We start from the raw sequence: 55,921 nt of genomic DNA, 5'->3' as shown, positions 1-55,921 counted from the left end.
CGAGGTCGTCGTCAGCGAGCACGACATCCTCGATGGGATCGCCCTATCCGTCGCATAGTGGGCACCTATCGACGGCCCCCGGCGACATGTCGTCGGGAAAGTTCGTGAAGTTCTTCACAAGGAAAAGGGCCCTGATGGCGTCCGAGGGGGGTCTTTGGGCCCTTCGGGTGGTGCCTCAGGGCCCTTTCGCAGGTGTGGAGGCCGATTCGCTCGTTGTTTCCATCGCGTGAACGGGCCTCGCGGTTCAGCGTTAACGGAGGCTCTCCGGGCCAGTTCACAAGGGGTGAACAACGTTCGCCCCCGCACTCCGGTTCCTTTGCACCACCATGACATGGATCACGTGGGCGGCGGAGTGTAGCAGAGGTGTCCGAAGACCTTGTGAAGGGGCGCACGAGCACCCCCCTCAGGAGGGGTGGATACTCGATCTCATGAGCACCACGGAGCGTCCCAGGATCCTCGTAGTAGGCGGCGGGTACGTAGGCCTGTACGCAGCTCGGCGCATCCTCAAGAAGATGCGCTACGCGGAGGCGACCGTCACGGTCGTCGACCCGCGGTCGTACATGACCTACCAGCCCTTCCTCCCCGAAGCCGCCGCCGGCAGCATCTCGCCGCGCCACGTCGTCGTCCCGCTGCGACGCGTCGTGCGCGGAGCCGAGGTGCTCACCGGCCGGGTCACCACCATCGACCAGGACCGCAAGGTCGCCACGATCGCGCCGCTCGTCGGCGAGGCGTACGAGCTGCCTTTCGACTACCTCGTCATCGCGATGGGCGCCGTCTCCCGTACCTTCCCGATCCCCGGCCTCGCCGAGCAGGGCATCGGTATGAAGGGCATCGAGGAGGCCATCGGCCTGCGCAACCACGTCCTCGAGCAGCTCGACAAGGCCGACTCGACCACGGACGAGGAGGTCCGCCGCAAGGCGCTGACCTTCGTCTTCGTGGGCGGCGGCTTCGCCGGCGCGGAGACCATCGGCGAGGTCGAGGACCTGGCCCGGGACGCCGCGAAGTACTACCAGAACGTGTCGCGCGAGGACATGCGCTTCGTCCTGGTCGACGCGGCCGACAAGATCCTCCCCGAGGTGGGCCCCAAGCTCGGCCAGTACGGCAAGGAGCACCTGGAGAGCCGCGGGATCGAGATCTACCTCGAGACCTCCATGGACTCCTGCGTCGACGGCCACGTCGTGCTGAAGAACGGCCTCGAGGTCGACTCCAACACGATCGTGTGGACCGCCGGCGTGAAGCCGAACCCGGCGCTCTCCCGCTTCGGTCTGCCGCTCGGCCCCCGCGGCCACGTGGACTGCAACGAGAAGCTCCAGATCAACGGCCTCGACTACGCGTGGGCCGCGGGCGACAACGCCCAGGTCCCGGACATGGTCGGCCGCAAGGCGGGCAACCCGAACGCCTGGTGCCCGCCGAACGCCCAGCACGCCCTGCGCCAGGCCAAGGTCCTCGGTGACAACGTGGTGGCCGGCATGCGCGGCTTCCCGCAGGCCGAGTACAGCCACGCCAACAAGGGCGCCGTCGCCGGCCTCGGCCTGCACAAGGGCGTCGCGATGATCGTCGTCGGCAAGGTGAAGATCAAGCTCAAGGGCCGTCTCGCCTGGTACATGCACCGTGGCTACCACGGCATGGCGATGCCGACCTGGAACCGCAAGATCCGTGTCTTCGCCGACTGGACCCTCGCGATGTTCCTCAAGCGCGAGGTCGTCTCCCTCGGCGCCATGGAGACTCCGCGCGAGGAGTTCTACGAGGCCGCCAAGCCCGCCCCCGCGCCGGCCGCCCCGGCGCAGGAGAAGGCCAAGGCCTCCTGAGCGGTCACCGCCGCACCAGCAGCACAGGCAGTACCAGCAGTACCAGCAGTACACGCAAGGCCGTAAAAGGGCCGTCCGCCATCCGTGGTGCGGACGGCCCTTCGCGTGTTTTGCCGACTGATTGCGCTGTGCCGGGACTGCAAACGCCTACGGACGGTGTTCCCTTGGTGACGAGCATTTCTGGGGCACGAGATCACGGAGGTGTGCACCATGGCCGACGCCGCGTCGCGGCTGACGACTCTCGCCGAGGAGCTGCTGGGCGGACCGCTCCCGGTCCGACTGCGAGCCTGGGACGGCAGTGAAGCCGGTCCAGTGGGCGGCCCCGTCCTGATCGTCCGCGATCGCCGCGCCCTGCGGAGGATGATCTGGAAGCCCGGCGAACTGGGCCTGGCCCGCGCCTGGGTGGCCGGGGAGCTGGACGTCGAGGGAGACCTCTACGAGCTTCTGGACGGGATCTCCGGCCTGCTCTGGGAGCGTGACGAGGACACCAGGGGGCTGCTCGCGTCCGCGCGCGACCCGCGGCTGCGCGCCGCCGCCCGCGCCCTGCTGAAACTGGCCGGCCCGCCGCTGCCGCCGCAGCCGCCGGCCGAGGAGATGCGCGGCCGCAGCGGCGGCCGGCACACCCGGCGCCGTGACAAGCAGGCGATCAGCCACCACTACGACGTGGGCAACGACTTCTACGAGCTGGTGCTCGGCCCGTCGATGGTCTACTCGTGCGCGTACTGGGCCTCCGACGGCCCCGACGCGACCCTGGAGGACGCCCAGCGCGACAAGCTGGACCTGATCGCCCGCAAGCTGAACCTGAAGGAGGGCGACCGGCTCCTCGACGTGGGCTGCGGATGGGGCTCCATGGCCCTCCACGCGGCCCGGGAGTACGGGGCCAGGGTCGTCGGCATCACCCTCTCCCGCGAGCAGGCCGCGTACGCCCGCAAGCGGATCGCCGACGAGGGGCTGACCGACCTGATCGAGATCCGCGTCCAGGACTACCGGGACGTCACGGACGGCCCGTTCGACGCGATCTCCTCGATCGGCATGGCCGAGCACGTCGGCGCCGTCCGGTACCGGGAGTACGCCGACATCCTGTACGGGCTCCTCAAGTCCGGCGGACGGCTCCTCAACCATCAGATCTCGCGGCGCCCCGAGCCCGACGAGGAGGCGTACGAGGTCGACGTCTTCATCGACGCGTACGTCTTCCCCGACGGCGAACTCGCCCCCATGGGCCGCACGCTGAGCACCCTGGAGGACGCCGGCTTCGAGGTCAGGGACGTGGAGGCGATCCGCGAGCACTACGCCCTGACCCTGCGCCGCTGGGTGGCCAACCTGGAGCGCGGGTGGGACCGGGCGGTCCGGCTCACCTCACCGGGCCGGGCGAGGATCTGGCGGCTCTACATGGCGGCATCCGCCGTCTCCTTCGAGCGCAACCGGATCGGTGTGAACCAGTTCCTCGCCGTGAAGACCCCGGTGTCGGGGAAGAGCGGCACGGCGCTGCGGCCGCGGGTCTGGAACGAGAAGGCCTGACGTACGCCGAAGGGCCGACGTACGCCGAAGGGCCGACGTACGCCGAAGGGCCGACGTACGCCGAAGGGCCGGCCTCCCCGGGTGGGGAGACCGGCCCTTTCGTACCGCTGCTTCCGTTACTCGGTCACTCGGCCTTGATGGCGGCGAGCATGTTCAGCCGGGCCGCGCTGCGGGCCGGCCACAGGGAGGCGAGGACGCCGACCAGGGCGGCCAGGACCAGGAAGATCCCGATCCGGTCCCAGGGCAGGACCAGGGAGTAGCCCGGCAGGCTGTTCTTGAAGGTCTCGCCGATCGCCCAGCCGAGGAAGGAGCCGAGGCCGATGCCGACGACCGCGCCGAACACCGAGATGACCACGGCCTCCAGACGGACCATCCGCTTCACCCGGCGCCGGTCGAGACCGATCGCCCGCAGCATGCCGATCTCCTGCTGACGCTCGAAGACGGACATGGCCAGGGTGTTGACGACACCGAGGACCGCGATCACCAGGGCCATCGCGAGCAGACCGTAGACGATGTTCAGGAGCATGTTGATCTGGCCGCCGAAGAGGTCACGGATGTCCTTCTGGTCCATCACCGTGATCGCCGGGTTGTCGCCCATGGCCTTCGACAGGGCCTTCTCGTGGGCGGCGCTCGGACCGCCCTCCGTCGAGACGAAGATCTGCTGGATGCCCGCCTGGTCGTCGTGCGCGCTGACCAGCTTGGTGTCGATCAGGACCGGCGAGACGAACTCGCTGCCCTTGTAGACCGCGCCGACGGTCAGCTTGCCCTTCTGCTTGTCGAGCCACTCGACGGGGACGGTGTCGCCGACCTTCAGGCCGCGCTTGGCGGCGGTCTTGTCGTCGACGGCGATCCTGCCCTGGCCGAGGGAGGCCATCGAGCCGTTCACGACGTCGAGCTTGAGGACCTTCTCGATGTCGCCGGGGGTGACACCGGAGGCCGAGACGAACGAGCCCTTGAGCTCGAACGCGCCGTTCTGCTGCGGGGAGACCGCGGTGACGCCCGGGGCCTTCTCCAGGGCCGTCAGGGCCTCCTGGCTGAGGCTGGTGCCGCTGGCCATCGAGACCATGTAGTCGGCCTTGATCTGGTCGGTCGTCATCTTGTCCAGGGCCGAGCCGACCGTGGCGCCGAGTACCGAGAGACCGGTGACCAGGGTCAGACCGATGGCGAGCGCGGAGGCGGTGGCGCCGGTGCGGCGCGGGTTGCGGACCGCGTTGAGGCCGGCGAGCTTGCCGGAGACCCCGAAGAGGTTCACGAAGGCCGGGCGGATCACGGCGATCACGGGCCGGGACAGGAACGGGATCAGCACGATCACACCGATGAGGGTGAGGAACGCGCCGCCCGCGATCAGCATGCGACCGTCGTCGCCGCCCTGGCCGGCGCCGAGCACGATGAGCACGGCACCGAGTGCGGTGAACGCCGCGCCGATGGAGTTCCGGACGACGAGCGACTTGGTGCTCGCGGTGGCGTGGACGCTGCTCATGGCGGCGACCGGCGGGATCTTCGCGGCGCGGCGGCCGGGCAGCCAGGCGGCGAACATCGTGATCAGGACGCCGACGAGGAAGGCGGTGAGGACCGGGGTGGTGCCGAGGACGAGGTCACCGGCCGGGATCTTCATGTCGAAGGCGCTCATGGCCGAGCGGAGCGAGACGGCCAGACCGATGCCGAGCACGTAGCCGACGGCAGAGGCGACCAGGCCGACCAGACCGGCCTCGGCGAGGACGGAGCGGGTGATCTGCTTGCGCGAGGCGCCGACGGCGCGCATCAGCGCAAGTTCCTTGGTGCGCTGCGCGACCAGCATGGTGAAGGTGTTGGAGATCAGGAAGATCCCGACGAAGAGCGCGATGCCGGCGAAGCCGAGCAGGACCTGGTTGAGCGCGCCGAGGCCGGACTCGATGTCCTTGGCCTGCTGCGCGGCGAGGTCGGTGCCGGTCTGCGCGGTGGCGGACTTGGGGACGACCGTCAGGACCTGGTCGCGGAGCTTCTCCGCGTCGGCGCCGGGGGTGGCGGTGACGGTCAGGTTCTGGAAGTAGCCGGGCTTCAGGTAGAGCTTCTGGGCGACGGCGGGGGCGAAGACGACCAGGCTGCCGCCGGCGTTGACGGCGCCGTCCTCGGTGGTGAAGACACCGGAGAGCTCGTACTCCTTCACCGGTCCGTTGGTGGCGACGCGGACGGTGTCACCGACCTTGTAGCCGCCCTTGTCGGCGGTGTCCTTGTCGAGCGCGATCTGACCGGCCGAGGCCGGGCCGTTCCCGGAGGTGAAGGCGTACGAGCGGTCCTTGCCGTCCTTGCCCGGGGCGAAGTTGGTGCCCTTGTTGGACCAGCCGACGCCGATCAGCTTGCCGTCCTTGTCGGGAACACCGGCGAAGCCGTCGACGCGGGGGGAGACGGAGGCGACCCCGTCGAGCTTCGCGACCTTGTCGACGACCTGCTGGGAGAGGCCGGGGGTCTTCCGGGCCTCCTCGGCGGACGGGTACATCTCGACGGCGACGGCGACGTCGTCGTAGCTCTTCGCCGACTGGTTGCGGAAGGCGTTGGAGAGGGTGTCGGTGAAGACGAGGGTGCCGGAGACGAAGGCCACGCCGAGCATCACGGCGAGGACGGTCATCAGCAGTCTCGCCTTGTGCGCGAGGACGTTGCGCAGGGCGGTACGGAACATGGGTGTGTCCTGGAGGAAGGGAGGGGCGGCGGGCGGGAGCGCGGGGCGCGGGCCGTACCGGTTCGGGTCCGGTTCCGGCGCTACGGCGTCAGCTCGTACGGCCCTTGGCGTCGAAGGCCTTCATGCGGTCGAGCACGCCGTCCGCCGTCGGGTGCAGCATCTCGTCGACGATCCGGCCGTCGGCGAGGAAGATCACGCGGTCCGCGTAGGAGGCGGCGACCGCGTCGTGGGTGACCATGACGACGGTCTGGCCCAGCTCGCGGACCGAGTTGCGGAGGAAGCCGAGGACCTCGGCGCCCGAGCGGGAGTCCAGGTTTCCGGTCGGCTCGTCACCGAAGATGATCTCGGGGCGGGAGGCGAGGGCGCGGGCCACGGCCACGCGCTGCTGCTGGCCGCCGGAGAGCTCCGTGGGGCGGTGGCTGAGCCGGGCGGAGATTCCGAGCATGTCGATGACCTGCTGGACCCACTGCTTGTCGGGCTTGCGGCCGGCGATGTCCATCGGCAGCGTGATGTTCTCCAGGGCCGTCAGCGTCGGCAGCAGGTTGAAGGCCTGGAAGATGAAGCCGATCTTGTCCCGGCGCAGCTGGGTGAGCTGCTTGTCCTTCAGGGTGGAGAGCTCCGTCTCGCCGATCCGGACCGAGCCGGAGGAGAAGGAGTCGAGGCCGGCGACGCAGTGCATGAGCGTCGACTTGCCGGAGCCGGAGGGGCCCATGATCGCGGTGAACTCGCCCTGGCGGAAGTCCACGGTGACGTGATCGAGCGCGACGACCTGGGTCTCGCCGTGTCCGTAGACCTTCGAGAGATCCGTGGCGCGGGCGGCCACCGCGGTGGCGCGGGACACGGTGGGGGTGGTGGTCACGAGGGACTCCTGTCACTGCGGGGCTTCTGCGGGAACCCCTCCATCGTGTCGAGCGTTCGCGCTCGGATCGTCCGCCCACATGCCCGTTCCCAAGGCAGTCTCGAGTCGGACCGGGGACCCCGATCCTCCTCCTGAGGTATGACGGCGTCCCTGAGAGCCGGGTTCACGCCGACGTGACACACGTGCGACGACTTTTCGTCATTCCAGGGGGTGCGGCTTTGCGCCTGCGACCCCTGTCACAGTTCGGCGAAATAGCCCTCACCTGCACTGACGCACCCTCAGACGTCAATAAAATAAGACAACATCGGGAGGATGTTCCGCTGAACGGGGGAAGCGCCCCGGATAGGCTCATGTGCCAACGCGGAGCTTCGCGACGCCCGGATGGTGGAATGCAGACACGGCGAGCTTAAACCTCGCTGGCCTTCGGGCCGTACCGGTTCGAGTCCGGTTCCGGGCACCACCCGGGCCCCAGGTGTCACACCTGTGGCCCGGCGGAGCCCCTCACTCACCGAGCGAGCCCTCGCGACCCCGCGACGGACCGCGCGAAGATCGAAAACGTACGGGAAAAGATCCTCCCCGAGCACTAGAGAGTTTCTTTTGCCTACGCATTACTCTTGACGCGAGGCCGCGCGCGTGCGGCACGCCATGGAGGAGTGAGATGAGGAGCAGCAACCCGGTCTTCTCGCGACGGGGGTTCAGCCGCGACAACGGCACGGCGGGCTTCAACGGCCAGCAGCCGCAGGCCGGGGGCCCCGTCGTCGGAACCAACCCGTACGCCACCGGCAACCCGTATGCCGAGGGCGCGACGAACCCGTACGCCACCAACCCGTACGCCCCGCAGGACACGCAGCTCGGCGCCCCGCAGCAGGCCCGCGGCAACGTGATGACGATCGACGACGTCGTGAGCCGTACGGCCATGACGCTCGGTACGGTCGTGCTCACCGCCGTCCTGGCCTGGCTGCTCCTGCCGGTCGACCCCGCCAACCTGGGCAAGTCCTACGGCATCGCCATCGGCGCCGCCCTGGTCGCCCTGGTGCTGTCGCTCGTGCAGTCCTTCAAGCGCAAGCCGTCGCCGGCGCTCATCCTGAGCTACGCGGCCTTCGAGGGCGTCTTCCTCGGAGTGATCTCGGCCGCCGTCTCGACGTACATCGCCGACGGCGTGGTCATCCAGGCGGTCCTCGGCACGATGGCGGTCTTCGCCGGCGTCCTGATCGCCTACAAGATGGGCTGGATCCGGGTCAACCGGCGCTTCTACGGCTTCGTGATGGCCGCCGCGATGGGCTTCATGCTCCTCATGGTGACCAACCTGCTGTTCGCCGTCTTCGCCGGCGGTGACGGCCTCGGCTTCCGCAGCGGTGGCCTCGGCATCCTCTTCGGTGTCATCGGCATCATCCTCGGTGCCTGCTTCCTCGCCCTCGACTTCAAGCAGGTCGAGGACGGCGTGACCTACGGCGCGCCGCGCGAGGAGGCCTGGCTGGCCGCCTTCGGTCTCACCATGACCCTGGTGTGGATCTACCTGGAGATGCTGCGTCTGCTGTCGATCCTGCAGGGCGACGACTGACGCGTCCCGACTCGGGGGGAAGGGCCCGTCCGGCTTCGTGCCGGGCGGGCCCTTCCGCGTTCCCGGTCGGGACGGAGGCGGTGCTCTGACCTCCCCCGTCGGACGAGGTGGTGCTCGGACCTCAGAGCAGTCTCCGGGCCGCCCGCCGCAGGTCGTACTCGTGCAGGATCGCCTTCGCGTGGCCGTACGCCAGCTCGTGGGCCCCGCGGAGCCAGCTCACCCGTTCCTCGAATCGGAGGAGGGAGGGGCCCTCCTCGACGGTGCGCATCCAGTCGGCGATCTCACGACCGGTGCGGCCCGGGATGCGGGCCAGCATGTTGCGGTGGGTCTCTTCGGAGAATGTGTGGGACATCGGCGCCTCCGGACGCGTCGTACCGTGTGCTCCTCGTACTCCTGGCACTTCTTCACGTCACCGTGCCCAAGTGTTCGCCCGTTGGCAAGAGGCCAGGGACGGCGCGTAGGGTCGCGGGGTGCGCGATACGAGTGAACTGACCGCCGCCGTCGAACGCTTCGCCGACCGGCTGCGGGCCGCCCCGCAGAGCCGCCTCCAGCGCGGCGCGGCGGCCGAGGGACTTGCCCTCGCCCGCGAGCTCGCGGTGCGCGCCCAGCGCGCCGAGGACCCGGAGCGGGAGCCGAGGACGATGCCGGACGCGGGGGTCTTCACCGTGGCCGACCAGCTGGTCGTCGCCGGGAACGATCTGGCCGAGATCCTGCGAACGGCCCCGGCCGACTCCCGCGAGGGGGAACTGGCAGAGGCCGTGGGACTGGTCCGTGAGGCGGCGGAGCGCTCGGGGCTGTAGCGCCGCCCGGTGCATCAGGGCGAGGCGCTCCCGAGGCCGGCGGTCGGAGGCCGCCGCAGCGCCTCGAAGCCGGTGAGGCCCCCGGGGGCCGAGCGGTGCGAGGGGTACAGGATCAAAGGGACGCGATGACGCGGTCCGCCAGGATGTAGACGTTCTCGTCGTCCGCCTCGCCGTACGAGAAGGTGAGGGCGAAGGCGCCCGAGACGCCCGAGCCGCCGAGCAGCACCGGCGTACGACCGGAGCGCAGGGCCTCCGCGAGGCGCTCCGCGGTCTCGCGGTGCCCGGGGGTCATACAGAGCGTCGTGCCGTCCGCGAAGACGTACACGTCGAGCGTGCCGAGCGGACCCGGACGCACGTCGGTCAGCGCGGTGGCGGTGTCGGCCAGCTCCTCGAGGCGGGCCACGGTCCGCTCGTGGTCGGTGACGACGGGGGTCTGCACCGGCACGAAGTCCGGGTGCGAGGGGTGCCGGCGGCGGGCCGCGGCCAGCTCGGCCGAGTCCTCCGGGTACTCCTCGAAGGCGTCGATCGAGTCGAGCGGGTCCAGGGCGTCGGAGCCGTCGAGCGCGGCCGCCTCCGCCTCCATGGCCTCCAGGGCCATCGCCTCCAGGCCCACGAAGTCCGCCTGGCGCGGGACGAAGAAGGTGCCGTCGTCGACCGGGCCGCCGAGACCGCCCAGCAGGGACGGGGCGTCGGCCGCGTCCCGGGCCTCCTGCGCGGCCCAGAAGGCCCGCGCCTCGGCGAGCTCGCGCTCGCGCTCCTCGGCCAGCGCCTCCGCGACCGCGGCCCGTATCTCGGCGGCGGGCGTGGCGGTGCGGGCCGCGGGGACCGTGACGCCATGGCCGGCCGCCAGCTCGCTCCGCAGGGCGGTGACCTGCTTGCGGAGACCGTGGACTGCGTGCAGGGCGGCGGCGCCCACGGCCGTGGCAGCGGCCGTGGTCAGCAGCAGGGCAAGAGGCATGGCGCTCACTGACGTACTCCCGATTCCGAGTCGATCCCCCGACTTCCTACATCAGCTTGTCCTGGGGTGGGGCTCGCTGTCAGTGCATTACGTCACGAATTGGACAGGTATTTCTACCAGGTGTTTAGTCCCGAAACGGCTCTGACCTGGGAAAACGAACTCCCCCGGGATGTAGGTCACATCCTGGGGGAGATTCGGTCACGGCTCGGACGCGAAGCGGTTGGAGGCCTCGGTACGAGGAGACGCGCACCGGCGCACTCCCCGCCCTACGACAGGCGCCCGGTCCGGGCCTCGGCCCTACGACAGGCGCTCGCTTCTTTGGTCGCGCTGAGCTTCGCCTCCGCTGCGGGCAGGTGCCGCCTTCGTTCCTCAGGCGACCCCTACCCTCCGCTGCGGCTCAGCTCAGCCGCTCGATCACCATGGCCATGCCCTGGCCGCCGCCGACGCACATGGTCTCCAGGCCGAACTGCTTGTCGTGGAACTGGAGGCTGTTGATCAGCGTGCCGGTGATCCGGGCGCCGGTCATGCCGAAGGGGTGGCCGACGGCGATGGCGCCACCGTTGACGTTCACCTTGTCCAGGTCCAGGCCCAGGTCCTGGTAGGACGGGATCACCTGGGCCGCGAAGGCCTCGTTGAGCTCGGCCAGGTCGATGTCGCCGATGGTCAGGCCGGCGCGCTTGAGGGCCTGCTTCGACGCCTCGACCGGGCCGAGGCCCATGATCTCGGGGGAGAGGCCGGAGACGCCGGTGGAGACGATGCGGGCGAGCGGGGTCAGGCCGAGCTCGCGGGCCTTCGTGTCCGACATGATGACGAGCGCGGCGGCGCCGTCGTTCAGCGGGCAGCAGTTGGCGGCGGTGACCAGGCCGTCGGGGCGGAAGACCGGCTTGAGGCCCTGCACGCCCTCCAGGGTGACGCCGGCGCGCGGGCCGTCGTCCGTGGAGACGACGGTGCCGTCCGGCAGCGTCACCGGGGTGATCTCGCGCTCCCAGAAGCCGTTCTTGATGGCCTGCTCGGCGAGGTTCTGCGACCGTACGCCGAACTCGTCCATCTCCTGGCGGCTGATGCCCTTCAGGCGGGCCAGGTTCTCGGCGGTCTGGCCCATCGCGATGTACGCGTCCGGGACGATGCCGTCCTCGCGCGGGTCGTGCCAGGTGGAGCCCTCGGAGGCGGCGACCTCGACGGTGCGGGCCTCGGCCTCGGCGAAGAACGGGTTGTGGGTGTCGGGCAGCGAGTCCGAGTTGCCGCGGACGAAGCTGGACACCATCTCGACACCGGCCGAGATGAAGACGTCGCCCTCGCCCGCCTTGATCGCGTGCAGCGCCATGCGGGAGGTCTGCAGCGAGGAGGAGCAGTAGCGGGTGATCGTGCAGCCCGGCAGGTGGTCCATGCCCATCCGCACGGACACGATCCGGCCCAGGTTGTTGCCCTGCTCGCCGCCGGGCAGACCGCAGCCCAGCATCAGGTCGTCGATGTCGCGCGGGTCCAGCTCCGGCACCTTCGCCAGGGCGGCCTGGACGATGGTCGCGGTGAGGTCGTCCGCCCGCAGGTCCTTGAGGGAGCCCTTGAAGGCCCGGCCGATGGGCGAGCGGGCGGTCGAGACGATCACGGCTTCGGGCATCACGGCTCCATGAGGGTGCGGAGTGAGCGGACTGAAAGGGAAGTTACCCGTACGTACCGCATGGGGTCACCGGCCTGGGCATGTGATGCGGACCTCTTTTCTAAGCGAGCGCTCAGTTGGTGGAGGCCGGTGTCTCCGTGGCCCCTTCCCCCTGAGCCTCCGGCGACGCGTCCGCCGCGACCGGCAGACGCCGCCGGCGGCGGTGCTTCAGGAGGGCCCAGGGGGCGCGGGCGCCCGTGACCTCCGTGCCCGCCTCCTTCGCCGCCTCCGCCGCCGCCTTCGCGACCGGCAGCATGTTCTCCCGCCGCGCCGGTTCCAGGCGGTCCGTCTCCGGCCACACCCCCAGCACCGCGCACATCGTCGGCAGCACGGCCATCGCCGCCGTCGCGTACCCCTCCGCCGAGGGGTGGAAGTTGTCCACCCCGAACATCTCGCGAGGGTTCGCCGCGAACTCGGGCCCGAGCAGGTCGCCCAGCGACACCGTCCGCCCGCCCTGCTCGATCACCACGATCGTCTGCGCCGCCGCCAGCTGGCGGGAGGCCCGCCGGGCCAGCCAGCGCAGCGGCTGGTAGACCGGCTCGATCGTGCCGAGGTCCGGGCAGGTCCCGACCACCACCTCCGCCCCGGCCGTCCGCAGCCGCCGGACCGCCGACGCCAGGAGCCGTACCGACTCCGTCGGCGGCATCCGGTGCGTCACGTCGTTCGCGCCGATCATGATCACGCAGACGTCCGGCGGCCCGAGCGGCTGGGCCAGCAGCAGCGACACCTGGCGCTCCAGGTCGTCCGAGCGGGCGCCGGAGAGCGCCACGTTCCGCAGCACCACCGGCCGCTCGGCCACCGCCGCGAGCCCCGAGGCGAGCAGCGCGCCCGGCGTCTGGCCCGAGCGGCGCACCCCCTGACCCGCCGCCGTGGAATCACCCAGAAGGGCCAGCCGCAGCGGGTCGGCCGTGCCGAACGCGCGGCCGTAGAGGCCGTCCGCCCCCGGCGGCAGGGGGGCCGCGCCGCCGCCCACCGTCCGCTTCGCGATCTGCATCTCGGCCAGCAGGACGCCCACCGCCGCCACACCCAGCAGTCCGATGCTCCCGCCGCCGTACGCCGCACCCGCCGCGATCCGCCGCGCCACCCTCGCCCTCGACATGGGGCCGTCACCTCCTTCAAGCCGTTCAGGGTCTAACTGCCCCGTAACCCGCTCCGACTACGCATACGCTGGCCACACCATTACGGAGACCCCGGAGATTACGGTGCAATTCCACGACTCGATGATCAGCCTCGTCGGCAACACCCCGCTGGTGAAGCTCAACAGCGTCACAGCGGGTATTCAGGCGACCGTTCTGGCCAAGGTCGAGTACTTCAACCCCGGAGGCTCGGTCAAGGACCGGATCGCCCTGCGGATGATCGAGGCGGCCGAGCAGAGCGGTGAGCTCAAGCCCGGCGGAACCATCGTCGAGCCCACGTCCGGCAACACCGGCGTCGGCCTGGCGATCGTGGCGCAGACGAAGGGCTACAAGTGCATCTTCGTCTGCCCCGACAAGGTGTCCCTCGACAAGATCAACGTACTGAGGGCCTACGGCGCCGAGGTCGTCGTCTGCCCCACGGCGGTCGACCCGGAGCACCCGGACTCGTACTACAACGTCTCGGACCGCCTGGTCCGTGAGACGCCCGGTGCCTGGAAGCCCGACCAGTACTCCAACCCGAACAACCCGCGCTCCCACTACGAGACCACCGGTCCCGAGCTCTGGGAGCAGACGGAGGGGAAGATCACCCACTTCGTCGCGGGCGTCGGCACCGGTGGCACGATCTCCGGCACCGGCAACTACCTCAAGGAGGCCAGCGGCGGCTCCGTGCAGGTCATCGGCGCCGACCCGGAGGGCTCGGTCTACTCGGGCGGATCGGGCCGCCCGTACCTGGTCGAGGGCGTCGGTGAGGACTTCTGGCCGACCGCGTACGACCGGAACGTCACGGACCGGATCGTCGCCGTGTCCGACAAGGACTCGTTCCAGATGACCCGCCGCCTCGCCAAGGAGGAGGGCCTCCTCGTCGGCGGTTCCTGCGGCATGGCCGTCGTGGCCGCGCTCGAGGTCGCCAAGGAGCTCGGTCCGGACGACGTCGTCGTCGTCCTGCTGCCGGACTCGGGCCGCGGCTACATGTCGAAGATCTTCAGCGACGAGTGGATGGCCGACTACGGCTTCCTGGAGGACACCTCCACGGCCACCGTCGCCGACGTCCTGCGCCACAAGGAGGGCGGCACCATGCCCTCCCTCGTCCACATGCACCCGGACGAGACCGTCGGCCAGGCCATCGAGGTGCTCCGCGAGTACGGCGTCTCCCAGATGCCCATCGTGAAGCCCGGCGCCGGCCACCCCGACGTGATGGCCGCCGAGGTCGTCGGCTCGGTCGTCGAGCGCGAGCTGCTCGACGCGCTCTTCACCCAGCGCGCCTCCCTGGAGGACCCGCTGGAGCGCCACATGAGCGCGCCGCTGCCGCAGGTCGGCTCCGGCGAGCCGGTCGCCGACCTGATGTCCGTCCTCGGCGAGGCCGCCGACGCGGCGATCGTCCTGGTGGAGGGCAAGCCGACCGGCGTCGTCAGCCGCCAGGACCTGCTGGCCTTCCTGGCCAACGGCGGCGCGAAGTAGTTCCCCGGGCCGGTGCCGTGGGTGCTGCGGGCGCGTTCGCGCAATCGGTACGAGCGCGACACGTTCGCGCAGCACCCGCTTAACACGCGTCCGGCACATTGGTGGTTGTCGGCGTCACGGACTTCCGGAGCGGCTCCCGGACTCCTGACGACGCCGCGGACGCGGAGGCCGGCCCTGACCCGGGCCCGTGTCCTCGCGGGGACCGCCGTCGTCCCGCCCCCCCCGTTTCGGGGGTGCGGCGGTCCCCGCGCCGACTTCTTCCGGCCCGGCCGGGCTTCCCTGCCGGGCTTCCCGGCGGTTTCCCCGCCGGGTCTCCCGCTCGCGGTTTCCCTGCCGGGCTTCCCCTCGCGGTTTCCCTGCCGGGCTTCCCCTCGCGGTTTCCCTGCCGGGCTTCCCCCTCGCGGTTTCCCTGCCGGGCTTCCCCCTCGCGCTTCTCTCCTGAGCACCCGCTGCATATCCTTATGCAGAGCCCTTCGCGGGTGAATAGGTGAGAGAGAGGGGGCGGCGGCATGAGCGACAGCCCGGCCGGTCGGCTGCAGGCGCTCTTCGAGGGGCACCGGCTGACGCCGACACAGCGGCGGATCGCGCACTGCATGGTGCGGCGCGCCGGTGACGTGCCCTTCCTGTCCAGCGTCGAGCTCGCCGAGCTCGCCGGGGTCAGCCAGCCCTCCGTCACCCGCTTCGCCGTCGCCCTCGGGTTCGACGGGTACCCGGCGCTCCGCCGCCATCTGCGCGAGGTCGCGCCCCCCGAGCCCGATACGGCCGAGGGGGAGGACGAGGCGCTCAACGAGTACCAGCAGGCCGTCCTCGCCGAGATCGAGAACCTCAGGCACCTGGCCGGACTCCTCGCCGACCCCGCGCCCGTCGAGCGGGCCGGCCGGCTGCTCGCCCGCTCCCGCCCGCTGCCCGTGCTCGGCCTGCGGGCCGCCTCCTCGCAGGCGCGCGGCTTCGCCTACTTCGCCGCCAAGGTGCACCCGGACGTCCGGCTCCTCGACGAGGCCGGCTCCATGCTCACGGACCGCGTCGACGCCGCCGTACGCGCCGGGGCCACGGCCCTGCTGTGCTTCGCGCTGCCCCGGCACCCGCGGGAGGTCGTCGAGGCCCTGGAGTACGCGCGTGCGGCCGGGCTCACGGTCGTGACCGTCGCCGAGTCGGCGTTCGCGCCCGTCGCCGCCCACAGCGACCTGCTCATCCCGGCCGCCGTCGGCACCGGGCTCGCCTTCGACACCGCGTGTGCGCCGATGATGCTCGGCCGGGTCCTCCTGGAGGCCATGGCCGACGAACTCCCTGACGCGCAGGCGCGCCTGGAGGAGTTCGACACGAAGGCGGCGGCGCGGGGCCTGTTCGTCGAATAGGCCCCCGCGCCCGCGAAGCCGGTCAGACCTCCAGCTCGGCCTCGATCTTCTTCAGCTGGTGGCGGGCCATCGCCAGGTTCGCCCGGTCCTTGGACAGGGCCAGGTAGAGGAAGAGGCCGTTGGTGCCGCGCCCCTTCAGCAGCCGGATCAGGTGGTAGTGGGTCCCGAGGGTGATCAGGATGTCCTCGATCTCGTCGTTGAGCCCCAGCATCTCCATCGCCCGGACCTTGGCCCGGACGACGTCGGTGTTGCCGGCCGCGGCGACGTTGAGGTCGAGCTCCTTGCCGCCGCCGATCGTGCCGAGCGCCATGCCGCTGGTGTAGTCGACGAGGGCAGCGCCGATGGCGCCTTCGATGGAGGCCGCTTCCTTGAGGGAGGTCTCGGTGTTCGCCATGGGTGTCGCACTTCCTTTTCGTGTACGGGTCTTCTGCGTGGTGCTCGTTCTGCGTGGTGCTTCTCGTGGTGCTTGTCGTGGTGCTTCTTCGTGGTGTTTCTTGTGGTGCGGTGCGTCAGTTCAGGTCTCTGCGCTCCAGCGCGCCGTCGACGAGTTCGCCTATCCGGACGCTGGACCTGCGGGCCTCCAGATGGAGCCGCCCGACGTTGATCCGGGGCTCGGCGAGCAGCGTCAGGACGGCCGAGCCGCCCGCCGCGTACGTCGCCACGTAGCCGTTCTCGCCGCGTACCAGCAGCTCCCGGAACCGGCCCTGGCCGGTGCTGTCGGTCAGTCGCTGGCCGACGCCGAGCGCCGCCGCGGTCAGCGCGGCCACGCTCTCCGCCTCGCCGTCCACGGTGTCGTGGGCCAGGACGAGCCCGTCGGCACTGGCCGCGAGCGCTCCGGTCAGCTGGGGCAGCCGGGCCCGCAGCCGTCTGAGCTCGCCGAGGACCTCGGCTTCTGCCGTCATGAGCTGTTTCCTTTCGGCGCGCAGGCGCAGGGCACGCCTCATCACAGGTGTGCCTCCAGGGCGTCACGGAGCCGGCGCAGCAGGGCGATGTCGGGATCGGCCACCGGCAGAGCCGGTAACAGGGCAGGCAAGGGCGGTGGCAGCGGTACGGGGGTGGGGTCGAGCGGCGTCTCGACGAGCCCGGCGGCCGCGAGCCGCCGGACGTCGAGGAGGGTGTGGAAGGCGGGGCGGCCGAGCACCAGGGCGAGCTCCGCCGGGGTCCGCTGTCCGTCCGCGACGGCGAGCAGGGCCCGCTGGCGCGCCCCCACGGTCTGGCCGGGGGCGGCGCGGCGCGGCACGACGGGGGAGGCGTCCACGGCGGCGTACGGCCAGACGGCGTCGAGGAGTTCACGGCGGCGTACCGTCTCGCGCTCGACCGCCTCGGCCGACACCGGCCGCACCGTCCCGAACCAGTGCCCCACCCCGTACCGGAAGCGGGTCGGTCCGCTGGTGGGGGAGAGAGCGAAGAAGGCCGCGTCGAAGACGGCGCCGAGGTGGCAGATCTCCAGCTCGCCGTCGTGGAGCCGGCCGCTGTCGACGAGGAAGCGGCCGACGGCGCGGTGGGCGCCGGCCCGGTCGACGGCCTCGTCCCAGCCCTCGCGGGGCAGCCGTCCGCCGGTGGTGAGGAGGACGTCGACGCCGGGGGCGGCGGGGCTCTCGGCGTGCACGACGCGGCCGTCGACGAGGTAGAGCGTGCCGTGGTCGCGGAGCAGGGCGCCGGTGGCCTTCTCGGCGGCGAGCCGGACCAGCATCGGGGAGACGGGGGTGGCGACGGCGGTCGCTCCGGGCGCGCTCATCCCAGGACCAGCCGTTCGGCGAGGTCGCGGAGGCGTATGCGGGCGAGGGCGAGGTTGCCGGTGTCGCGGTCGAGCCAGAGGTGGAGGAAGACGCTGCTGTCGAAGGACGTCTCGACGAAGCGCAGGACGTGGTAGCCGGCGCGGGTGGTGACGATCAGGTCCTCGACGGGCGGTTCGCCGCCGGGGTCCTCCCCGGCGGCCGCGAACGAGTCGAACTCGGCGGCGGCGCGCGCGAGTTCGGCGGTCTCGGCGGCCGTCGTCTCATGGTCGCCGACCGGTGAGTCACCCGCCGTCCCGAGGGCGAGCCCGCTGGTCCAGTCGACCAGGGAGGCCCCGCGAGCGCCCGGCAGGGCCATGGCCTCCAGAAGGCACTCGTCGATTCCGGGCACGCGGATTCCCCTCCCGATGCGGCGTGCGAACGTGCGGCAGTGACGGTGACGTTACTGAACGCAGCCGCCTCCGGGGGGCGTTCTGGCATTTTCCATCGGAACATGCCAGCACTCGACGGCAATCGGGCCGGGATTGTCTGTCAGGTCGACCGTCAGGTCTTCGATTCCACCGCGTTCGCGATCTCGGACAGGTCCTTCGCGAGCGCCTTGGCGACCGCCTTCGCGCCGAAGCGGGCCATCAGCCGCCCCAGGAAGCCCTGCCGGCGGCCGCGGGAGGGCCGGGCGGAGAACGTCATCCGCAGGGTGGTCGCCCCCGCTCCGTCGGGCGTGAGGGTGATCTCGGAGACGTAGTGCATGCCGTGCGAGTCGGCGACCGTGACGTACCGGTCCGGCGGCTCGCACTCCGTCACCAGCATCTCCTCGGTGGCCTCCTTGCCCAGCATCCGCCGGGTCTCGCGCCAGCGGGTGCCCACGGCGAAGCCGCCCTCGGTGAGCACCTCGACCCGCTGGACGCCCGAGAGGACGCGGGGCATGTCCGGCAGGTCGGTGATCGACTCCCAGACCCGCCCGGGGGAGGCGTCGACCCGCCGCTCGACGACGACGGTCGTGGTGTTCGAGCCGGTTCCCGTTCCAGTCATGGCTTCATCGAAACCGCGACGCACGGCCCGCGCTACCCGACGAGGGCGTTCGCGTGCGCCCCGCCCGACTCGGCGACGATCTCCGCGAGCGTCTGGGGCTTCCGTACGGTCGTGAAGGCGACCACCCCGTCGCCGCCCTCACCCCCGTCCCCGCCGCCGTTCTCCGTCACCGTGAAGCCGTGGATGCCCGGCCGGGGCAGGCTGTTGTACGCGTAGTGGTGGGCGAAGTAGTAGGCGCCGGTGTCCGGGACGGCGACCACGTCGCCCTGGTGCAGCAGCGGCAGCTCCCGCCCGGTGGCGAGCAGGTCCCCGGCGAAGCAGGCGGGGCCCGCCACGTCCTGGACGGTGGTCTCCCCGGTGCGGGGGCGGCCCTCGGAGTCGTAGGCGAGGACGCGCAGCGGCCAGGCGTCGGGGGCGTAGACCGTCCGGGTGGCCAGCTGTACGCCCGCGTGGGTGACGGCGATGGGGCGGCCGCCGGAGGTCTTGGTGTACTCCACCCGGGCGAGGACCGTGCCGTGCTTGGCGAGCAGCGATCGGCCGAACTCGGTCACCAGGCCGTAGCGGCCGTCGAAGAGCCCGGGGACGGTGTCGGCGAGCAGCCGGGCGTACTCCGCGTACGTCGGCGTCTCCTCGTCGGAGTGGAAGTTGACCGGCAGGCCGCCACCGATGTCGAGGGTGTCGATCTGCTGCCGGCCGACCGTGCGGTTGATCTCCTCGGCGAGCGCGTACGCCTCCCCGACGCCTTCGGCCATCAGGGCGAGCGGGACGCCCTGGGAGCCGGTGTGGGTGTGCAGCCGGGTCAGCCAGGGCCGCTCCAGGTAGGCCTGGACGACGGCCTTGCGGGCGCCCTCGTCGCGGAGTGCCACGCCGAACTTGGAGGTGGCGGTCGCGGTCGAGAGGGCGCCGATGGAACCGGCTCCGACCTGCGGGTTCACCCGGATCCCGAGCGGTGAGGCGGTGGGCGCGGAGGCGACGAGCGCGTCGAGCCTGGCCAGTTCCTGGAGGTTGTCGGCGTTGACGGCGATGCCGAGCGCGAGGGCCTGGCGCAGCTCGGCGGGGGTCTTGGCGGGGGAGTCGAGCACGGTTTCGGCGGGTGGGACTCCGGCGGCGCGCGCGAGGGCCAGCTCGCCGGGGCTCGCGACCTCGACGCCGAGCCCGGCCTCGTGCAGAAGGCGGAGCACGGGGACGAGAGGGGTGGCCTTGACGGCGAAGGCGTGCAGCACGGGCGCGTCGGTGACGGCGGCGAACGCGCTGGTCAGGGCGGCTGCGGAGGTGCGGATGCCGGCGGTGTCGAGGAGGGCGACGACCGGTTCGGCGGAGGAGAGGAGTCCTTGGTCGACGGCGGCGCGGACGGCGAGATCGCGGCGGGAGGAGGCCATGTGTCCATCCCATCACCGGGACGTGCGGCCCCGCAGCTGTTGACTACAACTATTCAAGACGCCAGGATGTGAATATCTGAACGACATTCGAGGAGGCACCGCCATGTCAGGACCCCGCCCCGTACGGGCCCCGCGCGGTACGGAACTGAGCGCCCTGGGGTGGCAGCAGGAGGCCGCCCTCCGGATGCTCCAGAACAACCTCGACCCCGAGGTCGCCGAGCACCCCGACAAGCTCGTCGTCTACGGCGGCACCGGCAAGGCCGCCCGCGACTGGCGCTCCTTCGACGCCATGGTCCGCACGCTCCGGACGCTGAAGCAGGACGAGACGATGCTCGTCCAGTCCGGCCGCCCCGTCGGCGTCATGCAGACCCACGAGTGGGCCCCGCGCGTCCTCATCGCCAACTCCAACCTGGTCGGCGACTGGGCCAACTGGGAGGAGTTCCGGCGCCTGGAGCAGCTCGGCCTCACCATGTACGGCCAGATGACCGCCGGGTCCTGGATCTACATCGGCACCCAGGGCATCCTCCAGGGCACGTACGAGACCTTCGCGGCCGTCGCGGCCAAGAAGTTCAACGGCACCCTGGCCGGCACGATCACCCTCACCGCCGGCCTCGGCGGCATGGGCGGCGCCCAGCCCCTCGCCGTGACGATGAACGACGGCGTCGCGATCTGCATCGACGTCGACCCGCGCGCCATCGAGCGCCGCATCGAGCACCGCTACCTGGACGTCAAGGCCGACAACCCGGCCCACGCCCTCCAGCTGGCGACCGAGGCCCGCGACGCCCGCCGCCCGCTCTCCATCGGCCTCCTCGGCAACGCCGCCGAGCTGCTCCCGCAGATGCTCGCCGAGGGCGCCCCGATCGACATCGTCACCGACCAGACGAGCGCCCACGACCCGCTCGCCTACCTCCCGGTCGGCATCGCCTTCGACGACATGGCCGACGCCGCCGCCAAGGACCCGGCCGGGTTCACGACCCGCGCCCGCGAGTCGATGGCCAAGCACGTCGAGGCCATGGTCGGCTTCATGGACGCGGGCGCCGAGGTCTTCGACTACGGCAACTCGATCCGCGGCGAGGCCCAGCTGGCCGGTTACGACCGCGCGTTCGCCTTCCCCGGCTTCGTCCCGGCGTACATCCGCCCGCTGTTCTGCGAGGGCAAGGGCCCGTTCCGCTGGGCGGCCCTGTCCGGCGAGGCCTCGGACATCCACAAGACGGACAAGGCGATCCTCGACCTCTTCCCGGAGAACGAGTCCCTGCACCGCTGGATCAAGATGGCCGGCGAGCGCGTCCACTTCCAGGGCCTGCCCGCCCGCATCTGCTGGCTCGGCCAGGGCGAGCGCGACAAGGCCGGCGACATGTTCAACGACATGGTCGGCAACGGCACCCTCGCCGCGCCCCTCGCGATCGGCCGCGACCACCTCGACTGCGGCTCGGTGGCCTCCCCGTACCGCGAGACCGAGGCCATGCTCGACGGCTCCGACGCCATCGCCGACTGGCCGCTCCTCAACGCCATGGTGAACGTCGCCTCCGGCGCGTCCTGGGTCTCCATCCACCACGGCGGCGGCGTCGGCATGGGCCGTTCCATCCACGCCGGTCAGGTCTCGGTGGCCGACGGCACGAAGCTCGCGGGCGAGAAGATCCGCCGCGTCCTGACGAACGACCCCGGCATGGGCGTCATCCGCCACGTCGACGCGGGCTACGACATCGCGGAGCGGGTCGCCGACGAGCGCGGCGTCCGCGTCCCGATGCGCGAGGGCGACGACGCGTGAGCGCGAGCTTCGACGCCATGTGGCGGTCGCTGCGGCCCATCGGCCGCAGCGCCGCCTCGGGCGGCTACCGGCGCTACGCCTGGACCGAGGCCGACGCCGACTGCCGCCTCTGGTTCCGCATGCAGGCCGAGGCCCGCCGCATGGACGTCGAGACCGACCGCAACGGCAACCAGTGGGCCTGGCTCGGCGACCCCGCCGCGGGGGACGCCGTCGTCACCGGCTCCCACCTGGACTCCGTCCCGGACGGCGGCGCCTTCGACGGCCCCCTGGGTGTCGTCTCCGCCTTCGCCGCCCTCGACGAACTCCGTTCGCGCGGCGTCTCGTTCAAGCGCCCGCTCGCCATCACCAACTTCGGCGACGAAGAGGGCGCCCGCTTCGGCCTCGCCTGCGTCGGCTCCCGCCTCACCGCCGGCCGGCTGACGAAGGAGCAGGCGTACGAGCTCCGCGACGCCTCCGGCATCAGCCTCCCGCAGGCCATGGAGGCGGCCGGCCACGACCCCTCGACCATCGGCGCCGACCCCGAACGGCTCTCCCGCATCGGCGCGTTCGTCGAACTCCACGTCGAGCAGGGCCGCGCCCTCGACCTGTCCGGGGACTCCGTCGGCATCGCCTCCTCCATCTGGCCGCACGGCCGCTGGCGGTACGACTTCGCGGGCGAGGCCAACCACGCGGGCACCACCCGCCTGGTCGACCGCCGCGACCCGATGCTCACCTACGCGGAGACGGTCCTCGCCGCCCGCCGCGAGGCGGAGCTCGCGGGCGCCGTCGCCACCTTCGGCAAGATCGCGGTCGAGCCGAACGGCGTCAACGCCATCCCGTCCCTGGTCCGCGGCTGGCTCGACGCCCGCGCCGCCGACCAGGACGCGCTCGACACGGTCGTGGCGGGCGTCGAGACGGCGGCCCGCGACTACGCCCAGCGGCACGGCATCGACCTCACGGTCGTCCGGGAGTCCTTCACCCCGATCGTGGACTTCTCGCACGCCCTGCGCGACGAGCTGTCCCGGATCCTGGGTGAGTCCGGAAAGGTCCCGGTCCTCGGTACCGGTGCCGGACACGACGCGGGAATCCTCTCCGAATCGATTCCGACCGCCATGCTGTTCGTACGGAACCCCACCGGCGTCTCGCACTCCCCGGCCGAGTTCGCGGCCGAGGACGACTGCGTGGCCGGGGTCCTCGCACTCGCCGACGTACTGGAGGAGCTGGCGTGCCGCTGACGACGTACTGGCTGGAACACGCCTGGCTCGACACGAACGTCGAGCCGGGCGTGGCCCTCGAGGTCTCCTCGGACGGCCGCGTCACCGCCGTCCGCACCGGGGTCGACGCCCCGCCGCCCGGCGCCGTCGTGCTGCGCGGCCTGACGATCCCGGGCCTGGCGAACGCCCACTCGCACGCCTTCCACCGCGCCCTGCGCGGCACGGTCCAGGTCGGCTCCGGCACGTTCTGGACCTGGCGCGAGGTCATGTACAACGTGGCCCAACGCCTCACCCCCGACAGCTACTTCGCCCTCGCCCGCGCCGTGTACGCGGAGATGGCGCTGGCGGGCATCACCGCCGTCGGCGAGTTCCACTACCTCCACCACGCGCCCGGCGGCACCCCGTACGCCGACCCCAACGCCATGGGCGAGGCCCTGATCGCCGCCGCCGGCGAGGCGGGCATCCGCATCACCCTCCTCGACACGGCGTACCTCTCCGCCGGCTTCGGCGCCGCACCCGACCGGCACCAGCTCCGCTTCTCCGACGGCACGGCCGAGGCCTGGGCCGAGCGGGCGAGCGGCCTGAAGGAACGGGACGGCGTACGGATCGGGGCGGCGATCCACTCGGTACGCGCGGTCCCGGCGGACCAGCTGTCGACGGTGGCCCGCTGGGCCCAGGACCGGCAGGCCCCCCTCCACGTCCACCTCTCGGAGCAGACCGCCGAGAACGACGCCTGCCTGGCGGCCCACGGCCGCACGCCCACCCAGCTCCTGGCCGACCACGGAGTGCTCGGCGCCCGGACGACGGGCGTCCACAACACCCACATGACCGATGCCGACATCGCCCTGATCGGCTCGACGTCCACCGGCACGTGCATGTGCCCCACGACGGAACGGGACCTGGCCGACGGCATCGGCCCGGCCGTAGCCCTCCAGCGGGCCGGCTCCCCGCTGTCCCTGGGCAGCGACAGCCACGCGGTGATCGACCTCCTGGAGGAGGCGCGCGCGATGGAACTGAACGAACGCCTCCGCACCCGCACCCGGGGCCACTGGACGGCGGCGGCCCTCCTCCGCGCGGCCACGGCGGACGGTCACGCGGCCCTCGGCTGGGCGGACGCGGGCACCCTGGAGGCCGGCGCCCTCGCCGACTTCACGACGATCGCGCTCGACTCGGTCAGGACAGCGGGACCGGTACCGCGTCTGGCAGCCGAGACGGCGGTATTCGCAGCGTCGGCAGCGGACGTCCGGCACACGGTCGTGGGCGGACGTCACGTCGTACGGGACGGGGTCCACCAGACCGTGCCGGACGTGCCCCGTGCCCTCGCGGACTCGATCGCCGCACTGCGCGGCTGAAGCGCCTGAAGGAGACACCTCTCACGATGAACACCGGACCCGCGGCGACGAACAACCCGGTGGCGAGCTCCGCCCCCACGAGCGCGAACAGCGCCGTGGCGACGACCGCCACCGCCATCGTCAACATCGCCAGCCTCGTCACGAACGATCCCTCCCTCGGTGATGGAAGTGCCCTGGGTCTGATCCAGGACGCGGCCGTCGTCATGGACGGCGACCGCGTGGTCTGGGTCGGTGAATCCAGCAAAGCACCGGCCACTGACAACCGGGTCGACGCCGGTGGACGGGCGGTGATCCCCGGCTTCGTGGACTCCCACTCCCACCTCGTCTTCGCGGGCGACCGCACCGCCGAGTTCAGCGCCCGCATGTCCGGCCGGCCCTACAAGGCCGGCGGCATCCGCACCACGGTCGCGGCGACCCGCGCGGCGACCGACGCCGAGCTCTCCGCGAACGTCGCCCGCTACCTCCGCGAGGCCCTCCGCCAGGGCACGACGACCTTCGAGACCAAGTCGGGCTACGGCCTCACGGTCGAGGACGAGGCACGTGCGCTGCGCATCGCGGCCGAGCACACCGACGAGGTCACGTACCTCGGCGCGCACATCGTCTCCCCCGACTACGCCGACGACCCGGCCGCGTACGTGGACCTGGTGACGGGCGAGATGCTGGACGCGTGTGCCCCGTACGCCCGTTGGGTGGACGTCTTCTGCGAGAAGGGCGCGTTCGACGGCGACCAGGCGCGCGCGATCCTGACCGCAGGCAAGGCGAAGGGCCTGCACCCCCGGGTGCACGCGAACCAGCTCACGTACGGCCCCGGCGTCCAGCTCGCGGTGGAGCTGGACGCGGCGAGCGCGGACCACTGCACGCACCTGACGGACGCTGACGTGGACGCGCTGGCGAACGGATCGACGGTCGCGACCCTCCTCCCGGGCGCGGAGTTCTCCACCCGCGCGGAGTGGCCGAACGCGCGCCGCCTCCTGGACGCGGGCGTGACGGTCGCCCTGTCCACGGACTGCAACCCGGGCTCGTCCTTCACGTCCTCGGTCCCCTTCTGCATCGCCCTCGCGGTACGGGACATGGGCATGACCCCGGACGAGGCGGTCTGGTCGGCCACGGCGGGCGGCGCGGCGGCCCTGCGCCGCACGGACGTCGGCCGGCTGACGCCGGGCGCGCGCGCGGACCTCACCTTCCTCGACGCCCCGTCCCACGTGCACCTGGCGTACCGCCCGGGCGTCCCGCTGGTGACGGAGGTCTGGCGGGCGGGCGTACGGGTGGCCTGAGGGCGTGACGAGGCGCCGAAGTGGCGCCGGGCGGTCCGGTTGATCACAGGATGCGTTGAGTAGAGGTACTCATGTGGGCGGGCATCGCCCGCTCGCATGATTCCCGCATGAGGAACGCGACCCGCTTCACGAAGATCGTCCTGGCAGCCGCGCTCGGCGGCATGGCCGTGTCCGCCTGCGGTACCGCGGACGCCACGGGCAAGGCCCAGGCGAAGGTGTCCGCCGTCGACACCACCGCCACCGCCACCGCCACGGCGAAGCCGAAGCCGACGGCGACCCCGGAGCGGATGGTCCCGCCGGAAGCCCTGGCGGAGCACCCCGACCCGGCGGTCAGGTCGATGGCGCTGGAGATCCGCATCACGAACACGTGCGAGCCCGGCACCATGCCCGAGTTGCCCGCCCTCCCGTCGACCGACGACCTCGCCGAGCCGGCTCCGGAGGAGCAGCCGACACGGAGCGCCCCGCCGGCTCCGCTGCCCGGCGACGCCACCGAGCCGCCGTCCTCCGAGCCTGCCGTGGAGACGGTCCTGTCCCCTCTCGGCGCCTGCGTCGGGCACGCACACGTCGATCGCATCCTGAACGCGTTCGACGGCGCGGGCCCGGCCGACTACGCGGAGCTGCGCAAGGCGCTGATCGCTCTGGACTACCTGCCCGAGGCCATTCACCGGATGCCGGACCACGGAGGCAGGCCCCGGGTGCGACTCGACCTCCGCTCCACGGGCGTGATCGACAACCTGGTCGTGGAGGTCGTCTCGACCGCCGACACGGTGCTCGCGGAACCCTTCGGGGCGCCGGTGACGCAGAGCGTGGACGTCACCGAGGTGAAGCGGAAGCCGAACGGGTCGTGACCGGGCCCGGGAACGCCAGGGGTGTCCGGCCTGATCGGCAGGACACACCCTAGGACCGGTGGCTCAGGACGTTGATCACACGGCCGTCCGGGTCGCGGGTGAAGAAGCGCCGCACGCCCCAGGGTTCGTCGGTCAGGGGGTGGACGATCTCGGCGCCCGACGCGCGGACCGTCGCGTACGCCGCGTCCACGTCGTCGACCTCCACGCTGAGGTCCGGGGCGACCGGTGCGGTCAGGTCGTGGGTTATCAGGCTGATCTGGGCCGTGGGGGCCGAAGGGGAGGCGAGGGTGGTGATCCAGCCGTGGTCCATCACCGCCTCGAACCCGAGCAGCGCGTAGAAGTCGCGGTTCTCCCCGGGGGAGGCGGTGTGGAGGTTGGGGACCGCGCGGCGGATCGTCATCGGTGGCTCCCGACCTGCAGGTGCGGCTCGTAGGGCTCGTTCTCGCGTTCGAAGCCGCCGGGCCGGGCGGGGAACCGGGCGGCTTCCTCGCGCTCGTGTACGGCGGTCGTCAGTGCTCCCATGACCGCACCCTAGCGAGCCGGCGTTCAGCGGAACTCGTGAACCAGCTCGATCTCGCCCACGAGGTGCGCGTTGAACTCGTCGAGCTCCTCGGCCGGCACCCACAGCTCCAGGATCGTCCGCCCGCCCGCCTGCTGGACCGGGTACCTGCGTAGGAACTCCGTGTCGACCTCGAAGCGCGTGACGAAGCCGGCGCCGTCGTGCCTGACGTTCCAGTCGCGCGCGATCATCACCGCGTACTCCTCGTTGAGGACCGGGTAGAAGATCGGCTGCTCCGGCAGCCGCGGCGGCCAGGCCCGCCACTCCAGCTCCCGCACGAGGTCCAGCTCGGTCGGGCCGGTGGGGCGCCACAGAGTCGTCGTCGGGCGGTGGGCGGCGGTCACGGTGTTCACTCTCTCTCACGCAGGGCCCCGCGGACGCGGTCCGCGGGGCCCCGACGGTACCGACGGCGCCGGGCGGCGGGCCACCGGATTTCCGCGGGGGCGCTGCCCGGCGGACTGTGTGAACTCGCCGCTCAGGCAGCCCGGGACGCCGCCAGCTCCGTCACCAGTTCCGCCGCCGCGCCCAGCGCCGCGACCTCCCCCTCCGTCAGGCCCGGGTCCGCCGCGCGGCGGACCCGGGCCGTGCCGACGTGCGGCAGGACCGGGGCCGTCGCGGCCGACAGGAGCGCGGCCAGGCCCGCCCGGGCGCCCGGGGCGTACGGGGCCGGGGAGACCGCCACCTCCGCGAGGAGCAGCGCCGACATCGCGTGGTCGAGGCCCGGCGGGTGACCCTCCTCGGCCGTCTCCCAGTCGATGACGACAGGGCCCCGGTCGGGCGTCAGAAGGACGTTTCCGGGGTGCAGGTCCAGATGCGCCGGCGGCGACCCCGGCAGCGCGTGCAGCCTCGCCAGCAGGTCCGCGATCAGCGCGCCCGCCGGCTCCGGTTCGTACGTGCCGGCCAGCAGGGCGTCCAGGAGCGAGGGCCCGGTGAGGCGCTCCATCACCAGATCGGGCCCCTCCGCGCGCAGCACCGCCGGGACCGGGTAGCCCTGGTGCGCCAGCCGCGTCATGACCTCGGCCTCCCGCGCAGTGCCGCCGCCGTCCCGGTTGCGCCGCAGGACCCACGCCTCGTCCCCCGGCAGCGCGTACACGTCCGCGGTCCTGCCCCACCCGATGATCTCCAACTCGGCCACCTCACGAGCCTCTTGATCACCATGGATCCCCGTCATGTCCCCTCCTTCACGGGTTGGTCACGGAAAGGCCCAGTATCCCTGCCACGGGTGACCACGGACCGGTACCGTCCTGTCCTGGTAGTGCTCAGGGGGTAGACCGGGGGGTCGGCAGGTGAGTGCTGTGAGCGTGCGCGTCGTGCGGCCGGGGGAGCTGGGCGAGCGCGAGACCGAGGCATGGCGGGAGCTGCGCGCCAAAGCCGGCGGGCCCGCGAACCCCTTCATGGAACCGGAGTTCACCCGCGCGGTCGCCGAGGTCCGCCCGCGCTCGCGGGTCGCCGTCTGGTGGGAGGACGGCGAGCCGGTCGGCTTCTTCCCGTACGAGAAGGGCCTGCTCGGCGGGGGCCGCGCGATCGGTTTCGGGGTCTCCGACAGTCAGGGAGCGGTCCTGCGCTCCGGACTGCGGCCGGGCGCACGGGCGTTGCTGCGCGCCTGTGGTCTCGCCGTCTGGCAGTTCGACAACCTGGAGGACGGGCAGCCGGTCTTCGAGGGCGCCGCCACCGAGTCGTTCGCCTCGCCCGTGATCGACGTCGGCGAGGGGTACGCGGCCTACGAGGCCCTGCTCCGCGTCCAGTCGCCCAAGTTCCTCAAGACCACCCTCGCCAAGGAGCGCAAGCTCGGCCGCCAGGCCGACGGCGAGGTGCGTTTCGTCTTCGACGAGCGCGATCCGGCGGCCCTGCGCACCCTCATGGCGTGGAAGTCCGCCCAGTACCGCAGGACCGGCCGCGGCGACCGCTTCGCCCAGGAGTGGATCAGCGTGCTCGTCCGCCGCCTCCACACGCTCCGTACGCCCGGCTGCTCCGGAGTCCTGTCCGTGCTGTACGTGGGGGAGCGCCCGATCGCCGCCCACTTCGGGCTGCGGTCCCGGACCGTGCTGTCCTGCTGGTTCCCGGCGTACGACCCCGAGTTCGCGAAGTACTCGCCGGGGCTCGTCCTCCATCTGCGGATGGCCGAGGCCGCGGCCGCCGCCGGGATCGGGATGCTGGACCTGGGGCGCGGCGCCGCCGAGTACAAGGACGCCCTGAAGACGGGGGAGTTGACGGTGTACGAGGGTGCCGTCGTCCGGCCGGGTGTGCTGGGCGCGGTGCACTGGCTGCGCCGGGAGCCCCCGCTGCGCGTGCACCGCTTCGTCCGCACCCGGCCGGCCCTCGCGGCCCGGGGGCGCGCGGTCCTCAACGGTCTCGCCCGCCTGCGGGGCCACCGTTAGCCCCACCACGGCGCCGCCGGCCGCGTCGGTGCCCGTGACCGTGACCGTGACCGTGCCCATGCCGATGCCTGTGCCTGTGCCTGTGCCTGTGCCTGTGCCCGTGACCGTGACCGTGCCCGGGTACGCGGCCGCGTCCGCGCGTGGCCGGCGGGCGCCCGCCGTACCCGGCCCGCCCGCCGAACGAGCCCCATCCGCCCCGTCTGCCCCGCACGCCCTAGCCGCCCCCCATGTCGCACCCGCCGCACCCGCCTCCGTACGTCTCTGGGGAGACCCCCGATGAGCAGCACCCCCGCCCCCCGGCCCCTCTCCGTCGCCGAGCTCGATCTCGACGCGCCCGACGGGCCCGTCCTCGGCTTCCGGCCCGCGCCCGGCGCGCCGGCCGTCGTGCCCGGTGACGTCTACGCGCTCGTACGGCTCAGGGGCCGGCCCGCCGCCACCGTCGTCGGGACCGTCCCCGCCGGTGAGGACCCCGCCGAGGTGCTCGCCGCCCTCGCCCGGCGACGGCTCGCCGAAGCGGGGAGGCCCGGGACCGACGCCGAACGCCTCGCCGCCGCCCGGCCTCCCGCGCTCGACGTGCTCGACGCGCCCGCTCCGCCGCGTACCTCCGTCGTCGTCGCCACCCGCGAGCGCCCCGAGTCCCTCGCCCGCGCCCTCGACTCGCTGCTCGCCCAGGACCACCCGGACTTCGAGCTGATCGTCGTCGACAACGCGCCCCGCACCACCGACACCCACGAGCTCGTCACCCGGAAGTACGCCGAGTACGCCGACCGCGTCCGGTACGTGCGCGAGGACACCCCCGGTCTCGCCACCGCCCACAACACCGGCCTCGCCGCCGCCGAGGGGGCCGTCGTCGCCTTCACCGACGACGACGTGATCGCCGACCCGCGCTGGCTGAGCGCCCTCACCGCGCCCTTCGCCACCGATCCCGGCCTCGGCTGCGTCACCGGCCTGATCCTGCCCGCGCGCCTCGGCACCCCCGCCCAGATCCTCCTCGAATCCCACGGCGGCTTCGCCAAGGGCTTCGCGCCCCGTCTCTACGATCCGGCTCAACCGCCCGCCGACGAGCCGCTCTTCCCCTTCACCGCCGGCAGCTTCGGCTCCGGCGCCAACATGGCCTTCCGCGCCGACGCCCTCCGCCGGGCCGGCGGCTTCGACCCGGCGACCGGTACCGGGACCGCCGCACGCGGCGGCGACGACCTGTACGCCTTCGTCGCCGTCCTCGCCGCCGGCTTCCGCCTCCGCTACACCTCCGAGGCCCTCGTCTGGCACCACCACCGCGACACCTGGCAGGACCTGCGGAACCAGGCGTACGGCTACGGCGCCGGGCTCACCGCGTACCTCACCGCCACCCTGGTACGCAGCCCCCGCCTGCTGCCCGCCCTGCTCGCCCGGCTGCCGCGGGGCCTCGCGTACGCCCGGACCATGACCGCCCAGCGGGGGGAGACCCCCGAGGGCGGCGTTCCCGGCGAGCACGGCACCCAGCACCACCCCTGGCCCGCCTCCCTCTCCCGGCTGGAGCGGCGCGGCATGCTCTACGGCCCGATCGGATACGCCAAGGCCCGCACCCAGGCCCGTACGCGGGCCCGCGCCACGGCTCGCGTGCAGGCACCGCGCGGCGGTTCGGCGGTGACCCGATGACCGGCACCGCCGCGCGCTCGCGCATACCCGTCCTCCTCTACCACGCCGTGATGGAGGACCCCCCGGACTGGATCGCCGAATTCACCGTCTCCCCCAAGGAGTTCGCCGCCCAGCTCGACGCGATCGTCGCCAGCGGCCGCACCGCCGTCACCGTCGGCACCCTCGCCGCGTACTTCGCCACCGGCGCCCCGCTGCCGCCCCGGCCCGTCGTCCTCACCTTCGACGACGGCTTCGCCGATCTGGTGGGGCCGACCGCCGAGGCCCTCGCCGCCCGCGGTCTGCCGTCCACCGCGTACCTCACCACCGGGGCCATCACCCGCGGCCGGCCCTGTCTGCTGCCGCCCGCGCCGATGATGACCCTCGCCCAGGCGCCGCTCCTTGAGCAGTACGGGATGGAGGTCGGCGCGCACACCGCCACCCACCCGCAGCTCGACACCCTCGCACCGGCCGCGCTCCGCCGGGAACTGCGCGAGTCCAAGGCGGTGCTGGAGGACGTCCTCGGGCACGAGGTCCGCCATCTCGCCTACCCGCACGGCTACAACAGCCCGGCCGTACGGCGGGCCGCCGCGGCCGCCGGGTACACCTCGGCCGTCGCCGTCCGGCACGCGCTCAGCTCCGGGAGCGACGAGATCTACCGCATCGCCCGGCTGATCCTGCGCCGCGGTCACACCGTCGCCGACGTCGAGCAGTGGATGGAGGGGCGCGGAGCGAAGGCCGCGCCGTACCCCGACTCGCTGCCCACGGTCGGCTGGCGGATGTACCGCAGAGCCCGTGCCCTGGTGAAGGGGCCCGAGTTCGCCGGCTGAGTGCCGGTGTCTCCGAAGATCGACGACTCCGGCGATCCGACCGGCAGTTGAAAGCCCGAACAAGACCGAAGTACCTTCCTGTACTTCGTCGAAAAGGACAGTTCGTGGGGGGAGAGGCCGTGCAGCGTCAGGGGCCCGCACCGGTGACCGGGAGCGGTGTGCCACCGCAGCCCTCCGCCACGGACCGGGAGGCGGAGGACCGGGAGGCAGGAGTGCGGGAGGCAGGAGTGCGGGAGGCCGGGGAGCGGGAGGCCGGGGGCCGGGCGGCAAAAGACCGGGCGGCAAAAGACGGGGCGGCAAAGGGCCCGGCGGCAGGGGAGCGGGCCACCGCCCCCCGGGGCCGGTTCGCCGCCGTCCTCCGTTCCCCCGACGCCCTCAACCTCGTCCCCCTCCTCGTCGCCGGCGCCCTCTGGCTCTGGGCGCTGCCCGGCATCGACTTCCGGGGCATGGACGAGTTCGGTCTCCTCGACCGCTTCCCCCTCACCTTCTACGCCGCCCTCGCCATCCTCACCTGCGGTTTCGTCATCACCCTGCGCCGCGCCGGCACCGCGCCCCTCTGGCCGGCCACCTACTGCGCCGCCATGCTCGTCGCCCTCAAGGCGCCGCCCGCGATCCTCTACGACACCGTCCGCTACGCCTGGGCGTCCAAGCACGACGCGATCATCAGCAGGCTGCTCGACCAGGGCGCCGTCCACCCGGGGACCGAGCTCTCCGGCGGCATGTCCGCCTATGACCAGTGGCCCGGCTTCTTCTCGCTGGACGCCGCCCTCGTCCGTGCCTTCGGGGTGGACGCCGCCGCCTCGTTCATCAACTGGGCGCCCGTCGCGCTCGGTCTGCTGACCGTCCCCGTCCTGATCCTCGTCTACCGCACGTTCAGCGACGACTGGCGCCTCGTGTGGACCGGTGTGTGGATCTTCCAGCTCGCGAACTGGGTGGGCCAGGACTACCTCTCCCCGCAGGGCTTCTCGTACCTGCTCTACCTCACCGTCTTCGCCGTCGTCGTCCGGCACTTCGTCCTGCCCGGATCGGCGGGCACACTCCGCGACCGCGCCACGCTCGACCCGGCCGCCGCGGCCGTACCGCCGCCCACGACCACCCGGCAGCGGGCCGTCGCGGTCCTCTTCCTCGTCCCGATCATCGCCACCATCAACGCCTCGCACCAGCTCACCCCGGTGATGCTGTGCGCGAGCCTCTTCGCCCTCTGCCTCACCCGGCGCTACCGCAACCTGGGGCTCCTCGCCGTCACCGGGCTGATCATGCTGGTCTGGAACCTGACCATGGGCCGGGAGCTGTTCCTCGACACGCTCGGCACCCTGCGCGAGAAGGCCGGCGACCTGCTCGGCAACTCGCGCCCCGGCTTCGCGGGCGACCCCACCGGGCCGGGCCCCGAACTCGTCGGCAGCGCCAACATCCTGATGGTGCTCGCCCTCGGCGGTCTCGCCGCCGCCGCCGTGCTCCTCCGCCGCAGGCTGGTCCGCAGCGCGCTGCCGCTGCTGCTCACCGCCGCGGCGCCCCTTCCGATGTTCGCCGTGAACGACTACGGCGGCGAGATGATCTTCCGGGTCTACCTCTTCGGTCTTCCCGGCGCCGCCTTCTTCGCGGCCGCCGCGCTCGTCCCCGCCGCCGGGGCCGCGAGCCGCGCCGCCACGATCGCCCGCCGCACGGCCACCGTCGCGCTGCCCCTCACCCTCGTCGCCATGCTCGCCGGCTTCCTGCCCTCGTACTACGGCAAGGAGGGCATGCACTACGCACCGCCCGGCGAGACCGCCCTCACCCGCCGCGCCTTCGACCGGGCGCCCGAGGGGGCGCTGATCCTCGCCGCGACCGGCGCGTTCGCCGACTCGTACTACCGCTACGACCACTACGAGCGCTGGTTCTTCACCGAGCAGGAGGTCGACGAGAACCTCCGCATGCTGAAGGACCCGGCCGGCTACCTCGCCGGCGGCATCCCCGCGGGCCGCCCGGCCTATGTGATCCTCACCCCCACCCAGGGCGAGGCCGTCATCGGCGAGGGCTACCTCCCGGCGGGCGGCTTCGACCGCCTCGGCACGGCGCTCAAGGCATCGCCGCTGTTCGCGGTCGTGGAGGAGAGCAGGTACGGGCTCGTCCTGCGCTACCGGCCCACCACCACCGGCTGAACACGACCGCCCGCCACCGGCCGAGCACGACCGCCCGCCGCTGGCCGAACACCCCGCCGACGACACGCCCGTCGCCCACCCGTACGAGGAGCAGGTACGCCATGGCCCACCCACGCCTGACCCCACGTGTCCAGCGCAGAGCCGCGCTCGCGGCCTCCGGATGGGTCGCCCTCGCGGCGACCGCGCTCCCCGGCGGCTCCCCGGCGCGCTGGATCCCCGTCCTCGCCTTCGTCGTGCTCGCGCCCGGCCTGGCCCTCCTGCTCCCGCAGCCGCTCGGACTGCGCCCCGGCGCCCGTCTCGAGGCGCTGGCGCTGGCCGCGCCGGTCAGTCTGTCCGTGGCCACCCTCGTCGCGACCACCCTGTTCCTCGCGAAGGCCTTCTCGCTGACCGTCTTCCTCGTCGTCCTCGCCCTCTTCGTGAGCGTCGTCGCCGCCCTGCCCGGAGTCCCGCTGCCGGCCGCCACGCGCGGGGCCGTCGAGCGCGACGGCGCCCGCCCCTCCCGGACCCGCACGCTCCGGTTCCGCGCGCCGCAGTTCCGCAAACGAGGGACCGGTGGGGGCGGATGACCGGGCGGCACGCCCAGGCCGGCCCCTGGACCCGGCTCGCGATCGCGCTCGCCGCGGTCGGCGCGCTGACCGCCGGCATCGGGGTCTGGTCGACCCTCGCCGAGGGCGACGACCGCTGCACCCCCGACGCCGCCCTCGTCGCCCCGTGCGGGGCCTGGTGGGGCGCGTACATCCCGCACGACGAGGACAGCTCGCTCACCCGGCCCGTGTACGCCTTCGAGAAGAAGATCGGCCGCAAGCTCGACCTCGTGTACACGTACCACGACATGTCGGGGAGCAGGGCCGACGGCGAACTGCTCACCCCCGACGAGCGTGAACTCGGCCGCGAGCGACTCCTCATGCTGGCCTGGGAGTCCACCGTGTGGACCGAGAAGCACCACGCCAACTGGACCGAGAGACAGCTCGGCTGGAAGAACATCGCCTCGGGGCGGTACGACACCTCCGTCATCGACCCGCAGGCCCGGCGGATCAAGGAGTACGGCAAGCGGGTCTTCTTCTCCTTCGACCAGGAGGCGGACTTCCGCATCCCCGAGGGCGCCGGGACCCCCGAGGAGTACGTCGCCGCCTACCGCCACCTCCACGACCGCTTCCGGAAGCTGGGCGTCACCAACGTGGTGTGGGTGTGGACCGTCTCCGGCTGGCTCGGCAACGCCGAGCAGATGAAGGCGCTCTACCCGGGCGACGACTACGTCGACTGGATCGGCATGGACCAGTACAACTACTACCTCTGCCACAAGTCGCCGGACTGGCTCGACTTCGAGCGGAGCCAGCGCCCCAGCTACGACTGGCTCCGGAGGAACATCTCCGACGACAAGCCGATCATGCTCTCCGAGTTCTCCACCGCCCCCGACCCGAAGAGGCCCGAGCGGCAGCGCGACTGGTACACCGCGATCCCGAAGGTGGCGCCGACCCTGCCGGAGGCGCGGGCGTACGTGCACTGGAACCGGGCCGTGCCCGGGGCCGGCTGCGATCTGACCGTCGACTCCGGGCCCGGCCTGGAGGGTTACCGGATCGCCGGGCGGGACCCGTACTTCCGGCAGGACGTACCGGACCGCTGACCCGCGAGCAGCCGCGCTCAGCGGCGCCCCGACGTCAGGCCCCGGAAGGCGCACACCGCCATCGTGCCGCCGGCCAGGCCCAGGAAGAGCGGGAGCGGGGCGGTGGCGAAGGCCTGCTGACCCGCCCAGCCCGCCCAGACCAGGACCCACACCACACCGGCCGTGACCCGCGCGCCCACCCCGACCACCCGCAGCAGCACGGCCGTCAGGAGCAGGCTCAGCGCCTGCAGCGCGATCGGGACGACCGCCCGCTCGACGCCTTCGCCCAGGAGCGTCGCCCCGGGACCCGCCGCGTCGGCCGGCCGCAGGCCGAGCAGCGGCGGCGCCGTGTGCAGGGCCAGGAAGGTGGCGAGCAGGACCGCCCCGGCGAACGCGGGCCGGAAGAAGCGGAGTCCGACGGCCGCGCCCTGGAGGGCGACCAGGAGCAGGCCGGCGAGGAGGGTGACCGGGGGCAGCGCGGCGAGCAGTCCGGTGCCGGACAGCGTCGCCACGTCCAGCTCGCCGGACCGGGCGAGCGGGAACCAGAAGAGACCGGCCGCCAGGCCGAGCGCCGGCCACAGCCAGGTCCCCCAACGGTCGGGCGCGTCCGGCGTCTCGGGCCGGGACGCCGGGGGCGGCAGGGGCCGTGCGAGCGGGCCCGCGGGCTCGTCGTCACGCTGCCGGGGCACGTACACCGGGATGCCGAAGGCCGGCGTCACCGACTCGTGCGCGCCCCGCAGATAGGCGCTCTCCCGCGCCCAGTTGGTGCCGTACCCGTCCTCCTCGCGCTCCTTCACCCGGGCCGCCGCCCGGGGGCGCTCGGCCGGTGTCCGGCCCTTGAGGGTGGCCCGCAGGCCCGGCACGCAGGCCACCGCCATCAGGGTCATCGCGCCGAGGACGGCGATCCCTGCCCCGCTGATGCCGTACGGGCCGAGCAGCACGGCCGCGCTGCCGAGCACGAGGACGCACATGGCGCCCTGGAGGACGGCGAGCATGCCCGTACGGCCCTGGACCCGCAGCACGCCGATGTAGAGCTCGACGGCGACCCGGGGCAGTGCCGCGGCGGCGAGGAGCCGCAGCACGGTGGAGCCGTTGTCCTGGTAGCCCTGGCCGAAGGGGGCCAGGATCAGCGGCGCGAAGACGACGAGGACGAGGACGACGGGGACGAGCAGCAGCACCATGCGGCGCAGCGCGCCCCGCACCCCCTCGGCGAGGGACTCGGGGCTGTGCGAGGCGTGCGCGGTGAGCGAGGAGGCCATGTTGATGGCCATGAACTCCATGGTGCCGCCGACGGTGTACGCCGTGTAGAAGAAGGCGTTGTGGGCGGCGTCGAAGCGGACGGCGACCATCACCGGCAGCAGGCTGATCATGATGAGGCTGAAGAAGGCGCCGACGGAGTCCCCGGCGATGAACCGGCCGATCTCCCGCATGCTCGGCGGCTCGCGGTCCCGGTCGGCACGGGCCTGCTGGGGGATGAGGCGGCGGAACACGAGCCAGCCCAGCGGCAGGACGGAGAGCACGATCGCCGCCGCCCAGGAGACGAAGACGCCGAGGATCGGCACGGCGGTCGCCAGGAGGACGAGCAGGACGAGCTTGCCGAGCGAGAAGACGGCGTTGCCGACGGGGACCCAGATCGCGCGTCTCAGCCCGGTGAGCACTCCGTCCTGGAGGGTGAGCAGGGCCCAGCCGACCGCGGACGCGGTGAAGAAGATCCCGGCGGAGACGGTGCCGAGCGGGGCGTACGAGGGCCCCCACAGGTCGAGGGTGAGCAGGAAGATCCCGCAGGCCACGGCGACGACGACCGTGCTGAACAGGTACAGGCGCACGACCAGCGGGCCGGTGGCGCGGCCGGCCCGCGGCACGTACCGGACGACCGCGCCGGACAGGGTGGTCGCCGTGATCGAGGCGAGCATCCGCTGTGCGGCGATGGCGGCGGAGCCCTGGCCGACGGCCTCCTCCGAGTAGTAGCGGGCGGCGATCAGCCAGAAGCCGAGCCCGAGGGCGGCCGAGACGCCGGTGGAGAGCATCAGGGCATAGGCGTTGCGGAACATGGAGTTTTCGGCGGAGTCGGAGCCCGAGTCGGCTCCCGAGTCGGGGCGTGAGCCCGAGCGCGAGTCGGAGCCCGGCCCCTTGCCGTCCTTCGCCCCGGCCGACGCCGGTGCGCAGTTCGCCGTGCCAGCCGTGCCTGCCGCGTCGTCCCGGTCGGACCCCCGCAGCCGTACCGTCTCCGTCACCGTGACCCGCCGGGGACCATCGACGGGCGCGCCGGGCGGATCCCGGCGCCGCGCAGTACCGCGAGGGCCTCGGCCGCCCGGCGCGGGTCCACCGGCAGGGCGTGCCGGGCGAACCAGGCGGCCGGTTCCGGCGCGGGGGAGGGGTCCGTGAAGGCCTCTCCCGCGTAGCTGTCGAGCGGCGGGTCGTAGAGATAGCCGGTGGTGATCCGGCGCCGGGCGAGGGCGGCGACGGCCGCGTCCCGGTCGTCGACGAGCAGCGGAACCCGGTAGAGCGGCTGCGGCGGCGTGCCGGTCGGGGGCTCCTCCGGCACGCCGCCCGGGAACACCTCCGCCGTGCCGTACTCGCCGGCCAGGAGCAGGGCGGTGCCCGCCCGGTGGGCGTCGAGGACGTCGTCGAGCCGGGCGAACCTGCGGGTGGTGCGGCGGAGCCGGCCGGCGCCGGGCCGCAGCCGGTAGTCGTGCATGTCGACCCGGACCCAGGAGTGGAAGGGTTCGAGTGCGGGCGCCGCCGTGAGGGCCCGGGTCAGCTCCCCGGCGCGGAGCGGCATCCGGATCTCCTCCCGTTCCTCGAGGCCGAGCCGCCGGACGGCCGCCCGCGCGGCCCCGACCAGGCGCAGTCCGCGCAGGGTGGACTCGGCGTAGGGCCGTACCAGGTGGGCGAGTTCGGCGGTGGGGCGGGTCGGGTGCAGCAAGGCCTCGCGGGCGGCGGCGAGTTCCTCGCGCAGCGCCGGGTCGGCGAGGGTCAGGAAGCCGCCGGTCTTGGCGCCGGTGTGCTTCGAGAGGCTGAAGACGGACGCCTCGCCGTACGTGCCGACCGGGCGCCCGCCGGCGGTGGAGCCGATCGCGTGGGCCGCGTCCTCGATCAGCGGGATGCCGAGCCGGTCGCAGTGGCCCCGCAGCTCGGGAACCGGGTCGGGGTTCCCGTACAGATTGGTGGTGAGGACGGCGGAGAGGTCCCGCCAGACGGACTCGGGCACGGCGGCCGTGTCGATCGAGCCGTCCCGGGGGTCGAGCGGTGCCTGGACGGGGCGGAGCCCGGCGGCCAGGACGACGAAGAAGATGACGTCGTCGTTGACCGGTGACATCAGCACCTTGCCGCCGGGCCGGCACCAGTGCCGCAGCGCGAGGTAGAGCCCGAAGCGGCACGACGGCACGTAGAGGCACTCCCTGCCCCCGAGCCGGCCGCGCATGCGTTCTTCCAGTTCCGCGTACGCAGAAAACATGTGATTCCCCCCTGAACCCCGGGGCTCAATGTGGCCCATTCCGGACGCCGCGTCAACAAGGCGTCCCGGTCGCGCGGTTGGTCGCGCGAGCGACCGCGGGAGTGGCTCGGGACGCGGCATGCGGAAGGGCCCGTCACGGGTCGAAAGACCGTGAACGGGCCCTTTCCGCAGCCATTTTGGCGGCTCGGGGAAGCCGGTGGAGGTCATTCCTCCAGAGTGAGCCCCCGGCGCAGCCTCGCGAGGGTGCGGGCGAGCAGCCGGGACACGTGCATCTGCGAGATGCCGAGCTCGATGCCGATCTCCGACTGGGTCATGCCGGAGACGAAGCGGAGGGAGAGGATGTGCCGCTCGCGGGCGGGCAGCGAGGCGATCATCGGCTTCAGGGAGGCGATGTACTCGATCCCGGTGAGGCCGTGGTCCTCGTAGCCCAGCCGGTCGGCGAGCGTGGCCTCGCCGCCGGGGCCCTCCTCCTCGTCGGGCTGCGCGTCGAGCGAGCTCGCGGTGTACGCGTTGCTCGCGGCCATGCCCTCGACGACCTCCTCCGGCGCGATGCCGAGTTCCGCGGCGAGTTCGGCGACGGTCGGCGCGCGGTCGAGGCGCTGGGAGAGGGTGTCGCCCGCCTTGGCGAGGTCGAGCCGCAGCTCCTGGAGCCTGCGCGGCACGTGCACGGACCACGAGGTGTCGCGGAAGAAGCGCTTGATCTCGCCGATGATCGTGGGCATCGCGAAGGTGGGGAACTCCACGCCGCGGGTGAGCTCGAAGCGGTCGATCGCCTTGATGAGGCCGATGGTGCCGACCTGGACGATGTCCTCCATCGGCTCGCTGCGGGTGCCGAACCGGGCGGCGGCGAACCTGACCAGGGCCAGGTTGAGTTCGACGAGCGTGTTGCGGACGTACGCGTGGTCGTGGGTGCCCTCTTCGAGCTCGGCGAGCCGGGCGAAGAGCTGCTTCGACAGGGCGCGCGCGTCGACCGGTCCGATGTCGTCGAGCGGCCGGTCGAACGGGAGCGTGAGCGCCCGGTCGTGCGGGAGTGCGTGCGGGAGCTCGTGGGAGAGCTCGGCAAGGTGGTCGAGCGGATGGTCCAGGGGGACTGCTGCCGACGGCGCGTCGGGGGTACGCGGGGCGTCGAGCCGGGGTGACATGGGTCTCCTTCGTGGGTCTTTGCTGCGGTTTGCGGCGCCTCCGAAGCCGGTCGTGTCGGGTGTTCCCTACTAGCCCTACCTGCTCGACGGCGAAGGCCGCAAGTATCGATAATCCGCTTTGTCCCGTTATGTGGTGGACCTCGTGTGCATCGGAGGGCGCCCCGCTTGTAGGGTTCGAGGCACGTCAGTCGGCATCCGCGAGAGCGAGAAGAGGCACGGCCATGGACCGCGAGAGCATCGGCAGCGCACCGCCCGCGCGGTTGCGGGTCGAGGTCCGGACCGTGGACCGGACCGAACTCCTGGCTCCGGTGGGTGAGCTCGATCACTACACCGCCGAACTGCTGCGTTCCCCCCTGGACCAGGCACTGGACGCGGGCCGTTCGCGACTCGTCGTCGACTGCTCGGGCCTGGAGTTCTGCGACTCGACCGGGCTCAACGTGCTCCTCGGCGCCCGGCTGAGGGCGGACGCCGCCGGCGGTGGCGTCCATCTCGTGGGGATGCGGCCCGCAGTGGCCCGGGTGTTCCACATCACGGGCGCGGAGGCCGTCTTCACGGTGCACGAGACACTCGCCACAGCCCTGCCCGGCTGACCCCCCGGCCGGGCCCGCCTCCACGACCCGGCCCCGTACCGCCCGTACGTCCTGCCCTCTGTCCCGTCGATCGGTGAGGTGAAGCGCTGATGGACCAAGCTTCCGACGTCCGTACGCTCGCCCTCGGCGAGACCAGCGGCACCGTGCCGCTGGCCCGTGACTTCACACGGTCCGCGCTCCACGAGTGGGGCTGGCTGCCGGCCGCCACCGCCGACCGCAGGGCCGCCGCGGAGGACGTCCTGCTCGTCGTCTCCGAGCTCGTCACCAACGCCTGTCTGCACGCCGAGGGCCCCGAACGCCTCCGCGTCCTGCGGCTGCCCAAGGCCCTGCGCCTCGAAGTCACCGACCGGGGCGCCGGAGCTCCCGCGCCCCGCACCCCGCACCGGTCGGGGCGCCCGGGCGGCCACGGCATGTTCATCGTGCAGCGGCTCTGCCTCGACTGGGGCATCGAGCGCACCCCCGGAGCCCCCGGAAAGACGGTCTGGGCCGAACTCTCCGCACCCGCCTAGGACTTTCACCGTCCCTCTTCTTCCCTCCGCAAGGCCCCGGGCGTACCTTGACGCCCAATCTGAAAGACCGTCAGTTTCATTGCGGTGAGGGGTGCTCGGGGTGTCCAAGGAGCCGAACCGGAGGAGAACGACCGCCGCGCTCACGGCGGCGGTCGCGGTGGCGGGCGCGGCCGTGCTCGCCGGCGCGCCGGCCGCCCAGGCGGCCGTCGTCGACGTCAACTACGCCTGTGAGACGAAGATCGGGCCCAAGGGTGCCGTCTCGCCCGTCGACATCAAGGCCGTCAAGAACGGCAGCGCGTACACGATCACCATGTCGTTCGAGAAGGGCGTCTCCGACAGCCCCGTCGAGCTGCCCAAAGGCGTCATGACGCCGCGCGCCGACCTCGTCCTCGGCGGTGCCGACTCCGGCACCGTCAAGGTCAAGGGAACGCCGAACACGGCCGCCATCCCGCCCGACACCCCGATCAGGATCGGCACGCTCACGGGCACGTACACCCCGAAGAAGAACGGCAAGGTCACCTTCACGGCCGGGACGCTGACCGTGCACGCGCTCGGCATGGACGCGGCCGTCTGCACCCCGAAGAACAACCCCAAGCCCTCCCTCGAACTGGAGGTGACGGGGCTCTCCGGCGGCTCCGACACCCCGCCGCCCGCCGACGAGGGCGACGACGAGGAGAACACGGGCGCCGAACTGCCCAAGACCGGCCCGCTCGACTCCGCCGTGGCCCTCGGCACCCTCGGCGGCACCGTCCTCCTCACCGGCGCGGCCGGAGTCCTCTGGCTCACGCGGCGCACGGCTCGCTGATGCGGACGGCGGCACGCACCGGGTTCGTGGCCGTCGCGACCGCCCTCGTCGGCGCGGTCGCGGCGGCGCCTTCGGGCGCCTGGGCCGCGGCCCCCTCCGGCGTCCGGGCCGCGGCTTTCGCCGACGCCAGAGCCGCGGCCCCCTCCGGCGTCCGGGCCGCGGCTTCCTCCGACGCCCCGGTCTCCTGGTCGGCGGCGCCCGCCGCCGGGCGGCCGTACGCCTATCTGGAGGGCCCGGCCGGGAGCGTCCTCCAGGACACCCTGTCGCTGACCAATCCGGGCGCCCGGCCGCTCACGGTACGGCTCAGCGGGCAGGGCGCACCGGTGTCCTTCGCCGCCCGGACGGTGACCGTGCCCGCCAGGACCCGGGCGGACGTGCCGTTCGCCGTGACCGTCACCGCGGACACCCCGCCCGGCGAACACCGGGGGGCGGTACGGGCCTCGGCGGCCGGCCGGGAGATACGCGTCGACCTGCGGCTGCGGGTCAGCGGCCCCCGGCTCGCCGCGCTCACCGTCGAGGACGTCCACGTCGACACCGAGACCGGCGCCCTCCGCTACACCCTGGTCAACCGGGGCACCACCGTCCTCGCCCCGCACCTCGCGGTGCGCGCCGAAGGCGTCCTCGGCACCGTCCTCGACCGGCCGGGCCGGCCCCTGCCGCTCACCCTGAAGCCCGGTCAGCGGGCCACCCGTACCGAAGCCTGGCCCGACCCGCCGGCCCTCGACTCCGTCACCGTCCGGCTGACCGCCACCGCCGCCGGCGCGGCCCCGGCCACCGCCCGCGCCGAGGCCTCCTTCGCCTCGGGCCCGGTGCTCGCCGGGGCGGCCGGACTGCTGCTGCTCGCGGCGGGCGGCGGCGGTCACGCGGTACGGCGGCGCGGCAGGTCCCGTACCAGGCGAGCCCCGGCGGGAGCGAACACATGAGGTGGATGCGTACAGCTGCGGCGTTCGTGACCGTGCTCGGCCTCGGTCTCCTCCCGGCCGCCCCCGCCGTCGCGGCCCCCGGCCCCGCCGTCGAGCTCTCCCAGGCGGAGGGCGGCAAGGGCGGCGAGGTCACCGTCAGCGGCAGCGGCTGGAAACCGGGCGCGCTGCTCATGCTGCTGATCTGCGGCCAGGCCGCGCCCGACAAGGGCGTCATCGGCGGCACCAACTCCTGCGCCAACACCGAGGGCCGGGCCGCCACCGTCGACGCCCGGGGCGGCTTCAGCGCGAAACTCCCGGTCGCCGAACCGCCCAAGCCCTGCCCCTGCGTGGTGCACGTCGCTGGGGTGACCGGCCAACCAGACGCCGTCGACCGGGAGTTCACCGTCGCCGGGCATCCCGTCGCACCGCTCCCCGAGGCCTCGGGCGACGGCCGGCTCGCCGTCCTCGCCGCCGTACGCCTCGACGGCTCCAGCGGCCTCCTCACCTGGTTCGGGGCGCCGCCGAGCCGCGAGGTCGTCTTCACCGTCGGCAACCTCGGCTCCGCCCCCGTGAAGGACCCGGTCTTCCAGGTCGGCTCCAGCCACGGCGTGTTCGCCCCGCAGTACGAGGAACGGCAGTGGCGCGGCACGATCGCCCCCGGCAGGAAGGCCCTCGTCCGGCTCCCCGTCGAACTGACGGCGGGCGCGCACGGCGACTACCAGGTCTCCGTGCGGTACGCGGGAAAGGTCCTGGTCGAGCAACCGTGGGGGGTCGGCAGGCCCTGGGGCGTGACGCTCTTCTGGCTGCTGCTCGCCGTGGTCGTCCCGGCGGCGCTGTTCCGGATCGGGATGGCCGTGGTGGACCGCGTCCGCCCGGCGACGGGCCCCGCCCGGCCCCGGCCCAGGCCCCGGGCGCGGCCCCGGACCGCGCCCCTGGCCCGGCTCCGCACACGTGCCCCCGACCCGGCGCGCGACTCCGCGCTCCGGGGTCCGGGGGACGACGAACCGACCGCGGTCCTGCCGTGGTTCAGTCCTGACTCCGCACCGTCAGCCCCAGAGAGCAGCCCGACGACGAAGGGACATGCGTGAGTACGCAACGGAGGATGAGCGCGGCCGGCGTCGCGCTGATGCTCGGCGGCGCGGGGATCATGATTTCCGCCGGCCCCGCCCAGGCCGCCGAGGTCTCGTACAAGACGGAGTGCATCCCGCCGTCCATCTCCGGGCTTCCGCCCGTGCAGGGCACGACGAAGGTGCTGATCACGGCACCGGCGGAGGCCAAGGTCGGCGACGAGGTCGAGATCGTCTGGAAGACGGTCCAGGCCGCTTCGAAGAACCCCGACGTGCTCGACCTCGGCGCGGACACGGTCAAGCCGACCGGCGTCCTCACCGTGGGCGGCGCGGGGAGCGGCACCGTCGCGATGGAGGGTCCCCGGAAGAACCCGCCGATCCCCAAGAACAGCCCGATGGTGCTGCCCGAGATGAAGGGGAAGCTGAAGCTGACGGCGGCGGGTGAGATCACCCTCACCCCCGACAAGTACACGATCAACGTGTCCAAGCCGCTGTCGACGGACACGAAGTGCGCCCCGAAGGAGACGGTGCCGGTCGCGGCCACGATCAAGGTCACGGCCGGTGGCGGCGGTACGACGACGGGCGGCACGAACGGCGGGTCCACGACGACCACCGGCGGTACGACGACGACGTCGGGCGGCAACGCGAGCGGCAGCACCACGGGCGGCTCGACCACGACCGGCGGCGGCTCTAACAACACCGGCGGCTCCTCGACCTCGTCCTCCGGCGGATCCGGCGGCTCGGGCTCCGGATCGACCTCCGGCGGATCCTCCGGCTCGGGTTCCGGCTCGGCCTCCGGCGGATCCTCCAGCGGCGGTGCGAGCGGCGGTGGCGGCGGCGAGACGTCCTTCCCCGGCAAGGAGGTCTCCGTCACGTTCGGCTGTCAGGCCCCCGGCCCGGACCCGATCAACTCCAAGGTGACGATCGACGCCAAGAAGAACGGCGGTGTGTACGACCTCACGGTCAGGACGGCCAAGGGCGTCATGAACAGCCCCGCCGCCCTCCCCAAGGGAGCCCTCAAGGCCTCCATGGCAATCAAGATCGGCGGATCCGACAGCGGCACGGTGAACGTCTCGGGACCCCCGAACCCCACCGCGCTGAAGCTGGGCGACCCGGTGAACCTGCCGGACATGAAGGGCACGTACAAGCCCGGAGCGACCGGTAAGTCCACGCTCAGCCCCGGCACGCTGACCATCAAGGTCACCCTCGGCAGCTCGGGGATGGACATCCCGTGCCAGGTGAAGGGCGCCGTCCAGGCCTCCCTCGAACTGGACACGAGCAAGCAGGCGGGCGGCGCCTCGGGCGGCGACGGCAACGGCTCGGGCTCGGGCAGCGGCTCGGGCTCCGGCAGCGGGAGCGGTTCCGGCTCCGGCGGCTCCGACGGCGGGAACCTCGCGGAGACCGGCGCCGAGGACGACGGCGCCCTGCGCGCCCTCGCCCTCGTCGCCGGCACGGTGATCCTGCTCGGCGGCGCCGTGTTCACCTTCACCCCGTGGGCGCGCCTCAGGCGCTGACGCGGGGCCGGAAACGGCGGAGGGCCGCCGCACCGGATCGGTGCGGCGGCCCTCACGGCCGTACGGGGGAGGTCAGTGGACGCTGCCCATGAGCCCCTGGACCTTCTTGCGGTACATGTAGATCGCGAAGCCCGCCGCGACGGCGAGCGTCGCCTGCATGGCGATGATCCCTGTCCCGTTCAGGTCCACGCCCGCGATGGAGAGCAGACCCGTGGTGCAGTCACCGGCGGTGACGGCGAGGAACCAGACGCCCATCATCTGGGAGGCGTACTTCTTCGGCGCCATCTTCGTGGTGACGGAGAGGCCGACGGGGGAGAGGCACAGCTCACCGATGGTCTGGATCATGTAGATCGTGACCAGCCACATCGGGGAGACCTTGGTGCCGTCGCCCGCCATGTTCATCGGGACGATGAAGACGAAGAACGAGGCGCCGACGAGGACCAGACCCATCGCGAACTTCACGATGGTGTTCGGCTCCTGGTTCTTCCGGGCCAGCCACAGCCACAGCCAGGCGAAGACCGGGGCGAGCGCCATCACGAACAGCGGGTTCAGCGACTGGTACCAGGTGGCGGGGAAGCCGAGGCCGAAGATCGTGTCGGCGGTCTTGGCGTCGGCGAACAGCGACAGCGTCGAGCCGCCCTGGTCGTAGATCATCCAGAAGATGGCGGCGGCGACGAAGAACCAGATGTAGCCGGTCACCCGCGACTTCTCGCTCGAGTCGAGGTCCTTGTCGCGCTTGATGCGCGCCAGGACGGCGACCGGGATGATCAGGCCCGCGAGGGTGATCGGGACCATCGCCCAGTTCAGGGTGTACATGCCCATGGCGACGACGGCGCCGTAGAAGGCGGCGATCAGGACGGCGCCGACGGCGACCTTGGTGATGACGGCCTTGCGCTCCGCGGCGGACAGCGGGTTCGGGACCTCGCTGCTCTTCGGGTTCAGCGTCTTGCTGAAGATCAGGAAGACGGCGAGGCCGAGGCCCATGCCGATGGCGGCGAGGGCGAAGCCGAGGTGCCAGTTGATCTTCTCGCCGACGGTGCCGATGACCAGCGGGGCGAAGAACGCGCCGAGGTTGATGCCGATGTAGAAGAGCGTGAAGCCACCGTCACGGCGCGGGTCGTCCGCGCCCTTGTAGAGGTGGCCGACCATCGTCGAGATGTTGGCCTTCAGGAGGCCGGAGCCGACCGCGACGAGCGCGAGACCGACGAAGAACATCGCCTGGCCGGGGATGGCCAGCGAGACATGGCCGAGCATGATCACGGAGGCCGCGATCGCGACGGTCTTGCGGGCGCCCCAGACACGGTCGCCGAACCAGCCGCCGGGCATGGCCATCAGGTAGACCATCGAGACGTAGACGGAGTAGATCGCCGTCGCCGTCGCCGCGGTCATCGCGAGGCCGCCGCCCTGGCTGCCCGTCGCGGCGTCCACGCCGCCGGAGACCAGGTACAGAACGAGAAGGGCCCTCATGCCGTAGTAGGAGAAGCGCTCCCACATCTCGGTCATGAAGAGAGTGGCCAGACCACGGGGGTGGCCGAGGAAGGTCTTCTCGTAGCCGAGGGGTTCGGCCGAGTCCTTCGTCAGGCTGGACGCCATGTCGATCCTTGCTCTGTCGGGACGCGCGCCTTGTGAGCGTGATGCGCCCGGTGGGGGAGGCCGGCACCGGCGGAATTCGGAGTGGACTCCGCCGGGATCCACGCCCCGGGAGATGCGTTGTCGCGTCCCGGGACCCGGCCCACAGGTCATTCACTGTCCTCAAGGTTCGGCTGAGCCGACCTCACGCAGAAAGAGGACCTTGGCGCGCGAAGCTGGCCAAAGGTCCCCGATTACCGCTACAGACGTCGAGCCACCATACGACACGACAGTGCCGGATATGAAAGGACTTGAGAGATGGATCACAGGTGAGGGTGCAACCGCACAGGGTCATTCGAAGGTCATGTGCAAGATACCCACAAGATCCCCAGGGTTCCCTCCATCCCCGTGGATCATGCCCCGACCCCCCACCCGTGCGGACTACCATCACCCCATGACCCGTGTACTGCTCGCCGAGGACGACGCATCCATCTCGGAGCCGCTGGCCCGCGCCCTGCGGAGAGAGGGGTACGAGGTCGAGGTCCGCGAGGACGGCCCGACCGCCCTCGACGCCGGCCTCCAGGGCGGCGTGGACCTGGTCGTCCTCGACCTGGGCCTGCCCGGCATGGACGGTCTCGAGGTCGCCAGGCGACTGCGCGCCGAGGGCCACACCGTCCCGATCCTGGTGCTCACCGCCCGCGCCGACGAGGTCGACACGGTCGTGGGGCTCGACGCGGGCGCCGACGACTACGTCACCAAGCCGTTCCGGCTCGCCGAACTCCTCGCCCGCGTCCGGGCCCTCCTCCGGCGCGGCTCCACCGAGCCCGTCGTCGCCCCCTCGACCCACGGCGTGCGGATCGACGTCGAGTCGCACCGGGCGTGGATGGGCGACGAGGAGCTCCAGCTCACGGCCAAGGAGTTCGACCTGCTGCGGGTCCTGGTCCGCGACGCGGGCCGGGTCGTCACCCGCGACCAGCTGATGCGCGAGGTCTGGGACACCACGTGGTGGTCGTCCACGAAGACCCTGGACATGCACATCTCCTGGCTCCGCAAGAAACTGGGCGACGACGCGGCGAACCCCCGCTACATCGCCACGGTCAGAGGCGTCGGCTTCCGTTTCGAGAAGAGCTAGCCGGGGCCCGTAAGGTCGGGAGCGTCTCCCGTTCCCGCCCGGAGGGCAACCGTGCGTCGCCGTCTCATCAACTCCACCCTCGCCGTCGTCCTCGTCGTCATCGCCGTCTTCGGCGTCTCCCTGGTCATCGTCGAGACCCGCACCATCTCCAGCAGCGCCCAGGAGAGCGTGGACCTGGAGGCGCTCCGCATCGTCTCCATCGTCGACAGCCGGCTCATCGGCGGCGAGCCGGTGAACCCGGACATCCTGTCCGAGCAGAGCGGCGCCAAGCGGTACGCCCAGATCCACATCCCCGGCCGGGACACGATCGAGATCGGCACCCGCCCGGAGGGCGACGTCACCCGCGGCCTCGCCGAGGGCGAGCGCGGCGAGACCGTGGTCGTCGAGGAGTCCCGCTCGGCGGTCACCGCCGAGGTCGGCCGCACCCTCATGATCATCGGCGCGGTCGCGCTGCTCGCCGTCATCGCCGCCGTCCTCCTCGCCGTACGGCAGGCCAACAAGCTGACGTCCCCGCTCACCGACCTCGCGGAGACCGCCGAGCGTCTCGGCTCCGGCGACCCGCGACCCCGGCACAAGCGGTACGGGGTGCCCGAGCTGGACCGCGTCGCGGACGTCCTGGACGCCTCCGCCGAGCGCATCGCCCGGATGCTCACCGCCGAGCGCCGGCTGGCCGCAGACGCCTCGCACCAGCTCCGTACGCCCCTCACCGCCCTCTCCATGCGCCTGGAGGAGGTCGCGCTCGCCGACGACCTGGACACGGTCAAGGAGGAGGCGACGATCGCGCTCACCCAGGTCGAGCGGCTCACCGACGTCGTCGAGCGGCTGCTCACGAACTCCCGAGACCCCCGCACCGGCTCCGCCGTCGCCTTCGACCTCGACGAGGTCATCAAGCAGCAGATCGAGGAGTGGCGGCCCGCCTACCGCAGCGCGGGGCGTGCCATCGTCCACTCCGGCAAGCAGGGCATGCGGGCCGTCGGCACCCCGGGGGCGGTCGCCCAGGTCCTCGCGGCCCTGATCGAGAACTCGCTCATGCACGGCGGCGGCACGGTCGCCCTGCGGACCCGCGTCACCGGCAACCAGTCGGTGATCGAGGTCACCGACGAGGGCCCGGGCGTCCCGGCGGACCTCGGCGCACGGATCTTCGAGCGGGCCGTCAGCGGCCGCAGCTCCACCGGCATCGGCCTGGCGGTCGCCAGGGACCTCGCGGAGGCGGACGGCGGCCGCCTGGAGCTCCTCCAGCAGCAGCCGCCGGTCTTCGCACTGTTCCTGAGCCGGGAGGTCCGCAGCCTCTCGGACAGGCAGGGAGAGCGCCCCGTTCGCTGACGCGTGCGTGCTCCGCCCGCCCACGACACCGAAGAAACCCCTGGTCAGTAGTGCTGACCAGGGGTTTCGACGAGCAGTGGCTCAGACGCGGTCGGGCTGCCGCCGGTCCGCCTGCCGCGGCGCCTGCTCCAGGAACGATTCGGCGGTCTGCACCGCCTCCTTCGCAGGCAGCGCGCGGAACACCCACGTGCGGTACGACCAGAAGCGGAACAGCGTCCCGATCCCGATGCCGAAGAACTTGAAGAAGTTGCTCGCGAGCGGGCCGTCCCAGCCGAAGCCGTACGTCGCCGCGTAGAGCACACCGTTCTCGATGACCATGCCGACGACGCTGAACAGCAGGAACAGCGACATCTCCTTGGTGCGCCCGGACTTGTCCCGGTCGCGGTACGTGAAGTATCGGAACCCCACGTAGTTGAAGACGATCGCGACCACGGTGGCGATCAGGCTGGCCCGGACCATCGGGATGTCCGTCGCACCCCGGACGATGTTGAAGACGCCGAGGTTCACCAGGACGCCGAGACCGCCCACCACCCCGAATTTGGCGACTTCCCGGGCGAGCCGGTCGAGTCGCGTGCGCAGCGCGCCGGGTTCACTCATGGTGATGGCTCTGTCCCGTCCGTCCGGATGACGTCCGGGTGACGTCAACCCAACCATGCTAACCAGCGCTCCTGTCACCCGCCCGTGTACCCGGGAAACCGCGGGCGAACCGGCTCCCCACCAGCGTCGTTCTTGTGCCAAACCACAGCCGGACGAGTGTTCACGGATGGTGCGGATACCCTAAGAGGGTGACGTTCCCGGTAGTCGGCATGGTCGGTGGCGGTCAGCTCGCCCGAATGACCCACGAGGCGGGCATCCCCCTCGGCATCAAGTTCAAGCTCCTCAGCGACACCCCGCAGGACTCTGCGGCGCAGGTGGTGAGCGAGGTCGTCATCGGCGACTATCGCGACCTGGCTACGCTGCGTGACTTCGCGCGCGGATGTGACGTGATCACCTTCGATCACGAGCACGTCCCCACGGAGCACCTGCGGGCCCTCGAAGCGGACGGCATCCCCGTCCGCCCCGGGCCCGACGCGCTGGTGCACGCCCAGGACAAGGGGGTGATGCGCGCCAAGCTCGACGAGATCGGCGCACCCAGCCCCCGGCACCGCATCGTGGCGGACCCCGAGGACGCGGCGGCCTTCGCCGCCGAGGTCGGCGGCTTCCCGATCATCCTCAAGACGGTGCGCGGCGGCTACGACGGCAAGGGCGTCTGGTTCGTCCGTACGCCCGAGGACGCCCGCGACCCCTTCCTGGCCGGTGTCCCGGTCCTCGCCGAGGAGAAGGTCGACTTCGCGCGCGAGCTCGCCGCGAACATCGTCCGCTCCCCGCACGGCCAGGCCGTCGCCTACCCGGTCGTCGAGTCCCGGCAGGTCGACGGCGTCTGCGACACGGTGATCGCACCGGCCCCCGACCTCGACGGCGAGCTCGCCGGACAGGCCCAGGAGCTGGCCCTGCGCATCGCCAAGGAGCTCGGCGTCGTCGGTCACCTGGCCGTCGAGCTGTTCGAGACCACGGACGGCCGCATCCTCGTCAACGAACTGGCGATGCGCCCGCACAACTCCGGCCACTGGACCCAGGACGGCGCGATCACCTCGCAGTTCGCCAACCACGTCCGGGCGGTCCTCGACCTGCCCCTCGGCGATCCGCGCCCGCGCGCGACGTGGACCGTGATGTGCAATGTCCTGGGCGGCGACTACCCGGACATGTACTCCGCGTACCTGCACTGCATGGCCAGGGACCCGCAGCTCAAGATCCACATGTATGGCAAGGACGTGAAGCCCGGCCGCAAGGTGGGGCACGTCAACACCTACGGCGACGACCTGGACGACGTGCTGGAGCGCGCGCGTCACGCCGCCGGCTATCTGCGAGGAACGATCACCGAGTGAGCAGCACGAGCCCCGGCACAGGCCCCGACACCTCCACCGCCCCCGTGATCGGCATCGTCATGGGATCCGACTCCGACTGGCCCGTCATGGAGGCCGCGGCGCAGGCCCTCGACGAGTTCGAGATCCCGTACGAGGTCGACGTCGTCTCCGCGCACCGGATGCCGCGCGAGATGATCGCGTACGGCGAGGAGGCCGCGGGCCGCGGCATCAAGGCGATCATCGCGGGCGCGGGCGGCGCCGCCCACCTTCCCGGCATGCTCGCCTCCGTCACCCCGCTGCCGGTCATCGGCGTGCCGGTGCCGCTGAAGTACCTCGACGGCATGGACTCGCTGCTCTCCATCGTGCAGATGCCGGCCGGTGTGCCGGTCGCCACGGTCTCCGTCGGCGGCGCGCGGAACGCGGGCCTGCTCGCGGCCCGCATCCTCGCCGCGCACGACCCCGAACTGCTCACCCGGATGCGGGAGTTCCAGCAGGAGCTGAACGACCAGGCGACCGAGAAGGGCAAGCGCCTGCGGGCCAAGGTCGAGGGCGCGGAGTCGTTCGGCTTCGCCAAGTGAGCGCCGCGGACAGGGCCTCCGGCGGTGCGGCCGACCGCCTCGCCGAGGCCCGCGGGCTGCTCGCCGCCCACCCCGTCGCGGACGGCCACAACGACCTGCCGTGGGCGCTGCGGGAGCACGTCCGGTACGACCTGGACCGGATGGACATCGGCGCGGACCAGACCGGCGCCCTGCACACCGACCTCAAGCGGCTGCGGGCCGGCGGCGTCGGCGCCCAGTTCTGGTCGGTGTACGTGCCCTGCCGGCTGGCGGGCGACGACGCGGTCAGCGCGACCCTGGAGCAGATCGACATCGTCGACCAGCTCCTGGAGCGGTACGCGGGCGACCTCGCCCCGGCCCTGACGGCCGACGACATGGAGGCGGCCCGCGAGCAGGGCCGTATCGCCTCCCTCAAGGGCGCCGAGGGCGGCCACTCGATCAACAACTCCCTCGCCACCCTGCGCGCCCTGCACACCCTCGGCGTGCGCTACATGACGCTCACCCACAACGACAACAACGACTGGGCGGACTCGGCGACCGACGCGCCCGGTGTCGGCGGGCTCTCGGCCTTCGGCCGTGCGGTCGTCCGCGAGATGAACCGCTCCGGCATGCTCGTCGACCTGTCGCACGTCGCCGCGACGACCATGCGGGACGCGCTCGACGCCTCGGCCGCGCCGGTGATCTTCTCGCACTCCTCGGCCCTGGCGGTCTGCGACCACCCGAGGAACATCCCGGACGACGTCCTGGAGCGGCTGCCCGCCAACGGCGGCGTCGCGATGGCCACGTTCGTGCCCAAGTTCATCCTCCCCGCGGCCGTCGAGTGGACCGCGCGGGCCGACGAGAACCTCCGGGCGCACGGCTTCGACCACCTCGACACCACCGCCGAGGCGATGAAGCTGCACCGCGCCTTCGAGGAGGCGAACCCGCGTCCGATCGCCACCGCCGCCACGGTCGCCGACCACCTCGACCACATGCGCGAGGCGGCCGGCATCGACCACATCGGCATCGGCGGGGACTACGACGGCACGGCCTTCACCCCGGCCGGCCTGGACGACGTCGCGGGCTACCCGAACCTGGTCGCGGAGCTGCTGCACCGCGGCTGGTCGCACCCGGACCTGGCGAAGCTGACCTGGTCCAACGCCGTCCGCGTCCTCCGTGACGCGGAAGCGGTCTCGCGCGACCTGCGGAGCCGTACGGCACCGTCGAATGCGACGATCGACTCCCTGGACGCGCCGGGCGCCTGACGGCACGTGAACGCCCCGGCTCCGGCCCCGGCGTTCACCCGGACGGCTCAGCCCGCCGAGCCCCCGCACGGGCCCGGTGGCACGGTGGACGGTACTGCCCCGCCCAATTCGGCGGGGCGGTACTGCATCGCCGAGTTGGAGTAAGACCATGGCGGAACTGCTAGACGACCATCCCACCCTCTCCACCGTCCCTGCCGCCGCCGGGGAGCCCGCACCCCCCGAGCCACCCCCACCACTCGACGAGACGTCCCGCGCCCGCGCCATCCTGGCGGCCCAGCCCGTCGTCGAGGGACACACCGAACTGCCCAGGTCCCTCGACCCGGAAGACCTCCCGCCCGTCCGCGCCGCGGAGGCCGGAGCCCAGTTCTGGTCGCTGCACGTCGGACCCGGCGAAGACGCGGCGGGCGTCATCGGGACCCTGCGGCGGATCGACGCCATCCGCGCGCTCGTCGCCGCCTGCCCCGAGGACCTGCGCCTCGCCCACACGACCTCCGAGATGGCCCACGTCCGCAACTGCGGCCGCGTCGCCGCCCTGCTCGGCCCGGTCAGCTGGACGGCGCTCGGCGCCTCCGCCGCGACCCTGCGGGCGTACCACGCCCTGGGCGTACGGGCCGTCAATCTCACCCGCTTCGACCGCTTCGCCCGCGAGGCGGTACGGGAGATGAACCGCATCGGCCTGGCCGTGGACCTCTCCGGCGCCGACCAGGACACGGTCCGCCGCACCCTCGCCGTCACCCGCGCCCCCGCCCTGCTCACCAGGGCGGCCCCGGAGGGCCTCCCCGACGACGTCCTGGGCCTGCTCGGCGAGAACGGCGCCGTCTGCATGGTCACGGTGACCGACGACCCGGCCGCCGTCGCCGACGTCCTGGACCGGGTGCGCACGGAGGCGGGTTCGCACTGTGTGGGCGTCTCCCACCCCACCGCCCCGGCCGCCGGCTACGTCCCGCTCTTCGCGGAGCTCCTCCGCCGGGGCTGGACCGCCCAGGAACTGGTCGGCCTCGCGCACGCCAACGTGACGCGGGCGCTGCGCGAGACGGAGTTCCTGTCGCGGACGAACCGCATCAGGCCGGTGGCGGCCTGACCGCAGAAGCGGGGCCTGACGGCAGAAGCGGGGCCTGACCGCAGGAGCGGCCCCCGACCGCGGGAACGGAAGAGGGGGCGCCGTGGCGCCCCCTCTTCCCCATGTCCCCGGCTCAGGCGCGCGGGCGTCCCATCGCCCGGTACGTCCAGCCGGCCGCCCGCCAGCGCTCGGAGTCCAGCGCGTTGCGGCCGTCCAGGATCACCCGCGAGGCGGCGACCTCGGCGAGCGACGCCGGGTCGAGCTCGCGGAACTCGCGCCACTCCGTCAGGTGCAGCACCACGTCAGCCCCGCGCACCGCTTCGAGGGCGGACTCGGCGTATCCGAGGGTCGGGAAGAGGCGGCGGGCGTTGTCCATGCCCTTCGGGTCGTAGACGGTGACCTGGCCGCCCTGGAGGTGTATCTGACCGGCCACGTTCAGCGCGGGGGAGTCGCGGACGTCGTCCGAGTCCGGCTTGAAGGTGGCGCCGAGGACGGCGACCCGGCGGCCCAGGAAGGTGCTGCCGCCGAGGGCCTCGCGCGCCATCTCGACCATCTGGCCGCGGCGCCGCATGTTGATCGAGTCGATCTCGCGGAGGAAGGTCAGCGCCTGGTCGGCGCCCAGCTCGCCCGCGCGGGCCATGAAGGCCCGGATGTCCTTGGGCAGGCAGCCGCCGCCGAAGCCGATGCCGGCGCGCAGGAACTTGGCACCGATCCGGTCGTCGTGCCCGATCGCCTCGGCCAGCTTGGCGACGTCGCCGCCGGCGGCCTCGCACACCTCGGCCATCGCGTTGATGAAGGAGATCTTGGTGGCGAGGAAGGAGTTCGCGGAGGTCTTCACCAGCTCTGCGGTGGGGAAGTCGGTCACCACGAAGGGCGAACCGTCGCCGACCGGCTCGGCGTACACCTCGCGCAGCAGCTTCTCGGCCCGCTCGCCCTGCACGCCGACGACGATCCGGTCCGGGTGCAGGGTGTCCTGCACGGCGAAGCCCTCGCGCAGGAACTCCGGGTTCCAGGCCAGCTCCACGCCCTCCGGGAGCACGCCCTCGAGCCGCTCGGCCGAGCCGACGGGCACGGTCGACTTGCCGACGACCAGGGCCCCTTCGCGTACGACCTCGGCGAGGGAGGCGAAGGCGGCGTCCACGTAGCTCATGTCACAGGCGTACTCGCCGTGCTTCTGCGGGGTGTTCACACAGACGAAGTGCACGTCGCCGAAGGCGCCGACCTCCTCCCAGGAGGTGGTGAAGCGCAGCCGGCCGCTCGAACCCTCGATGCCGGCCACGTGCTTCGCGAGGAGTTCCTCCAGGCCCGGCTCGTACATCGGGACCCGGCCGGAGGACAGCAGCTCGATCTTCTCGGGGACGACATCGAGCCCCAGGACCTCGAAGCCCATCTCCGCCATGGCCGCGGCGTGGGTGGCACCGAGGTAGCCGGTGCCGATCACGGTGATCTTCAGGGCCATGCGGGTCTCCAGTGAACGTCGGGCGGAATGCCTGCCCGAGCATAGTCGTGCTCTGGTCCGAGGCCGGGGCACGCCCTACGCTTTGGGTTACTTAACGGTAGTTAGCAGTGTGGGAGTGAGTGAGAGTGTCAGGTTCTTCTGATTTCGACCTGTATCGGCCCTCCGAGGAGCACGACATGCTCCGGGAGTCGGTGCGTGCGCTCGCGGAGGCGAAGATCGT

Annotated in this window: 53 protein-coding genes and 1 tRNA gene (1 of these 54 cut by a window edge); 32 read left to right on the top strand and 22 right to left on the bottom strand. The window is 72.2% G+C overall.

The genetic code is table 11. From position 1 onward, the window contains the following. The 3 genes from E0F75_RS28030 to E0F75_RS28020 form a co-directional block, all read left to right on the top strand. Positions 1-58, top strand: the 3' portion of a protein-coding gene (locus tag E0F75_RS28030; RefSeq protein ID WP_229313741.1) for a Ppx/GppA phosphatase family protein. 857 nt of this gene lie to the left of the window's left edge; 58 of the gene's 915 nt are visible here — the last part of the coding sequence; its start codon lies off the left edge, out of view; it ends in the stop codon at positions 56-58. 370 nt (positions 59-428) lie between these two features. Then, positions 429-1,808: an NAD(P)/FAD-dependent oxidoreductase gene (locus E0F75_RS28025; protein ID WP_229313740.1), complete on the top strand. Its 1,380-nt coding sequence runs from the start codon at positions 429-431 to the stop codon at positions 1,806-1,808. Positions 1,809-2,018: 210 nt separating this feature from the next. Next, the gene (locus tag E0F75_RS28020; protein WP_229313739.1) at positions 2,019-3,326 is read left to right on the top strand and encodes a cyclopropane-fatty-acyl-phospholipid synthase family protein; all 1,308 of its coding nucleotides are present in this window, start codon (positions 2,019-2,021) and stop codon (positions 3,324-3,326) included. 124 nt (positions 3,327-3,450) lie between these two features. Here the strand turns inward: E0F75_RS28020 and E0F75_RS28015 are convergent, their stop codons facing one another. Both E0F75_RS28015 and E0F75_RS28010 read right to left on the bottom strand, forming a co-directional pair. After that, positions 3,451-5,982, bottom strand: a complete 2,532-nt coding sequence (locus tag E0F75_RS28015; RefSeq protein WP_229313738.1) for an ABC transporter permease — start codon at positions 5,980-5,982, stop codon at positions 3,451-3,453. Positions 5,983-6,070: 88 nt separating this feature from the next. Then, positions 6,071-6,841, bottom strand: a complete 771-nt coding sequence (locus E0F75_RS28010; protein ID WP_229313737.1) for an ABC transporter ATP-binding protein — start codon at positions 6,839-6,841, stop codon at positions 6,071-6,073. 375 nt (positions 6,842-7,216) lie between these two features. Here E0F75_RS28010 and E0F75_RS28005 point away from each other — a divergent pair. Next, a tRNA-Leu gene (locus tag E0F75_RS28005) sits at positions 7,217-7,301 on the top strand. Positions 7,302-7,499: 198 nt separating this feature from the next. Continuing rightward, positions 7,500-8,402, top strand: a complete 903-nt coding sequence (locus E0F75_RS28000) for a Bax inhibitor-1/YccA family protein (protein WP_229313736.1) — start codon at positions 7,500-7,502, stop codon at positions 8,400-8,402. A gap of 121 nt (positions 8,403-8,523) precedes the next feature. Here E0F75_RS28000 and E0F75_RS27995 read toward each other — a convergent pair whose 3' ends face one another. After that, complete coding sequence (locus E0F75_RS27995) at positions 8,524-8,754, bottom strand: DUF4287 domain-containing protein (protein WP_030315254.1); 231 nt, start codon at positions 8,752-8,754, stop codon at positions 8,524-8,526. A gap of 118 nt (positions 8,755-8,872) precedes the next feature. On the opposite strand from E0F75_RS27995, the gene E0F75_RS27990 reads away from it, so the two are divergent. Continuing rightward, the gene (locus E0F75_RS27990) at positions 8,873-9,202 is read left to right on the top strand and encodes a hypothetical protein (protein WP_229313735.1); all 330 of its coding nucleotides are present in this window, start codon (positions 8,873-8,875) and stop codon (positions 9,200-9,202) included. A 112-nt stretch (positions 9,203-9,314) separates the two neighbouring features. Here the strand turns inward: E0F75_RS27990 and E0F75_RS27985 are convergent, their stop codons facing one another. The 3 genes from E0F75_RS27985 to E0F75_RS27975 form a co-directional block, all read right to left on the bottom strand. Beyond that, positions 9,315-10,160, bottom strand: coding sequence for a hypothetical protein (locus E0F75_RS27985; RefSeq protein WP_229313864.1), 846 nt, complete (start codon positions 10,158-10,160; stop codon positions 9,315-9,317). Between the two features lie 397 nt (positions 10,161-10,557). Continuing rightward, a complete protein-coding gene (locus tag E0F75_RS27980; RefSeq protein WP_229313734.1) occupies positions 10,558-11,778 on the bottom strand; it encodes an acetyl-CoA C-acetyltransferase in 1,221 nt (406 codons plus the stop codon). 112 nt (positions 11,779-11,890) lie between these two features. Next, on the bottom strand, positions 11,891-12,916 hold the full coding sequence (locus tag E0F75_RS27975; protein WP_229313733.1) for an SGNH/GDSL hydrolase family protein: 1,026 nt from the start codon (positions 12,914-12,916) through the stop codon (positions 11,891-11,893). A gap of 103 nt (positions 12,917-13,019) precedes the next feature. Between E0F75_RS27975 and E0F75_RS27970 the strand changes: the two genes are divergently transcribed. Next, positions 13,020-14,411 carry a cystathionine beta-synthase gene (locus E0F75_RS27970; RefSeq protein WP_229313732.1) on the top strand — a complete coding sequence of 464 codons (1,392 nt, stop codon included), beginning with the start codon at positions 13,020-13,022 and terminating at the stop codon, positions 14,409-14,411. Positions 14,412-14,920: 509 nt separating this feature from the next. Continuing rightward, the gene (locus tag E0F75_RS27965) at positions 14,921-15,766 is read left to right on the top strand and encodes a MurR/RpiR family transcriptional regulator (protein ID WP_229313731.1); all 846 of its coding nucleotides are present in this window, start codon (positions 14,921-14,923) and stop codon (positions 15,764-15,766) included. 22 nt (positions 15,767-15,788) lie between these two features. Here E0F75_RS27965 and E0F75_RS27960 read toward each other — a convergent pair whose 3' ends face one another. The 6 genes from E0F75_RS27960 to E0F75_RS27935 all read right to left on the bottom strand — a co-directional run bounded on the left by E0F75_RS27960 (position 15,789) and on the right by E0F75_RS27935 (position 19,910). After that, complete coding sequence (locus E0F75_RS27960) at positions 15,789-16,160, bottom strand: hypothetical protein (RefSeq protein WP_229313730.1); 372 nt, start codon at positions 16,158-16,160, stop codon at positions 15,789-15,791. 115 nt (positions 16,161-16,275) lie between these two features. Next, positions 16,276-16,668: a roadblock/LC7 domain-containing protein gene (locus tag E0F75_RS27955; protein ID WP_030315243.1), complete on the bottom strand. Its 393-nt coding sequence runs from the start codon at positions 16,666-16,668 to the stop codon at positions 16,276-16,278. A 41-nt stretch (positions 16,669-16,709) separates the two neighbouring features. Beyond that, entirely contained in the window at positions 16,710-17,504 is a 795-nt protein-coding gene (locus tag E0F75_RS27950; protein WP_229313729.1) for a transcriptional regulator, read from the bottom strand. After that, positions 17,501-17,893, bottom strand: a complete 393-nt coding sequence (locus E0F75_RS27945) for a hypothetical protein (RefSeq protein ID WP_229313728.1) — start codon at positions 17,891-17,893, stop codon at positions 17,501-17,503. The genes E0F75_RS27950 and E0F75_RS27945 overlap by 4 nt, the downstream gene beginning before the upstream one ends. A gap of 152 nt (positions 17,894-18,045) precedes the next feature. Continuing rightward, positions 18,046-18,531 (bottom strand): SRPBCC family protein, encoded by a 486-nt coding sequence (locus tag E0F75_RS27940; protein ID WP_229313727.1) that lies wholly within the window; start codon positions 18,529-18,531, stop codon positions 18,046-18,048. A 32-nt stretch (positions 18,532-18,563) separates the two neighbouring features. After that, entirely contained in the window at positions 18,564-19,910 is a 1,347-nt protein-coding gene (locus E0F75_RS27935) for a diaminopimelate decarboxylase (protein ID WP_229313726.1), read from the bottom strand. 103 nt (positions 19,911-20,013) lie between these two features. On the opposite strand from E0F75_RS27935, the gene hutU reads away from it, so the two are divergent. The 5 genes from hutU (at position 20,014) to E0F75_RS27910 (ending at position 26,345) form a co-directional block, all read left to right on the top strand. After that, positions 20,014-21,678: a urocanate hydratase gene (gene hutU, locus E0F75_RS27930; protein WP_229313725.1), complete on the top strand. Its 1,665-nt coding sequence runs from the start codon at positions 20,014-20,016 to the stop codon at positions 21,676-21,678. Between the two features lie 17 nt (positions 21,679-21,695). Next, the gene (locus tag E0F75_RS27925) at positions 21,696-22,892 is read left to right on the top strand and encodes an allantoate amidohydrolase (protein WP_229313863.1); all 1,197 of its coding nucleotides are present in this window, start codon (positions 21,696-21,698) and stop codon (positions 22,890-22,892) included. Then, a complete protein-coding gene (locus tag E0F75_RS27920; RefSeq protein ID WP_229313724.1) occupies positions 22,883-24,223 on the top strand; it encodes a formimidoylglutamate deiminase in 1,341 nt (446 codons plus the stop codon). The genes E0F75_RS27925 and E0F75_RS27920 overlap by 10 nt, the downstream gene beginning before the upstream one ends. 26 nt (positions 24,224-24,249) lie before the next feature. Continuing rightward, the gene (gene hutI, locus E0F75_RS27915) at positions 24,250-25,497 is read left to right on the top strand and encodes an imidazolonepropionase (protein ID WP_229313723.1); all 1,248 of its coding nucleotides are present in this window, start codon (positions 24,250-24,252) and stop codon (positions 25,495-25,497) included. A 107-nt stretch (positions 25,498-25,604) separates the two neighbouring features. Continuing rightward, on the top strand, positions 25,605-26,345 hold the full coding sequence (locus E0F75_RS27910) for a hypothetical protein (RefSeq protein ID WP_229313722.1): 741 nt from the start codon (positions 25,605-25,607) through the stop codon (positions 26,343-26,345). A 49-nt stretch (positions 26,346-26,394) separates the two neighbouring features. Here the strand turns inward: E0F75_RS27910 and E0F75_RS27905 are convergent, their stop codons facing one another. The 4 genes from E0F75_RS27905 to E0F75_RS27895 form a co-directional block, all read right to left on the bottom strand. Continuing rightward, positions 26,395-26,745 carry a VOC family protein gene (locus E0F75_RS27905; protein ID WP_229313721.1) on the bottom strand — a complete coding sequence of 117 codons (351 nt, stop codon included), beginning with the start codon at positions 26,743-26,745 and terminating at the stop codon, positions 26,395-26,397. Then, the gene (locus E0F75_RS40140; protein ID WP_267499658.1) at positions 26,742-26,867 is read right to left on the bottom strand and encodes a hypothetical protein; all 126 of its coding nucleotides are present in this window, start codon (positions 26,865-26,867) and stop codon (positions 26,742-26,744) included. Before E0F75_RS40140 ends, E0F75_RS27905 begins: the two co-directional genes overlap by 4 nt. 24 nt (positions 26,868-26,891) lie before the next feature. Further along, positions 26,892-27,248, bottom strand: a complete 357-nt coding sequence (locus E0F75_RS27900) for a hypothetical protein (RefSeq protein WP_229313720.1) — start codon at positions 27,246-27,248, stop codon at positions 26,892-26,894. 131 nt (positions 27,249-27,379) lie between these two features. Continuing rightward, on the bottom strand, positions 27,380-28,075 hold the full coding sequence (locus E0F75_RS27895; protein ID WP_229313719.1) for a phosphotransferase: 696 nt from the start codon (positions 28,073-28,075) through the stop codon (positions 27,380-27,382). Positions 28,076-28,199: 124 nt separating this feature from the next. On the opposite strand from E0F75_RS27895, the gene E0F75_RS27890 reads away from it, so the two are divergent. From E0F75_RS27890 to E0F75_RS27865, 6 genes are all read left to right on the top strand, one after another. Beyond that, positions 28,200-29,282: a GNAT family N-acetyltransferase gene (locus E0F75_RS27890; RefSeq protein ID WP_229313718.1), complete on the top strand. Its 1,083-nt coding sequence runs from the start codon at positions 28,200-28,202 to the stop codon at positions 29,280-29,282. A 276-nt stretch (positions 29,283-29,558) separates the two neighbouring features. Next, positions 29,559-30,920: a glycosyltransferase family 2 protein gene (locus tag E0F75_RS27885; RefSeq protein ID WP_229313717.1), complete on the top strand. Its 1,362-nt coding sequence runs from the start codon at positions 29,559-29,561 to the stop codon at positions 30,918-30,920. Then, complete coding sequence (locus tag E0F75_RS27880) at positions 30,917-31,726, top strand: polysaccharide deacetylase family protein (protein ID WP_229313716.1); 810 nt, start codon at positions 30,917-30,919, stop codon at positions 31,724-31,726. Before E0F75_RS27885 ends, E0F75_RS27880 begins: the two co-directional genes overlap by 4 nt. Positions 31,727-31,845: 119 nt before the next feature. Continuing rightward, positions 31,846-33,864, top strand: coding sequence for a hypothetical protein (locus tag E0F75_RS27875; RefSeq protein WP_229313715.1), 2,019 nt, complete (start codon positions 31,846-31,848; stop codon positions 33,862-33,864). A gap of 101 nt (positions 33,865-33,965) precedes the next feature. Further along, the gene (locus E0F75_RS27870) at positions 33,966-34,430 is read left to right on the top strand and encodes a hypothetical protein (protein ID WP_229313714.1); all 465 of its coding nucleotides are present in this window, start codon (positions 33,966-33,968) and stop codon (positions 34,428-34,430) included. Next, positions 34,427-35,488 carry a glycosyl hydrolase gene (locus E0F75_RS27865; protein ID WP_229313713.1) on the top strand — a complete coding sequence of 354 codons (1,062 nt, stop codon included), beginning with the start codon at positions 34,427-34,429 and terminating at the stop codon, positions 35,486-35,488. The genes E0F75_RS27870 and E0F75_RS27865 overlap by 4 nt, the downstream gene beginning before the upstream one ends. Before the next feature lie 17 nt (positions 35,489-35,505). Here E0F75_RS27865 and E0F75_RS27860 read toward each other — a convergent pair whose 3' ends face one another. From E0F75_RS27860 to E0F75_RS27850, 3 genes are all read right to left on the bottom strand, one after another. Next, positions 35,506-37,701, bottom strand: a complete 2,196-nt coding sequence (locus E0F75_RS27860; RefSeq protein ID WP_229313712.1) for a lipopolysaccharide biosynthesis protein — start codon at positions 37,699-37,701, stop codon at positions 35,506-35,508. Beyond that, entirely contained in the window at positions 37,698-38,891 is a 1,194-nt protein-coding gene (locus tag E0F75_RS27855) for a DegT/DnrJ/EryC1/StrS family aminotransferase (RefSeq protein WP_374115446.1), read from the bottom strand. The genes E0F75_RS27860 and E0F75_RS27855 overlap by 4 nt, the downstream gene beginning before the upstream one ends. 236 nt (positions 38,892-39,127) lie before the next feature. Continuing rightward, on the bottom strand, positions 39,128-40,066 hold the full coding sequence (locus E0F75_RS27850; protein ID WP_229313710.1) for an RNA polymerase sigma factor SigF: 939 nt from the start codon (positions 40,064-40,066) through the stop codon (positions 39,128-39,130). Between the two features lie 221 nt (positions 40,067-40,287). Between E0F75_RS27850 and E0F75_RS27845 the strand changes: the two genes are divergently transcribed. The 6 genes from E0F75_RS27845 to E0F75_RS27820 all read left to right on the top strand — a co-directional run bounded on the left by E0F75_RS27845 (position 40,288) and on the right by E0F75_RS27820 (position 45,453). Further along, the gene (locus E0F75_RS27845) at positions 40,288-40,656 is read left to right on the top strand and encodes an STAS domain-containing protein (protein WP_229313709.1); all 369 of its coding nucleotides are present in this window, start codon (positions 40,288-40,290) and stop codon (positions 40,654-40,656) included. Between the two features lie 89 nt (positions 40,657-40,745). Next, complete coding sequence (locus tag E0F75_RS27840; RefSeq protein ID WP_229313708.1) at positions 40,746-41,165, top strand: ATP-binding protein; 420 nt, start codon at positions 40,746-40,748, stop codon at positions 41,163-41,165. Positions 41,166-41,265: 100 nt separating this feature from the next. After that, complete coding sequence (locus E0F75_RS27835) at positions 41,266-41,970, top strand: peptidase (protein ID WP_229313707.1); 705 nt, start codon at positions 41,266-41,268, stop codon at positions 41,968-41,970. Further along, positions 41,970-42,893 (top strand): hypothetical protein, encoded by a 924-nt coding sequence (locus tag E0F75_RS27830; RefSeq protein ID WP_229313706.1) that lies wholly within the window; start codon positions 41,970-41,972, stop codon positions 42,891-42,893. Before E0F75_RS27835 ends, E0F75_RS27830 begins: the two co-directional genes overlap by 1 nt. After that, a complete protein-coding gene (locus tag E0F75_RS27825; protein ID WP_229313705.1) occupies positions 42,890-43,960 on the top strand; it encodes a hypothetical protein in 1,071 nt (356 codons plus the stop codon). Before E0F75_RS27830 ends, E0F75_RS27825 begins: the two co-directional genes overlap by 4 nt. Before the next feature lie 14 nt (positions 43,961-43,974). Further along, positions 43,975-45,453: a hypothetical protein gene (locus E0F75_RS27820; RefSeq protein ID WP_229313704.1), complete on the top strand. Its 1,479-nt coding sequence runs from the start codon at positions 43,975-43,977 to the stop codon at positions 45,451-45,453. A gap of 72 nt (positions 45,454-45,525) precedes the next feature. Here E0F75_RS27820 and E0F75_RS27815 read toward each other — a convergent pair whose 3' ends face one another. Continuing rightward, positions 45,526-47,046, bottom strand: coding sequence for a peptide MFS transporter (locus tag E0F75_RS27815; protein ID WP_229313703.1), 1,521 nt, complete (start codon positions 47,044-47,046; stop codon positions 45,526-45,528). A 430-nt stretch (positions 47,047-47,476) separates the two neighbouring features. Between E0F75_RS27815 and E0F75_RS27810 the strand changes: the two genes are divergently transcribed. Beyond that, positions 47,477-48,154 carry a response regulator transcription factor gene (locus tag E0F75_RS27810; protein WP_030315177.1) on the top strand — a complete coding sequence of 226 codons (678 nt, stop codon included), beginning with the start codon at positions 47,477-47,479 and terminating at the stop codon, positions 48,152-48,154. Between the two features lie 51 nt (positions 48,155-48,205). Further along, positions 48,206-49,477: an ATP-binding protein gene (locus E0F75_RS27805; protein WP_229313702.1), complete on the top strand. Its 1,272-nt coding sequence runs from the start codon at positions 48,206-48,208 to the stop codon at positions 49,475-49,477. An 81-nt stretch (positions 49,478-49,558) separates the two neighbouring features. Here the strand turns inward: E0F75_RS27805 and E0F75_RS27800 are convergent, their stop codons facing one another. Continuing rightward, positions 49,559-50,074, bottom strand: a complete 516-nt coding sequence (locus E0F75_RS27800; protein WP_229313701.1) for a GtrA family protein — start codon at positions 50,072-50,074, stop codon at positions 49,559-49,561. 188 nt (positions 50,075-50,262) lie between these two features. Between E0F75_RS27800 and E0F75_RS27795 the strand changes: the two genes are divergently transcribed. From E0F75_RS27795 to E0F75_RS27780, 4 genes are all read left to right on the top strand, one after another. Then, positions 50,263-51,402, top strand: a complete 1,140-nt coding sequence (locus tag E0F75_RS27795) for a 5-(carboxyamino)imidazole ribonucleotide synthase (protein ID WP_308189614.1) — start codon at positions 50,263-50,265, stop codon at positions 51,400-51,402. A 59-nt stretch (positions 51,403-51,461) separates the two neighbouring features. Beyond that, the gene (gene purE / locus E0F75_RS27790) at positions 51,462-51,959 is read left to right on the top strand and encodes a 5-(carboxyamino)imidazole ribonucleotide mutase (protein ID WP_229313862.1); all 498 of its coding nucleotides are present in this window, start codon (positions 51,462-51,464) and stop codon (positions 51,957-51,959) included. Continuing rightward, a complete protein-coding gene (locus tag E0F75_RS27785) occupies positions 51,956-53,182 on the top strand; it encodes a dipeptidase (protein WP_374115441.1) in 1,227 nt (408 codons plus the stop codon). Before purE ends, E0F75_RS27785 begins: the two co-directional genes overlap by 4 nt. 148 nt (positions 53,183-53,330) lie before the next feature. After that, positions 53,331-54,263, top strand: a complete 933-nt coding sequence (locus E0F75_RS27780) for a membrane dipeptidase (protein ID WP_229313699.1) — start codon at positions 53,331-53,333, stop codon at positions 54,261-54,263. Positions 54,264-54,375: 112 nt separating this feature from the next. On the opposite strand, the gene E0F75_RS27775 is transcribed toward E0F75_RS27780, so the two are convergent. Then, entirely contained in the window at positions 54,376-55,701 is a 1,326-nt protein-coding gene (locus E0F75_RS27775) for a UDP-glucose/GDP-mannose dehydrogenase family protein (protein ID WP_229313698.1), read from the bottom strand. A gap of 125 nt (positions 55,702-55,826) precedes the next feature. On the opposite strand from E0F75_RS27775, the gene E0F75_RS40465 reads away from it, so the two are divergent. Continuing rightward, positions 55,827-55,921 (top strand): acyl-CoA dehydrogenase family protein (locus tag E0F75_RS40465; RefSeq protein WP_229313860.1); only part of this gene is annotated, 95 nt, incomplete at its 3' end.

The sequence above is a fragment of the Streptomyces sp. CB02980 genome, assembly GCF_014451325.2.
Classification (GTDB): domain Bacteria; phylum Actinomycetota; class Actinomycetes; order Streptomycetales; family Streptomycetaceae; genus Streptomyces.
The sequence above is the reverse complement of the archived record's forward strand: the minus strand, read 5'-3'. Positions and strand labels throughout refer to the sequence as shown.

What these genes read in the sequence shown, in the direction of transcription:
- E0F75_RS28025 (WP_229313740.1), top strand. Translation starts at nt 429, where the DNA reads ATGAGCACCACGGAGCGTCCCAGGATCCTCGTAGTAGGCGGCGGGTAC.
- E0F75_RS27980 (WP_229313734.1), bottom strand. Translation starts at nt 11,778, where the DNA reads ATGCCCGAAGCCGTGATCGTCTCGACCGCCCGCTCGCCCATCGGCCGG.
- E0F75_RS27950 (WP_229313729.1), bottom strand. Translation starts at nt 17,504, where the DNA reads ATGAGCGCGCCCGGAGCGACCGCCGTCGCCACCCCCGTCTCCCCGATG.
- E0F75_RS27820 (WP_229313704.1), top strand. Translation starts at nt 43,975, where the DNA reads ATGAGCGCGGCCGGCGTCGCGCTGATGCTCGGCGGCGCGGGGATCATG.
- purE (WP_229313862.1), top strand. Translation starts at nt 51,462, where the DNA reads ATGGGATCCGACTCCGACTGGCCCGTCATGGAGGCCGCGGCGCAGGCC.
- E0F75_RS27895 (WP_229313719.1), bottom strand. Translation starts at nt 28,075, where the DNA reads ATGACGGGGATCCATGGTGATCAAGAGGCTCGTGAGGTGGCCGAGTTG.
- E0F75_RS27965 (WP_229313731.1), top strand. Translation starts at nt 14,921, where the DNA reads ATGAGCGACAGCCCGGCCGGTCGGCTGCAGGCGCTCTTCGAGGGGCAC.
- E0F75_RS28020 (WP_229313739.1), top strand. Translation starts at nt 2,019, where the DNA reads ATGGCCGACGCCGCGTCGCGGCTGACGACTCTCGCCGAGGAGCTGCTG.
- E0F75_RS27960 (WP_229313730.1), bottom strand. Translation starts at nt 16,160, where the DNA reads ATGGCGAACACCGAGACCTCCCTCAAGGAAGCGGCCTCCATCGAAGGC.
- E0F75_RS27910 (WP_229313722.1), top strand. Translation starts at nt 25,605, where the DNA reads ATGAGGAACGCGACCCGCTTCACGAAGATCGTCCTGGCAGCCGCGCTC.
- E0F75_RS27840 (WP_229313708.1), top strand. Translation starts at nt 40,746, where the DNA reads ATGGACCAAGCTTCCGACGTCCGTACGCTCGCCCTCGGCGAGACCAGC.
- E0F75_RS27850 (WP_229313710.1), bottom strand. Translation starts at nt 40,066, where the DNA reads ATGTCACCCCGGCTCGACGCCCCGCGTACCCCCGACGCGCCGTCGGCA.
- E0F75_RS27810 (WP_030315177.1), top strand. Translation starts at nt 47,477, where the DNA reads ATGACCCGTGTACTGCTCGCCGAGGACGACGCATCCATCTCGGAGCCG.
- E0F75_RS27880 (WP_229313716.1), top strand. Translation starts at nt 30,917, where the DNA reads ATGACCGGCACCGCCGCGCGCTCGCGCATACCCGTCCTCCTCTACCAC.
- E0F75_RS27815 (WP_229313703.1), bottom strand. Translation starts at nt 47,046, where the DNA reads ATGGCGTCCAGCCTGACGAAGGACTCGGCCGAACCCCTCGGCTACGAG.
- hutU (WP_229313725.1), top strand. Translation starts at nt 20,014, where the DNA reads ATGTCAGGACCCCGCCCCGTACGGGCCCCGCGCGGTACGGAACTGAGC.
- E0F75_RS28000 (WP_229313736.1), top strand. Translation starts at nt 7,500, where the DNA reads ATGAGGAGCAGCAACCCGGTCTTCTCGCGACGGGGGTTCAGCCGCGAC.
- E0F75_RS28015 (WP_229313738.1), bottom strand. Translation starts at nt 5,982, where the DNA reads ATGTTCCGTACCGCCCTGCGCAACGTCCTCGCGCACAAGGCGAGACTG.
- E0F75_RS27780 (WP_229313699.1), top strand. Translation starts at nt 53,331, where the DNA reads ATGGCGGAACTGCTAGACGACCATCCCACCCTCTCCACCGTCCCTGCC.
- E0F75_RS27830 (WP_229313706.1), top strand. Translation starts at nt 41,970, where the DNA reads ATGCGGACGGCGGCACGCACCGGGTTCGTGGCCGTCGCGACCGCCCTC.
- E0F75_RS40140 (WP_267499658.1), bottom strand. Translation starts at nt 26,867, where the DNA reads ATGGGAGCACTGACGACCGCCGTACACGAGCGCGAGGAAGCCGCCCGG.
- E0F75_RS27865 (WP_229313713.1), top strand. Translation starts at nt 34,427, where the DNA reads ATGACCGGGCGGCACGCCCAGGCCGGCCCCTGGACCCGGCTCGCGATC.
- E0F75_RS27825 (WP_229313705.1), top strand. Translation starts at nt 42,890, where the DNA reads ATGAGGTGGATGCGTACAGCTGCGGCGTTCGTGACCGTGCTCGGCCTC.
- E0F75_RS27855 (WP_374115446.1), bottom strand. Translation starts at nt 38,891, where the DNA reads ATGCGCGGCCGGCTCGGGGGCAGGGAGTGCCTCTACGTGCCGTCGTGC.
- E0F75_RS27955 (WP_030315243.1), bottom strand. Translation starts at nt 16,668, where the DNA reads ATGACGGCAGAAGCCGAGGTCCTCGGCGAGCTCAGACGGCTGCGGGCC.
- E0F75_RS27885 (WP_229313717.1), top strand. Translation starts at nt 29,559, where the DNA reads ATGAGCAGCACCCCCGCCCCCCGGCCCCTCTCCGTCGCCGAGCTCGAT.
- E0F75_RS27995 (WP_030315254.1), bottom strand. Translation starts at nt 8,754, where the DNA reads ATGTCCCACACATTCTCCGAAGAGACCCACCGCAACATGCTGGCCCGC.
- E0F75_RS27775 (WP_229313698.1), bottom strand. Translation starts at nt 55,701, where the DNA reads ATGGCCCTGAAGATCACCGTGATCGGCACCGGCTACCTCGGTGCCACC.
- E0F75_RS27870 (WP_229313714.1), top strand. Translation starts at nt 33,966, where the DNA reads ATGGCCCACCCACGCCTGACCCCACGTGTCCAGCGCAGAGCCGCGCTC.
- E0F75_RS27905 (WP_229313721.1), bottom strand. Translation starts at nt 26,745, where the DNA reads ATGACGATCCGCCGCGCGGTCCCCAACCTCCACACCGCCTCCCCCGGG.
- E0F75_RS27985 (WP_229313864.1), bottom strand. Translation starts at nt 10,160, where the DNA reads ATGCCTCTTGCCCTGCTGCTGACCACGGCCGCTGCCACGGCCGTGGGC.
- E0F75_RS27845 (WP_229313709.1), top strand. Translation starts at nt 40,288, where the DNA reads ATGGACCGCGAGAGCATCGGCAGCGCACCGCCCGCGCGGTTGCGGGTC.
- E0F75_RS27975 (WP_229313733.1), bottom strand. Translation starts at nt 12,916, where the DNA reads ATGTCGAGGGCGAGGGTGGCGCGGCGGATCGCGGCGGGTGCGGCGTAC.
- hutI (WP_229313723.1), top strand. Translation starts at nt 24,250, where the DNA reads ATGAACACCGGACCCGCGGCGACGAACAACCCGGTGGCGAGCTCCGCC.
- E0F75_RS27940 (WP_229313727.1), bottom strand. Translation starts at nt 18,531, where the DNA reads ATGACTGGAACGGGAACCGGCTCGAACACCACGACCGTCGTCGTCGAG.
- E0F75_RS27800 (WP_229313701.1), bottom strand. Translation starts at nt 50,074, where the DNA reads ATGAGTGAACCCGGCGCGCTGCGCACGCGACTCGACCGGCTCGCCCGG.
- E0F75_RS27925 (WP_229313863.1), top strand. Translation starts at nt 21,696, where the DNA reads ATGTGGCGGTCGCTGCGGCCCATCGGCCGCAGCGCCGCCTCGGGCGGC.
- E0F75_RS27935 (WP_229313726.1), bottom strand. Translation starts at nt 19,910, where the DNA reads ATGGCCTCCTCCCGCCGCGATCTCGCCGTCCGCGCCGCCGTCGACCAA.